The organism is Streptomyces sp. GESEQ-4, assembly GCF_017948455.1.
In the GTDB taxonomy this organism is placed as follows: domain Bacteria; phylum Actinomycetota; class Actinomycetes; order Streptomycetales; family Streptomycetaceae; genus Streptomyces.
Genome location: NZ_JAFFSU010000018.1, coordinates 113,283 through 159,911 on the forward strand (window position 1 = coordinate 113,283; position 46,629 = coordinate 159,911).

General features: G+C 69.9%; 45 protein-coding genes. 30 read left to right on the forward strand and 15 right to left on the reverse strand.

Annotation, left to right across the window (positions count from 1 at the left end; all coding sequences use genetic code 11):
- Positions 1-29: 29 nt before the first annotated feature.
- The 5 genes from KCH48_RS29720 to KCH48_RS29740 all read left to right on the forward strand — a co-directional run bounded on the left by KCH48_RS29720 (position 30) and on the right by KCH48_RS29740 (position 2,693).
- Positions 30-740: a hypothetical protein gene (locus tag KCH48_RS29720; RefSeq protein WP_210578034.1), complete on the forward strand. Its 711-nt coding sequence runs from the start codon at positions 30-32 to the stop codon at positions 738-740.
- A 79-nt stretch (positions 741-819) separates the two neighbouring features.
- Positions 820-999, forward strand: coding sequence for a hypothetical protein (locus KCH48_RS29725; RefSeq protein WP_210577984.1), 180 nt, complete (start codon positions 820-822; stop codon positions 997-999).
- 137 nt (positions 1,000-1,136) lie between these two features.
- Positions 1,137-1,589 (forward strand): BlaI/MecI/CopY family transcriptional regulator, encoded by a 453-nt coding sequence (locus tag KCH48_RS29730; protein WP_282615199.1) that lies wholly within the window; start codon positions 1,137-1,139, stop codon positions 1,587-1,589.
- A gap of 9 nt (positions 1,590-1,598) precedes the next feature.
- A complete protein-coding gene (locus tag KCH48_RS29735; RefSeq protein ID WP_210577986.1) occupies positions 1,599-2,132 on the forward strand; it encodes an amino-acid N-acetyltransferase in 534 nt (177 codons plus the stop codon).
- Between the two features lie 225 nt (positions 2,133-2,357).
- Positions 2,358-2,693 (forward strand): Lsr2 family protein, encoded by a 336-nt coding sequence (locus KCH48_RS29740; RefSeq protein WP_210577987.1) that lies wholly within the window; start codon positions 2,358-2,360, stop codon positions 2,691-2,693.
- Positions 2,694-2,714: 21 nt separating this feature from the next.
- Here KCH48_RS29740 and KCH48_RS29745 read toward each other — a convergent pair whose 3' ends face one another.
- Entirely contained in the window at positions 2,715-3,359 is a 645-nt protein-coding gene (locus KCH48_RS29745) for an SCO3374 family protein (RefSeq protein WP_210577988.1), read from the reverse strand.
- Positions 3,360-3,791: 432 nt separating this feature from the next.
- Between KCH48_RS29745 and KCH48_RS29750 the strand changes: the two genes are divergently transcribed.
- Entirely contained in the window at positions 3,792-6,317 is a 2,526-nt protein-coding gene (locus KCH48_RS29750; protein ID WP_210577989.1) for an ATP-dependent Clp protease ATP-binding subunit, read from the forward strand.
- Between the two features lie 85 nt (positions 6,318-6,402).
- Here the strand turns inward: KCH48_RS29750 and KCH48_RS29755 are convergent, their stop codons facing one another.
- The 3 genes from KCH48_RS29755 to KCH48_RS29765 form a co-directional block, all read right to left on the reverse strand.
- A complete protein-coding gene (locus KCH48_RS29755; protein WP_210577990.1) occupies positions 6,403-9,615 on the reverse strand; it encodes a serine protease in 3,213 nt (1,070 codons plus the stop codon).
- A complete protein-coding gene (locus KCH48_RS29760; RefSeq protein ID WP_246886074.1) occupies positions 9,612-10,046 on the reverse strand; it encodes a trypco2 family protein in 435 nt (144 codons plus the stop codon). Before KCH48_RS29760 ends, KCH48_RS29755 begins: the two co-directional genes overlap by 4 nt.
- A gap of 157 nt (positions 10,047-10,203) precedes the next feature.
- Positions 10,204-10,833 carry an HAD family acid phosphatase gene (locus KCH48_RS29765; protein WP_210577991.1) on the reverse strand — a complete coding sequence of 210 codons (630 nt, stop codon included), beginning with the start codon at positions 10,831-10,833 and terminating at the stop codon, positions 10,204-10,206.
- Positions 10,834-11,267: 434 nt separating this feature from the next.
- Here KCH48_RS29765 and KCH48_RS29770 point away from each other — a divergent pair, with 434 nt between their 5' ends.
- The gene (locus tag KCH48_RS29770; RefSeq protein WP_210577992.1) at positions 11,268-11,855 is read left to right on the forward strand and encodes a M23 family metallopeptidase; all 588 of its coding nucleotides are present in this window, start codon (positions 11,268-11,270) and stop codon (positions 11,853-11,855) included.
- On the opposite strand, the gene KCH48_RS29775 is transcribed toward KCH48_RS29770, so the two are convergent.
- On the reverse strand, positions 11,852-12,448 hold the full coding sequence (locus KCH48_RS29775) for a TetR/AcrR family transcriptional regulator (RefSeq protein ID WP_210577993.1): 597 nt from the start codon (positions 12,446-12,448) through the stop codon (positions 11,852-11,854). The two genes, KCH48_RS29770 and KCH48_RS29775, sit on opposite strands and share 4 nt — an antisense overlap.
- A 121-nt stretch (positions 12,449-12,569) precedes the next feature.
- On the opposite strand from KCH48_RS29775, the gene KCH48_RS29780 reads away from it, so the two are divergent.
- The 3 genes from KCH48_RS29780 (at position 12,570) to KCH48_RS29790 (ending at position 15,170) form a co-directional block, all read left to right on the forward strand.
- Positions 12,570-14,159, forward strand: a complete 1,590-nt coding sequence (locus tag KCH48_RS29780; protein ID WP_210577994.1) for an MDR family MFS transporter — start codon at positions 12,570-12,572, stop codon at positions 14,157-14,159.
- 75 nt (positions 14,160-14,234) lie between these two features.
- The gene (locus tag KCH48_RS29785) at positions 14,235-14,666 is read left to right on the forward strand and encodes a helix-turn-helix transcriptional regulator (protein WP_246886075.1); all 432 of its coding nucleotides are present in this window, start codon (positions 14,235-14,237) and stop codon (positions 14,664-14,666) included.
- Between the two features lie 57 nt (positions 14,667-14,723).
- On the forward strand, positions 14,724-15,170 hold the full coding sequence (locus tag KCH48_RS29790) for a VOC family protein (RefSeq protein ID WP_210577995.1): 447 nt from the start codon (positions 14,724-14,726) through the stop codon (positions 15,168-15,170).
- Positions 15,171-15,179: 9 nt separating this feature from the next.
- Here KCH48_RS29790 and cseC read toward each other — a convergent pair whose 3' ends face one another.
- The 5 genes from cseC to KCH48_RS29815 all read right to left on the reverse strand — a co-directional run bounded on the left by cseC (position 15,180) and on the right by KCH48_RS29815 (position 19,766).
- Positions 15,180-16,523 carry a two-component system sensor histidine kinase CseC gene (cseC, locus tag KCH48_RS29795; protein ID WP_210577996.1) on the reverse strand — a complete coding sequence of 448 codons (1,344 nt, stop codon included), beginning with the start codon at positions 16,521-16,523 and terminating at the stop codon, positions 15,180-15,182.
- Positions 16,524-16,531: 8 nt separating this feature from the next.
- Positions 16,532-17,236, reverse strand: a complete 705-nt coding sequence (cseB, locus tag KCH48_RS29800; protein ID WP_210577997.1) for a two-component system response regulator CseB — start codon at positions 17,234-17,236, stop codon at positions 16,532-16,534.
- Positions 17,237-17,366: 130 nt separating this feature from the next.
- On the reverse strand, positions 17,367-18,041 hold the full coding sequence (locus KCH48_RS29805) for a hypothetical protein (RefSeq protein WP_210577998.1): 675 nt from the start codon (positions 18,039-18,041) through the stop codon (positions 17,367-17,369).
- Positions 18,029-18,586, reverse strand: coding sequence for a SigE family RNA polymerase sigma factor (locus KCH48_RS29810; protein ID WP_210577999.1), 558 nt, complete (start codon positions 18,584-18,586; stop codon positions 18,029-18,031). Before KCH48_RS29810 ends, KCH48_RS29805 begins: the two co-directional genes overlap by 13 nt.
- Before the next feature lie 244 nt (positions 18,587-18,830).
- Positions 18,831-19,766, reverse strand: a complete 936-nt coding sequence (locus KCH48_RS29815; protein WP_210578000.1) for an A/G-specific adenine glycosylase — start codon at positions 19,764-19,766, stop codon at positions 18,831-18,833.
- A 203-nt stretch (positions 19,767-19,969) separates the two neighbouring features.
- Between KCH48_RS29815 and KCH48_RS29820 the strand changes: the two genes are divergently transcribed.
- The gene (locus KCH48_RS29820) at positions 19,970-20,812 is read left to right on the forward strand and encodes a hypothetical protein (RefSeq protein WP_210578001.1); all 843 of its coding nucleotides are present in this window, start codon (positions 19,970-19,972) and stop codon (positions 20,810-20,812) included.
- A 112-nt stretch (positions 20,813-20,924) separates the two neighbouring features.
- Here KCH48_RS29820 and disA read toward each other — a convergent pair whose 3' ends face one another.
- Together disA and radA are read right to left on the reverse strand one after the other, a co-directional pair.
- On the reverse strand, positions 20,925-22,049 hold the full coding sequence (gene disA / locus KCH48_RS29825) for a DNA integrity scanning diadenylate cyclase DisA (RefSeq protein WP_210578002.1): 1,125 nt from the start codon (positions 22,047-22,049) through the stop codon (positions 20,925-20,927).
- An 82-nt stretch (positions 22,050-22,131) separates the two neighbouring features.
- Positions 22,132-23,541 (reverse strand): DNA repair protein RadA, encoded by a 1,410-nt coding sequence (radA, locus tag KCH48_RS29830; RefSeq protein WP_210578003.1) that lies wholly within the window; start codon positions 23,539-23,541, stop codon positions 22,132-22,134.
- A 199-nt stretch (positions 23,542-23,740) separates the two neighbouring features.
- On the opposite strand from radA, the gene KCH48_RS29835 reads away from it, so the two are divergent.
- Positions 23,741-25,459, forward strand: coding sequence for a sigma-70 family RNA polymerase sigma factor (locus tag KCH48_RS29835; protein ID WP_210578036.1), 1,719 nt, complete (start codon positions 23,741-23,743; stop codon positions 25,457-25,459).
- 45 nt (positions 25,460-25,504) lie between these two features.
- Here the strand turns inward: KCH48_RS29835 and KCH48_RS29840 are convergent, their stop codons facing one another.
- Positions 25,505-26,371 (reverse strand): hypothetical protein, encoded by an 867-nt coding sequence (locus KCH48_RS29840; RefSeq protein ID WP_210578004.1) that lies wholly within the window; start codon positions 26,369-26,371, stop codon positions 25,505-25,507.
- 83 nt (positions 26,372-26,454) lie between these two features.
- On the opposite strand from KCH48_RS29840, the gene KCH48_RS29845 reads away from it, so the two are divergent.
- The 4 genes from KCH48_RS29845 (at position 26,455) to ilvD (ending at position 30,938) form a co-directional block, all read left to right on the forward strand.
- Positions 26,455-27,387 carry a Ppx/GppA phosphatase family protein gene (locus KCH48_RS29845; protein WP_210578005.1) on the forward strand — a complete coding sequence of 311 codons (933 nt, stop codon included), beginning with the start codon at positions 26,455-26,457 and terminating at the stop codon, positions 27,385-27,387.
- 134 nt (positions 27,388-27,521) lie between these two features.
- Positions 27,522-28,346: a sugar phosphate isomerase/epimerase gene (locus KCH48_RS29850; RefSeq protein WP_210578006.1), complete on the forward strand. Its 825-nt coding sequence runs from the start codon at positions 27,522-27,524 to the stop codon at positions 28,344-28,346.
- Positions 28,343-28,948, forward strand: coding sequence for a TetR/AcrR family transcriptional regulator (locus KCH48_RS29855; RefSeq protein ID WP_210578007.1), 606 nt, complete (start codon positions 28,343-28,345; stop codon positions 28,946-28,948). The genes KCH48_RS29850 and KCH48_RS29855 overlap by 4 nt, the downstream gene beginning before the upstream one ends.
- A gap of 136 nt (positions 28,949-29,084) precedes the next feature.
- On the forward strand, positions 29,085-30,938 hold the full coding sequence (gene ilvD / locus KCH48_RS29860) for a dihydroxy-acid dehydratase (RefSeq protein WP_210578008.1): 1,854 nt from the start codon (positions 29,085-29,087) through the stop codon (positions 30,936-30,938).
- 105 nt (positions 30,939-31,043) lie between these two features.
- Here the strand turns inward: ilvD and KCH48_RS29865 are convergent, their stop codons facing one another.
- A complete protein-coding gene (locus KCH48_RS29865) occupies positions 31,044-33,131 on the reverse strand; it encodes a serine/threonine-protein kinase (RefSeq protein WP_210578009.1) in 2,088 nt (695 codons plus the stop codon).
- Positions 33,132-33,311: 180 nt separating this feature from the next.
- Between KCH48_RS29865 and KCH48_RS29870 the strand changes: the two genes are divergently transcribed.
- The 14 genes from KCH48_RS29870 to KCH48_RS29935 all read left to right on the forward strand — a co-directional run bounded on the left by KCH48_RS29870 (position 33,312) and on the right by KCH48_RS29935 (position 45,140).
- Positions 33,312-33,638, forward strand: coding sequence for an SH3 domain-containing protein (locus KCH48_RS29870; protein ID WP_210578010.1), 327 nt, complete (start codon positions 33,312-33,314; stop codon positions 33,636-33,638).
- Between the two features lie 69 nt (positions 33,639-33,707).
- Complete coding sequence (locus KCH48_RS29875; protein ID WP_210578011.1) at positions 33,708-34,001, forward strand: hypothetical protein; 294 nt, start codon at positions 33,708-33,710, stop codon at positions 33,999-34,001.
- Between the two features lie 43 nt (positions 34,002-34,044).
- A complete protein-coding gene (locus tag KCH48_RS29880; RefSeq protein WP_210578012.1) occupies positions 34,045-34,572 on the forward strand; it encodes an EamA/RhaT family transporter in 528 nt (175 codons plus the stop codon).
- 167 nt (positions 34,573-34,739) lie between these two features.
- Positions 34,740-35,504 (forward strand): class I SAM-dependent methyltransferase, encoded by a 765-nt coding sequence (locus tag KCH48_RS29885; protein WP_210578013.1) that lies wholly within the window; start codon positions 34,740-34,742, stop codon positions 35,502-35,504.
- A 224-nt stretch (positions 35,505-35,728) separates the two neighbouring features.
- The gene (locus KCH48_RS29890; protein ID WP_210578014.1) at positions 35,729-36,532 is read left to right on the forward strand and encodes an ABC transporter ATP-binding protein; all 804 of its coding nucleotides are present in this window, start codon (positions 35,729-35,731) and stop codon (positions 36,530-36,532) included.
- A complete protein-coding gene (locus KCH48_RS29895) occupies positions 36,529-37,332 on the forward strand; it encodes an ABC transporter permease (protein WP_210578015.1) in 804 nt (267 codons plus the stop codon). The genes KCH48_RS29890 and KCH48_RS29895 overlap by 4 nt, the downstream gene beginning before the upstream one ends.
- A gap of 184 nt (positions 37,333-37,516) precedes the next feature.
- The gene (proC, locus tag KCH48_RS29900) at positions 37,517-38,329 is read left to right on the forward strand and encodes a pyrroline-5-carboxylate reductase (RefSeq protein WP_210578016.1); all 813 of its coding nucleotides are present in this window, start codon (positions 37,517-37,519) and stop codon (positions 38,327-38,329) included.
- Positions 38,330-38,611: 282 nt separating this feature from the next.
- Positions 38,612-39,706, forward strand: a complete 1,095-nt coding sequence (locus KCH48_RS29905) for a Gfo/Idh/MocA family protein (protein ID WP_210578017.1) — start codon at positions 38,612-38,614, stop codon at positions 39,704-39,706.
- Positions 39,703-40,656, forward strand: a complete 954-nt coding sequence (locus KCH48_RS29910; protein ID WP_307840982.1) for a PmoA family protein — start codon at positions 39,703-39,705, stop codon at positions 40,654-40,656. The genes KCH48_RS29905 and KCH48_RS29910 overlap by 4 nt, the downstream gene beginning before the upstream one ends.
- Positions 40,653-41,384 (forward strand): cupin domain-containing protein, encoded by a 732-nt coding sequence (locus KCH48_RS29915; protein ID WP_374104724.1) that lies wholly within the window; start codon positions 40,653-40,655, stop codon positions 41,382-41,384. Before KCH48_RS29910 ends, KCH48_RS29915 begins: the two co-directional genes overlap by 4 nt.
- 48 nt (positions 41,385-41,432) lie before the next feature.
- Entirely contained in the window at positions 41,433-42,713 is a 1,281-nt protein-coding gene (locus tag KCH48_RS29920; RefSeq protein WP_210578019.1) for an ABC transporter substrate-binding protein, read from the forward strand.
- On the forward strand, positions 42,710-43,660 hold the full coding sequence (locus tag KCH48_RS29925) for a carbohydrate ABC transporter permease (protein WP_210578020.1): 951 nt from the start codon (positions 42,710-42,712) through the stop codon (positions 43,658-43,660). Before KCH48_RS29920 ends, KCH48_RS29925 begins: the two co-directional genes overlap by 4 nt.
- Positions 43,661-43,770: 110 nt before the next feature.
- Complete coding sequence (locus KCH48_RS29930) at positions 43,771-44,547, forward strand: carbohydrate ABC transporter permease (protein ID WP_374104726.1); 777 nt, start codon at positions 43,771-43,773, stop codon at positions 44,545-44,547.
- The gene (locus KCH48_RS29935; protein WP_210578021.1) at positions 44,544-45,140 is read left to right on the forward strand and encodes a hypothetical protein; all 597 of its coding nucleotides are present in this window, start codon (positions 44,544-44,546) and stop codon (positions 45,138-45,140) included. The genes KCH48_RS29930 and KCH48_RS29935 overlap by 4 nt, the downstream gene beginning before the upstream one ends.
- 44 nt (positions 45,141-45,184) lie before the next feature.
- Here the strand turns inward: KCH48_RS29935 and trpS are convergent, their stop codons facing one another.
- Positions 45,185-46,183 (reverse strand): tryptophan--tRNA ligase, encoded by a 999-nt coding sequence (gene trpS / locus KCH48_RS29940; RefSeq protein ID WP_210578022.1) that lies wholly within the window; start codon positions 46,181-46,183, stop codon positions 45,185-45,187.
- Positions 46,184-46,629: the final 446 nt, after the last annotated feature.

Here is a 46,629-nt window from a genome sequence, read left to right on the forward strand (position 1 = left end):
TGCCCACGCCATACGGATACCGCGGCGGCATGGCGTTCGGCGTGGAGGAGCTGCGTGTGCTCCGCCGCGCTCTCGCCCTCGCCCTTCAGCCAAGCCCGGTCTCGGCCGAGGACGTCCAGGACTGCCTCCGCCTTGCCGAGTCCCTCGACGAGGCGATGCGTGAGGGGGCGCGGATGCGGGACTTCCTGGTGGCCGACGTCGCCCGGTACCGCGCCGCCCTGCCCGGCACCGCCGCCGGCTACCTCGCGCTGCTGGGGGAGGCGCTGCACGCGGGGTATCGGCCGGTTCCCGATGACATCACCGCGCTCCAGGCGCTGAGCGGCAACCCTGCCGCGGCCGCCCTCCTCGACCGCTGCCGAAATCTCGCCGGGCGGGAGCAGAGGGAGCAGCGGGATCAGCGTGATCAGCAGGAACGGCGGCATGAGTCGGGTGGGACGGGCGTACGCGGCCATCTCGCGCCCCGTGCGGGGCGATCCGCGACATCGCCCCTCGCACCCGGCGCCCCAGCCCCCTGGACGCGCCTCACAGCCCTTCCCGGCGGTCTCGCCGCGGACGCGGGGGAGGGGCCCGGACGTAAGCCCGACAAGAAGCCCGCCGAGAAACCGGCCCCCAAGCCCGCCCCCGCCCCCGCCGCCCCGAAGCCCGCGCGCCCCATCCCCACCCCGGGCGAGGTCTTCCCGCGCCGCAAACCCGCAGCGCCGCCCGCGAACCCGTCACGCCAGCTCGTCGTCGCAGGTTGAGCGGCACCCTTCGGTACAGGTGGACGAAAACCCTCAACCCGGCACCGTCCGCTCCACGCCCCGTGGCTACCCTGGTCGCATGGACTATGTCTCCGCGCTGCTGCCCCCGGCCGTGATGGCCGTGTTCTTCATCGGTGTGATCCGGGTGATCGTGAGGAGCCAGGGCGGGGCCAACAAGGCCAAGGAGGACGCGGCCGTCGACGCCGCCATCGCGCGCTTGGACGGCGCCCGCCAGACCCCCTCCGGCACCGACGCCTGACGTAGGGCGTACGGCTCCCGTGCCCCTCGGGCACTTTCGAGCCGTACGCCCTTTTCGTTCCCGTTTGCTCTCCATGTGCCCGCCCCGGGCGCCAATACGGAGATCTCCCACTATTGTGTCGAGTTGTGCCTCGCCCATTGGGAGAACTCGAAGACGCGGTCATGACGCGGGTGTGGAAGTGGAACCGCCCGGTGACCGTTCGAGAAGTCCTCGAAGATCTTCAGCAGGAACGGTCCATCGCCTACACCACGGTGATGACCGTTTTGGACAATCTCCATCAGAAGGGCTGGGTGCGCCGCGAGGCGGAAGGCCGGGCCTATCGATATGAGGCGGTCTCCACCCGGGCCGCCTACGCCGCCGCGCTGATGAACGAGGCCTGGTCGCAGAGCGACAACGCGGCCGCCGCTCTCGTCGCCTTCTTCGGGATGATGAGCGACGAACAGCGGCAGGCCCTGCGGGACGCCATCCGCGTCGTCGGAGACCCGGAAGAATCCCCTGAACCCGCCGAAGAGACCGCCGCCACCGATAGCGCCGAACGCGATACGGGCGGGGAGAACCCCGGCTCGGCACCGGAGGCGGGCGGGCGATAGCGTCCGCTCATGTCAGCAGAGCGTCCCGAAGTCACCGCAAAAGCCATCACCGTCCGCCGGGCCCGCACCCGCGATGTACCGGCGGTGCGTCGACTCCTCGACACCTACGTCCGCGACGGGATCCTGCTCGACAAAGCCACGGTGACCCTTTACGAGGACATCCAGGAGTTCTGGGTCGCGGAACGGGACGACAACGCCGACGTGGTGGGCTGCGGCGCCCTGCATGTGATGTGGGAAGACCTCGCCGAAGTGCGCACTCTCGCGGTGAAGCCCGGACTGAAGGGTGCCGGTGTCGGGCATCAGTTGCTGGAGAAGATGCTGCACACCGCGCGCTGGCTCGGCGTTCGCCGCGTATTCTGCCTGACCTTCGAAGTGGACTTCTTCAGCAAGCACGGCTTCGTCGAGATCGGCGAGACACCTGTTGACACCGACGTCTACGCGGAGCTGCTGCGTTCCTATGACGAGGGCGTCGCGGAGTTCCTCGGTCTCGAACGAGTGAAACCGAACACCTTGGGCAACAGCCGGATGCTTCTGCATCTGTGATCGCCGACGAGATTTCAAGCGGACTGCGCTGCCCAGGTTCCCTATGTCCGAAACGCGCATGTTTCCGGACCAAGGATGACCTGTGGGTCTCTCCCAGGGGTTTGTGTTTTTCCAGCAAAAGCGGTTTGCTTTCCGATGTACTGCAGTACTGCATATAACAGGGGACGGCGAAACGGCGGACGCCGGAGACCCCATGCCCTCAAGTTATCGATGAAAGGAAATCCGGTGGCACAGAAGGTTCAGGTCCTTCTTGTCGACGACCTCGACGGCGGCGAGGCGGACGAGACCGTGACGTTCGCGTTGGACGGCAAGACGTACGAGATCGATCTCACGACCGCCAATGCGGACAAGCTGCGCGGCCTTCTCGAGCCTTACGTGAAGGGTGGTCGTCGCACCGGAGGCCGTGCTTCGGGTGGACGCGGAAAGGCGCGTGCCGCTTCGGGTGGCAGCCAGGACACCGCGCAGATCCGCGCCTGGGCGAAGGAGAACGGTTACGAGGTCAACGACCGCGGCCGTGTTCCCGCGACCATTCGCGAGGCATACGAGAAGGCGAACGCCTGATCGCGAGGCCTTTGGCAAGGCCTATGACAAGGCCGACGGCTGAGCGCAAGCGCGCCGCAGCCGCAATCGGTGGCAGTGGGTTGCCACCGTGTGCACAAGTCGCACGAGATCGGGGGCGTCTCCACCGCCCCCCAGAGCCGACAGCGTCGGCAGCGAGGCTTCGACCTCGCATCCCGGCTCGGGGGGTCGCAGCCACACGGCGGCCCCCCGGAGGGCTGCGGTCGCGGTCCACGGCGGCCGGACTCCCGTGATGGAGCACCGTCCCGGAGGCACGGGTGCGTCCATCAGGTCGCCCTCGCCGAGCGCTGTCAGGTCGAGCGCCAGCGTGCCCCACTCCAGCCAGTCCAGCAGCCCGGGCAGCTCTTCCCTGCTGCCCGCGGCCACCAGCAGCCGCATCCGGTCGCCCTGTACGGCCACCGGGGAGCCCGGCGCCAGGTGGCGCAGCGCGGACCGGCCCGCCTCGGCCGGCACGTCCAGGACGTCGAAGCGCAGGCCGAGTGGAAGTCGTACGGGAATCCCGGGCACCGTCGCCCATCCCAGTTCGTTCTCGTACCACCGGCGGACCTGATCGCTCGGATCGAGCGGTCGCCGGGGGAAGGGGACCGCTGTGGAAACGGTGGAGGCGGTGGAGATTGCGGGCGAAGTCGAGCGGCCGGTGGCAACCATGCCAAGCGCAACTGCCGAAGGACCGTGCGAGTTACGCTGGGTGTCCACGTGAGTGCGCAGCGTGCTGGATAAGGGGGCGTGCGGGGGTGTGGGGTCGTGCAAGGTTGTTCGCCCGTAGCGGAGGGAACGGGTGCGCGCGGCATGGACTGTCGGTGCGAGCGGGTAAGACATCCCTAGTGAGAGGGGGCGACACGCAGGACAGGGCGTCTCACGTTCGCCATCGGCGTACTGATGGTGAGGGTAACTGCCTGGCCTGCGGGAACATCGTCTCGCACCATCGGGTTGGAGCAGATGTCGGCGTTAGCGGGGTCAGGAGGCCATCGACGGTGTCGGCAGTTGGAATGAGCGGTCCCCGCTTGCGGGACTAAGCTGCGGAAGGACAGGGAGGGGAAGTTCCCCCCACTGCCTGACCGCTCTGAGGAGCGATTAACGATGTTCGAGAGGTTCACCGACCGCGCGCGGCGGGTTGTCGTCCTGGCTCAGGAAGAAGCCCGGATGCTCAACCACAACTACATCGGCACCGAGCACATCCTCCTGGGCCTGATCCACGAGGGTGAGGGTGTCGCCGCAAAGGCCCTGGAGAGCCTCGGCATTTCGCTTGAGGCGGTCCGTCAGCAGGTGGAGGAGATCATCGGTCAGGGCCAGCAGGCCCCGTCCGGCCACATCCCCTTCACTCCCCGTGCCAAGAAGGTCCTGGAGCTGTCGCTCCGCGAGGCCCTTCAGCTGGGCCACAACTACATCGGCACGGAGCACATCCTGCTCGGCCTGATCCGTGAGGGCGAGGGCGTCGCCGCCCAGGTCCTGGTCAAGCTGGGCGCTGATCTCAACCGTGTGCGGCAGCAGGTGATCCAGCTGCTCTCCGGTTACCAGGGCAAGGAGACCGCCACCGCCGGCGGGCCTGCCGAGGGCACCCCCTCGACGTCCCTGGTGCTCGACCAGTTCGGCCGGAACCTCACCCAGGCCGCTCGTGAGTCCAAGCTCGACCCGGTCATCGGGCGCGAGAAGGAGATCGAGCGGGTCATGCAGGTGCTGTCCCGTCGTACCAAGAACAACCCGGTCCTGATCGGTGAGCCCGGCGTCGGCAAGACCGCCGTCGTCGAGGGCCTCGCCCAGGCCATCGTCAAGGGCGAGGTGCCCGAGACCCTCAAGGACAAGCACCTCTACACCCTGGACCTCGGCGCGCTGGTCGCCGGCTCCCGCTACCGCGGTGACTTCGAGGAGCGCCTGAAGAAGGTCCTCAAGGAGATCCGCACCCGCGGCGACATCATCCTGTTCATCGACGAGCTGCACACGCTGGTCGGTGCGGGTGCCGCCGAGGGCGCCATCGACGCCGCTTCGATCCTGAAGCCGATGCTGGCCCGTGGTGAGCTGCAGACCATCGGCGCGACCACGCTGGACGAGTACCGCAAGCACCTGGAGAAGGACGCCGCGCTCGAGCGCCGCTTCCAGCCCATCCAGGTCGCCGAGCCCTCGCTCCCGCACACGATCGAGATCCTCAAGGGTCTCCGTGACCGGTACGAGGCGCACCACCGCGTCTCCATCACCGACGAGGCGCTGGTGCAGGCCGCCACCCTGGCCGACCGGTACATCTCGGACCGCTTCCTGCCGGACAAGGCGATCGACCTGATCGACGAGGCCGGTTCCCGGATGCGCATCCGCCGGATGACCGCGCCGCCGGACCTGCGTGAGTTCGACGAGAAGATCGCCGGTGTCCGCCGCGACAAGGAGTCCGCGATCGACTCGCAGGACTTCGAGAAGGCCGCCTCCCTCCGCGACAAGGAGAAGCAGCTCCTGGCCGCCAAGGCCAAGCGGGAGAAGGAGTGGAAGGCCGGCGACATGGACGTCGTCGCCGAGGTCGACGGCGAGCTGATCGCCGAGGTCCTCGCGACCGCCACGGGCATCCCGGTCTTCAAGCTGACCGAGGAGGAGTCCAGCCGCCTGCTCCGCATGGAGGAGGAGCTGCACAAGCGGGTCATCGGCCAGACCGACGCCGTCAAGGCGCTGTCGAAGGCGATCCGCCGTACGCGTGCCGGTCTGAAGGACCCGAAGCGTCCCGGTGGTTCGTTCATCTTCGCGGGCCCGTCCGGTGTCGGTAAGACCGAGCTGTCCAAGGCGCTCGCCGAGTTCCTCTTCGGTGACGAGGACGCGCTGATCTCCCTCGACATGTCGGAGTTCAGCGAGAAGCACACGGTGTCGCGTCTCTTCGGCTCGCCCCCCGGATACGTGGGCTACGAAGAGGGCGGCCAGCTGACCGAGAAGGTCCGCCGCAAGCCGTTCTCGGTGGTCCTCTTCGACGAGGTCGAGAAGGCCCACCCGGACATCTTCAACAGCCTGCTGCAGATCCTGGAGGACGGTCGCCTGACCGACTCCCAGGGCCGGGTCGTGGACTTCAAGAACACGGTCATCATCATGACGACCAACCTCGGCACCCGGGACATCTCCAAGGGCTTCAACCTGGGCTTCGCGGCCTCGGGCGACAAGAAGACCAACTACGAGCGCATGAAGAACAAGGTCTCGGACGAGCTCAAGCAGCACTTCCGTCCCGAGTTCCTCAACCGCGTCGACGACGTGGTCGTCTTCCCGCAGCTGACCCAGGACGACATCCTCGCGATCGTCGACCTGATGATCGGCAAGGTCGACGAGCGCCTCAAGGACCGGGACATGGGCATCGAGCTCTCCCAGTCCGCCAAGGAACTGCTCTCGAAGAAGGGTTACGACCCCGTGCTGGGCGCGCGTCCGCTGCGCCGCACCATCCAGCGCGAGATCGAGGACTCCCTCTCCGAGAAGATCCTCTTCGGCGAGCTGCGCCCCGGCCACATCGTGGTCGTGGACACGGAGGGCGAGGGCGAGGCCAAGACCTTCACCTTCCGGGGTGAGGAGAAGTCGGCACTGCCGGACGTTCCGCCGATCGAGCAGGCGGCCGGTGGGCCTGGGCCGAATCTGAGCAAGGAGGCGTAAGCCTCACAGCGGACTCACAGCGGAAAGGGGCCGGTGCCGTAAAGGCACCGGCCCCTTTCCGCTGCGGCGTTCAGGCCGATCGTGTTCAGGCCAGCCCCACCGTCAGGCGCGGCAGGCTGGCCCGGAGCCGGGTCAGTCCCGGATCGTCCGCGTTCAGCCGATGCCCCCGCGCACACACCAGGTTGAGCGTGCCGAGTGAGGGAAACGCCTCCGCCAGTACCTCCACACCCCGAAGCTCCGTCAGCTGCCACAGATGCAGCGACCGTACCCCTGGCATGGCGCCGAACTGCCGGAGCTCGGCGAAGGTCCGGACGGTGGTGTTGACCTCGCGGATCCGCCCGGAATCACGGACGAACTCCCAGAACTCGGCGGGATTCAGCGGCAGGGGCAGCACGACGGAGGTGAGCGCCTCCCACGCATCGAGTCCCCGTGTGTCCACCAGCCGCTGCGCGGTCAGCGCCAGTCGCTCGACCCCCTGGTGCACGGGCAGGGACGTCACCGAGGTGAGGTGGGGAGTCGACAGGGTCAGTGAGGTGAGCGCGGGAATCTCCGCCAGCTTCCCCAGGTCCTCGGGCTGCAGCGGCATGCGCAGGGACAGATCGGTGAGCGCGGGCAGCTCGGCGACGGCCGAGATGTCCGTCAGAGCCGAGGCGTGCTCGGTCGCGGTGAGCTGGTGCAGTTGCCGGCCGTGCGAGCGCAGGAAGTCCAGGTCCTTCAGGGCGGGCAGCCGTTCCAGGCGCAGCTGGCTCAGGGGCGGCAGCCGGGCGTCGGCGAGTTCGCGGGAGGTGAAGGGGCCGCTCAGGGCGAGCCGCCCGGCTGTCGGCAGCTCGTGCACCAGGTCCAGCTGCTCGCGGGTGCTCACCGGCAGTGCGCGGCTCGGCAGTATCCGGCTGAGTACCGAGCGGGCGTACTCGGCGGCAGGGAAGTTGTTCCACGCGTGCATCAGCCGCACCTGCACGGTGCCCGGCAGCCCCGGAGTGCTCACGAGCCGTCGCGCATACGGGATCGCCTCCGCGCCGCCGACTCGGCCGACCAGGTCGGCGACCGCCCGGCTCCGTGCCGGGCCCAGCTCCTCGGGGGTGGGCAGGAACTGAAGGACGTACGGTCCGAGCCGCGCGACCTGTGAGACGTCGTCCGGGGTGAGGGAGCTCATGAGGGCGGCGATCCGTGCGCGCACCCGCTCCTGGAGTCCGGTGTCGAGCCAGGCGGCGTGCTGGGCGCACAGGGCGGTCAGCACGGACAGCTGGGTGCGCAGCGGCTTGGGGACGCCCGGGGCGTCAGCACGGGCGATGAGGCCTGTCAGCAGCTCGCCGATCTCCCGTCGGCAGTGGCCGGCGGCCAGCAGGATGACGTCCTGCCACAGCGTGTCGTCGGCGTTGCGGCAGAGCTCCCGCAACGATTCGCTCTCCACGAGTTCCTTGGCGGCGAGGAAGTCCTGGAAGGTGCGGTGGATGAACTGGTAGGAGTCGTCGCCGCGTTCCTGGAGCAGGCCGGAGCGGTTGAGCAGGTGGGTGAGGACGGCCTCGGGGGTGCCCTGGCCGCGGGCCCGTTCCATGCCGGCCAGCGCCGCCGCCAGCTGTGGTCGGGCCTGGCCGCGGGTGAACTCGGACTGGCCCCCGCGCACCAGCCAGACCGCGATGCGCTGGAGGATCTGGTGGTGCTCCTCGACGGTCAGGCTGATGCCGTCCGGGGCGTCCACCCGGCGCCGCCGGTCGCGGTGGCCGAGGAGCATCTCCAGGGCCGCCTGGTAGAGCCGGAACCGGGTCTCCGGCAGGAAGCCCTGATGCCGGCGGTGCAGCGCGCAGATCACCGCGCACAGCAGCGGCGTGCGGGCCAGGTCGCTGAGCGCGGGGTTGTGCCGGAACTGCTGGGACAGGTCCTGTGCCAGCTCCTCGAGCAGTGCGTGGTCGTCGTCCTCCAGGCGGGCCGCGCGATGCCAGGAGGAGATGAACGTCTGAACGTCCTCGTCCCGCATCGGCAGCAGCCGCAGCTCCTCGAACCGCTCCTCCTCCAGCCAGTCCGGCTCCACCGCCAGGGGGCGTACGGTCGCCACACAGCGGGTGCGCGGGTAGCGCGCGAGCAGCGCGCACAGCCAACGGTGCGCCTCCTCCCGGTCCGCCTGCGGAACCTCGTCGAGGCCGTCCACCAGCAGCAGCGCGCGCCCCGCCTCCAGCACCCGGCCCGCCCAGCCCTCGGGCGGCTCGTCGACCAGCAGCCGGGCGGCGTGCGGCAGCCCGGCGGGCGAGGGGAAGGCGCCGTTGTGGGAGTGCAGGGTGCGCAGCGGGACGACGAACGGGACCAGGCCGTTGAGCCCCGCCAGGGTGGAACCCAGGGTGCCGGCGGCGGTGTGCGCGGCCAGCCACCACACCAGCGTCGTCTTGCCCGCGCCCGCCTCACCGCGCAGCAGCACGCGCGGACGGACCGACAGCAGGGTGTCGATGCGCTGCGGAGTGCGCCCGGTCGTGGAGAAGGGCTGCCGTGTCGTCGTCGTGTCCAGGTTCCGCGCGGCCGCCTCGGAGATCCGGGGGACCGCCTCCAAGTTCAGATAGGCGGTGTTCAGGTCCCATTCCGTCTCGCGGCGCGTGAGATCGTCCAACCCGAAGATCCGCATCCGCCGGAACGCGATCTCGACAGCCCGGGCGTAATCGCGCTCGTACGCGCTGTCCTGAGGATGGTGGCGCGTGATCGGCTCGGTGTCCGGGATGTCGTACGGCAATTCCGTCAGGTTTGCCATCGGGACGCCCTCGGCGCGTAAGTGGCCCCGGCCGCGCGGGATCGAGGTGACGATGCCCAGCAGGACATCGCCCGCGAAGACCGGGGCGCCGGACAGTCCGGCCAGCGGGCTGGGGCCCGGCGCCGGCGGTTCGGTCGCCGGGGCACGGTCGAAGGAGAATGTCAGCACCGAGCGCGGGTGGGCGGCGGCGGGCAGGACGCTACCGGTGAACTGGTCGGTGGCCAGATGCCGCCCGGCGTGCCGCTGGATGTCCGGGTAGCCGATGATCTCGCAGTCCGGCAGCGCCTGTTCGGCGGCGAGGTGGCCGACCCGGACGTGGGTCGAGCAGGGCAGTTCGTCGGCGGTGAGGAGCAGCGCGGCATCCTGCTCGGGGTCGGACCAGACGACCTCGGCGGGCGTACGACCGCTGCGCCGGGGGTGGGCGACCTCCGGCTTCGCCTTCGTGATGTCGCCGAGGACATGGGCGCAGGTCAGCACCAGCCGCCCGTTGAGCGCGACTCCGCTGCCCTGCCGGTCGCCCAGCACCACGACGGCGCGGCTCGCGGGGGAGTCCCCGGGGGTCATCGGGCGGGCGGCGCGGGGAAGGGGACCGGGACGGTGTTCCCGGGGCCCGTGTCACTTCGGCGGTCGTCCTGGCCGGATCCCGCGTCACTTCCCAGGCCTTCGTCGCCGAAGCCCGCCGTACTGCCCCGGTCGTCGTTGCCGACCTGCCAGGGCCCGCTCGTCGTGGAATCGCGCGGGGTGAGGGTGAAGGCGATGCGATGCGTACGGCCCGTGCTGCGGGCGGCGTCGGCGCCCGCCTCCGCGACCCAGGCCCGGACCTTGCCGCCGCCCTTGGTCTCCTTGCGCAGCTCCACGGTGAACTCCATGTCGATGGAGCCCACTTCGAAGGAGACCGGCTGCCCTGTGGCGCGGGTGGCCGCCTCGATGAGCTGGTCGCGGACAGAGGCGATGGCGTCGGCGAGATCGATGCCGTCGACGGCGTGACTGTCCATGTGTCCCCCGTGGAGTGCGCGTCCCTGCACCTGGAAGTCTTTGCAACTACCAAGATTTTACTGTGCTTTGGCGCGTCGCATGAGGCTTCGTCAGCAATTCGGCGAGCTGACGAAGGGGCCGGTGCACACACGGCACCGGCCCCTGAATCCCGCGCTCCTACGACAGCTGACCGTCGTAGTCCGGCAGCTTGTACGTCTTCTCGGCGTGGCCGCCCGAGAGGTCGGTGGCGCTGTTTCCGATGTTGGCGATGATCGTGTAGCCCTTGTTCTCGATGTCGACGCGCTGGGCGGTCTTGTAGTCGGCGACGTTCTTGAAGAGGTCGAGGAAGTTGCGGACGTAGAGACCGGAGACGTCGTAGCCCTGGTGCTCGAGGTTGTACTCGGTGGGCGCGTAGATGATGCCGGGGCGGGCGGTCACGAAGAAGAGGTCGACGCCGTGGGCCTGGGCGTACTCGGCGACCTCCAGGACCGGCTGGTTGGCCGGCTGCGGGTAGCTGAAGCCGAAGTCGGTCTCCAGGGCGGTGTTGTCGATGTCGAGGACGATCGCCTGCTTCTCGCCCGGCTTGGTGGCGGCGATGCGCTGCTTCACGTACGGCATCGCCTGGTCCATCACCGCCTGGCAGTCCCGCTGCCAGGTCGCGTAGTCGACGTCCTCGGCTGCGGCGGCGCTGGCGGACGTGCGCGGGGCCGTCGCGGCCTGGGCGCCGGCGGGGACGGCCATCGCGGTGACGGCGACGGTGGCGACGGCGGTCATGCCGATACGGCGCGTCCAGGTGCCTCTGCTCATGGGGGTGGGGGTCCTCTCACGTCACACGTGCGCTGCCGGTTTGTCGCGTGCATGCTCGTCGGCGAGGGTGGCGCGAGGGGAACGAAGTGGTTACTTGACGGTAACTCCACGCGAGACGCGGGTCACACCGCGGGTGGTCGCCCGGTGACAAGCCGCACAGGCGATTTGCCCGGTACTAGAGGGAATAGTGGAAACCGCCGTTCGGGCAAAAAGGACTATTGGTGCGGGCGAGTGGGGCGGTTCTGCCCTCATGGGTCGATTTGCGCTCGATGGTTGTTCTGTCAATAACCGTGAAGTTTTGCGATGAAGTACTAGGTTCCGTCGTAGATCGGGGGTTTGGGGGTCTCTGGGCGGTGGGGGTACCAAGGGGTGTCCCATCCGGCGGCCGCCTGTGCGCCGGGTGGTTTTCTGTCCCCTTCCCCCGTGAGGTTCCGATGTTCCAGCGCGTCTCCGCTCGCTCTTCCCGTACGTCCCTGCTCCGCACCCGTGGGGCCGTCATGGCTGCCGCCGTCGGTGCCTCGGTCGTGCTGGGGGCCGGAGTCGCGACCGCCGCGCAGGGCACGGTCGCCAAGGCCGCGCCCACCGCCGCCGCGAAGAAGGCCACGTCCTGGGTCAAGCCGGTCGCGAAGTACACCAAGTCCGCGAGCTTCGCGGCGAACGGCGCCATGTGGCAGTCCACCCACAGCGGTCAGGACTTCGCCGTGCCCAGCGGCACCGTCGTCAAGGCCGCGCACGGCGGCACGGTCGTCAAGGCCGGCGGCAACGGCGCCGGTGACGGCCCCGCCTACGGCAACGCCGTCGTCATCAAGCACGGCAACGGGACGTACTCCCAGTACGCCCACCTGTCGAAGATCAACGTCAAGTCCGGCCAGATCGTGAAGACCGGCCAGCGGATAGCCCTGTCCGGCAACACCGGCAACTCCAGCGGCCCTCACCTGCACTTCGAGGTCCGTACGACCGCGAACTACGGCTCCGCCATCGACCCGGTCGCCTTCCTGCGCGGCAAGGGCCTGGCGCTCTAGGCGTTCCGGCTTCCGGTGTGCGCCTGTGTCACCAGATCGATCGCGACCTCGAGGACGGCCTTGCGCTTGTCCTCGGGGTCGCCTTCGACGTCCCGCAGGACGAACATCCCGGCGTGCATCGTGAACAGGGCGCTGATGCAGCGGACCTGGTCGACCAGGTCGGCATCGGGGTCGATGATGATGTCGCGCATGCCCATCATGCGGTTCTTGAACATCTCGCCGATGCTCAGTTCCCGTACGGTCGCCTGGTTCTCCTGCATGAACTGGAACAGCGGCGCCGCCTCGGACAGGATCCGGCCGTAGCGCCGTACGATCTCCTGCTTCGTCTCCAGGGTGTGCGGCTGCCGCTTGCCCCACTCGGTCAGGTCCTCGATCGGCTTCGTCAGGTCCTCGAAGAGGCTGACGAGGATCTCTTCCTTGGTCTTGAAGTGGTAGTAGAGCGCCGCCTTCGTGACATCGAGGCGCTCGGCGATCTCCCGCAGGGAGGTCTTCTCGTAGCCCTGCTCGGCGAAGAGTTCGAGGGCGATGTCCTGGATGCGCTGGCGGGTGTCCCCGCGGCGCCGGTGCTTGGTGCCGTCCATGGTGCCGCCCATCCTCGTACTCCTCGGCTTTCCAGAAAACTTACTTGACGCCCGGCTAGTTACGCCTCTACCTTCCGAGTGTAGACAACTAGCCGGGCGGCAAGTAAGTAGCGGTGCCGGGGGAGTGGGAACGATGGTGGCGACAGAGACAGTCACAGACGAGGCGGGCGGTCGGCCCAGGAGCGTGCGGGTCGTGCTCTTCGCGCTCATGATCGCGATGATGCTCGCGATGCTCGACAACATGATCATCGGCACCGCGATGCCGACGATCGTCGGTGAGCTGGGCGGCCTTGAGCATCTGTCGTGGGTGGTGACGGCGTACACCTTGGCGACCGCGGCCTCCACCCCGCTGTGGGGCAAGCTCGGCGACATGTACGGCCGCAAGGGCATCTTCATGAGCTCGATCGTGCTCTTCCTGATCGGCTCCGCGCTCAGCGGCATGGCTCAGGACATGGGGCAGCTGATCGGCTTCCGCGCCGTGCAGGGCCTCGGTGCCGGTGGGCTCATGGTCGGCGTCATGGCGATCATCGGCGACCTCATACCGCCGCGCGAGCGAGGCAAGTACCAGGGCATGATGGCCGGCGTCATGGCGCTCGCGATGATCGGCGGTCCGCTGGTCGGCGGCACCATCACCGACCACTGGGGCTGGCGCTGGGCCTTCTACATCAACCTGCCGCTGGGCATCGTCGCGCTCCTCGCCATCAGCGCCGTACTGCACCTGCCGAAGAAGCGGGCACAGACGCAGATCGACTACCTGGGCGCGGGCCTGCTGACGGTCGGCATCACCGCGATCGTGCTGGTCACCACCTGGGGCGGTACGGAGTACGCCTGGACGTCCGCGCGGATCATGGAGCTGATCGGCATCGGGGTCGCCGCGCTCGTCGGGTTCGTGTTCTGGCAGACCAAGGCCGCCGAACCGGTGCTGCCGCTGCACATCTTCCGCAGCCGGAACTTCACGCTCATGTCGATCATCGGCTTCATCGTCGGGTTCGTGATGTTCGGCGCCACGCTGTTCCTGCCGCTCTACCAGCAGTCCGTGCAGGGCGCGTCCGCGACCAACTCCGGGCTGCTGCTCCTGCCGATGCTCGGCGCGATGCTGGTGACGTCGATGGTCGCGGGGCGGGTGACCACCAACACCGGTCGGTACTACGTCTTCCCGGTCGTCGGCAGTGCGCTGATGGCCGTCGGGCTGTATCTGCTGTCGACGATGGACACCGGAACCTCGCGGCTCACGTCCGGCGTGTTCATGGCCGTCGTCGGACTCGGCATGGGCTGCCTGATGCAGATCACCATGCTGGTCGCGCAGAACAGCGTGGAGATGAAGGACATGGGCGTCGCGTCCTCGTCCACCACCCTCTTCCGCACCCTCGGCTCCTCCTTCGGCGTCGCGATCATGGGTGCGCTGTTCAACCACCGGGTCCAGGACGTCATGGCCGACCGGGCCGGTGCGCTGGGCTCCAAGGTGACCGAGCAGTCCGCCCAGCTGGACGCGGCGAGCCTGGCGAAGCTGCCGGAGGCGGCGCGTGAGGCGTACCAGCACGCGGTGTCGGCGGGCACCCACTCGGCGTTCCTGCTGGGAGCCGTGGTGGCCGTGATCGCGCTGGTCGCGGCGGTCTTCGTGAAGGAGGTGCCGCTGAAGGGAGCGGGGCCGAAGGAGGACTCCCCGAGCGAGGACTCCCCGGGCGGTACGGCGGTGCGGGCGCCGGCGACCGAGACGGTCTGAACGGGCGGTGAGCCAACGGCCCCCGGGGTGTGCACCCCGGGGGCCGTTGTCAGTGCCGCGTGCCACCATCGGGCCATGGACACGATGCGGCCGCTGCGCCTGGCCAAGGACGCCATGGACCGCGACTGGGCCGAGCCGTCCCTCGATCTGGACGCGGTGGCGGCGCATGCCGGGTACTCGCGCTATCACTTCATACGGGCTTTCAAGGCGGCGTACGGCGAGACGCCCGGCCAGTATCTGACGCACCGCCGGATCGAGCGGGCCGAGGATCTGCTGCGTACCGCGGATCTGACGGTCACGGAGATCTGCCACCTGGTCGGCTTCAGCAGCCTGGGCACGTTCTCGAGCCGGTTCAAGGCACTGACCGGACTGACGCCCACCGCGTACCGGACCAAACACCTGGGCCGCGGTACCGCCCTCATACCGGGCTGCTACGTCATGCACTGGGCCGGAGGCTTCCGGACCGTCGCCCCCGGATCACAGCGCAATTCTGAAGAAGCGGGCTGACGGCCCCGCCTCCTACGGTGACAGGGCAAGCACGACAGCGGCCGACAGGAGCGCGCCATGATCAAGGGTCTCAAGATCGCGACCGTCTGGGTCCTCGACCAGGACCGGGCCAAGGAGTTCTACACCGAGAAGCTGGGCCTCGAGGTCCGCAGGGACATGACCATGGGCGAGGGCGGCATGCGCTGGCTCACCGTCGGCTCCCCGGAGCAGCCCGATGTCGAGCTCACACTGATGGTGCCGGACGGGCCCGGCATGGACCCCGAGTCCGCCGAGATGATCAGGAAGCTGGTGGCCAAGGGGGCGCTCGGAGCGGGCGTGCTGACCACCGACGACATCCACGGCGACGTCAAGAAGTTCAAGGACCGGGGTGTGGAGTTCCTCCAGGAGCCGCAGGAGCGCCCCTACGGCACGGAGGCGCTGTTCCGCGACGACTCCGGGAACTGGTTCTCCTTCACCCAGCCGCGCGAAGGAGGCCTCGACCTGGGCAAGGACTGGTCCTGCTGAGGCGGAGCCCTACGGCAACATCTGATAGCTGCCCGTGCTCGTCGGCGCATGCTCCGGCAGCCACAGCACGGCCACCGCGCCCTCGGCCGGTACGTGCTCCGGCGCGCCCGCCGGGCGGATGTTGCGGAAGGTCAGCCGGGCGCCCAGGACGCGGGCCTGGCCGGCGGCGATGGTCAGGCCGAGGCCGTGGCCGTGGCCGGAGCGGTCGCTGCGGCCGGTACGGAAGCGGCTCGGCCCCTCGGCGAGGAGCTCCTCGGGGAAGCCGGGACCGTGGTCGCGGACCCGGATGACCCGGCCCTCGACGGTGACCTCGATGGGCGGCTTGCCGTGCCGGGCGGCGTTGGCGAGCAGGTTGAACAGCACGCGCTCCAGGCGCCGCGGGTCGGTGGTGACCTCCGACTCATGGACCACGCGCACCTCGATGGCCGGGTCCTTCGCCGCCACCCGCCGGCTGACGAACTCGCCCAGCATGATGTCCTGCAGCTCGGCCCGCTCCGAGGCACCGTCGAGGCGTGCCACCTCCAGGACGTCCTCCACCAGCGTGCGCATGGCCTTCGCCCGGTCCAGGACCAGCTCGGTCGGCCGGCCCGGCGGCAGCAGCTCGGCCGCGGTCAGCAGCCCGGTCACCGGCGTGCGCAGCTCGTGTGCGATATCGGCGGTGACCCGGCGCTCGGCCTCCAGCCGCAGCTGCAAGGCGTCCGTCATGGCGTCCACCGCGCTGGCCAGGTCGTCGGTCTCGTCCCGTACGACACCGCCGATCGCGTCCCGCACTCGGACGTCCGTCTCGCCCTTGGCGACCTGGTTCGCCGCGGCCGCCGCCTTGCGCAGCCGGCGCGACAGCTGTCCGCCGATGAGCACACCGAGCGCGCTGCCGCCGAGGACGACGGTGATGGAGCCGATGACGAGGGCCTGGTCGAGGTCGTTGAGGATGTCGGTGCTGCGGTCGGTGAACCCGGTGTGCAGGGACAGCACCCGCCCGTCCGTGACTGGCACGGCGGCCCATATGTCCGGCACGCCGCCCTTGTGGTCGGTCACATAGGTGGCCCGGCGGCCCTGCTCGACCTTCAGCCGCAGCTCGGGCGGCAGGTCAGGATCGTTGATCTCGACGTTCGGGAAGTTCGGCCGTTTGGACAGCTCGTAGTTGCGCTGGGCGATCTGGATCCGCTCGTCGGCCAGCTCCCGTGCGTTGTCCAGCATCGAGACCCGGGCCGCGTTGTGCACGACCAGGCTCAGCGCGATCGCCACCAGCGCACCGACGAACGCGATCGCCGCGCTCAGCTTCCACCGCACGCCCGTACGGATGCCCGTGCGGGCCCATCGCGCCGGGAGCAGGCGCCCCAAGATCCCCCGCATACCCCTGCTCAGGCCTTCAACTTGTAGCCGAAGCCGCGAACCGTCTCGATACGGTCCTGGCCGATCTTCGTACGCAGCCGCTGCACATGGACGTCCACCACGCGCGTGTCACCGCCCCAGCCGTAGTCCCACACACGCTCCAGGAGCTTGTCCCGCGACAGGACCGTGCCCGGCGCCGACGAGAACTCCAGGAGCAGCCGCATCTCCGTGGGCGTCAGCGCCACCGGCTGCCCGCCCTTGCGCACCTCCATGCCCTCGGTGTCGATCTCCAGCTCACCGAAGGTCAGCACGCCGCCGGCCGACAGGGATTCGGGCTCCTCCGGCTGCCCGGCGCCGCCCGCGTGCCCGAAGCGGCGCAGCACCGCCCGGATCCGCGCGACCAGCACGGCACCGTCGAACGGCTTGGTCACATAGTCGTCCGCGCCGGCTTCCAGACCCAGCACGACGTCGATGGAGTCCGCCCGCGCGGACAGCATGATCACCGGCACCGTCGACTCGTCCCGGATGCGGCGGCACAGGCTGACGCCGTCCAGGCCCGGGACCATCACGTCGAGCAGGGCGATGTCGGGGCGGTTCGCCCGGAACGCCTCCAGGCCGGCCAGCCCGTCGGGCATCGCGGTGACCGCGAAGCCGTCCCGCTCCAGGGCGAGCTGAGTGGCCTCACGGATGACGTCGTCGTCCTCGACGAACAAGACGTGGGTCTGGTCTGCCATCCCGGTGCTCTCTGTCCTCGTATGGGTCTCGTGGTGCGTTCACTGTGCTGGTGCGTTCACTGTGCTGACGTAGGAATCGGGCGAGCGGTTCACTGAGGGATCGTCCCGGCCCGCCCGATCGGTTCACGCCTCAGCTGGTCTCCGGTGCCTGGGTCGGATCCCCGCCGACGCCGCTGCTGTAGTCGTTGCGTGTGCGGTCCTCCTCGGCGAAGTGGCCCGACGCCAGCCAGCGGTACGTGATCACATACTGGGCGGACGGACTCGACACCGGGTCGCCCTTCTCGTACACCTGCTTGGTCACCACCAGGTCGCCGCGGTCTATCTCGGCATAGACCGGCGGTTCCTCGGCCCTGAACACATTCTCGTACCGCCCGTCTTCCTCGCGATACACATACGAGCCGACTCCTACAGCGTCTTCGCAGGTCAGTACATTGACGACGACGTCGTGCGAGGCTCCTCCGGTCAGATCGCCGTACGACACGTCGACCGGGTACTCGTCGCCGATACAGGGCTTCAGCTCGCGTTTGACCCCGGCCGACACGGTCGGGTCGTCCTGTACCAGCTTGACGGCGCCCAGACTGTCCGGGGTCGGAGAGGCCGAGGCGGGAGGTGACACGCTCGCGCCCGCCGCCTCGGCGTATGCGGGGCCCTCGTCACGGGCGCCGGTGCCGCCGGTGCCGCAGGCGGACATGAAAAGGGCGAGGGCGGCGAGCACGGCCACCGCCGTGAACGCCGCCTGCAAGGTGCCCCGACCCGCGGGGGCCCGTTGGCCCGCTTCGGGATCCGGGTCGGTCAAGCCGCGCACCGCTCCTGCTCCTCACGCTCCAGCGCGCGTGCGTCCAGATCGCGGCGCTCCAGCTCCTCGCGGAGCCGGGCGAGCGCCCGGTGCAGCGTGCTCTTGACCGTTCCGGCCGACATGCCGAGGGCGGCGGCCGTCTCCTCCGTGGACATCTGCTCCCAGTGTCGCAGCACCACGACACTGCGCTGCTTGGGAGCCAGCACCTTCATGATGTCCATCAGCAGGGCACGGTCGGCGTGCTGCTCGGTGGCGTCGTCGACGCAGGCGTCCGGGAGCTGCTCGGTCGGCACCTCCTCCAGCTTGCGCGCCCGCCACCACTCGGTCCGCGTGTTGATCATCACGCGGCGCAGATAGGCGTCCGCCAGCCGCTTGTCGGCTATGCCCTCCCAGCGGCCGTACGTCCGTACCAGCGCGGTCTGGAGCAGGTCCTGCGCGTCGACAGGGTCCGGGACCAGGCGGCGGGCACTGCGCAGCAGCGCGTCCTGCCGGGTACGGACGTACTCCTCGAACTCGAGCACCTCGCCCACTGCGCCCACCTCGCGCTGCTCCATGATCGACCGCCTCCATCCCCGTGCTTCTGTAGCTGTGCCACCCCGTCGGGCACAGAAATGAAGCTACGGAGGCGTTGTCACGGCGCTGTGCGAAGCAGCCTGCGGCTAGCGCTCGGCTGTCCGTCGGTTGTGTAACAGAGGTAGGACGGACATAAACGTGCAGGTGAGATGGGTTGGGTATGGGGTGATTTGGGGGTGGGCGGGGCTGAGGTTTCCCTGTGGTGCGTTGTGACTCGGCTGTACGTCAGCTCAGCGGCAGCCGGTACAGACCGCCCGCCAGCGGCTCCACCAACCCGTCCGCGACGAGGCCGTCTAGGGCACGGGCGCGCTGCACCGGCTCGTGCCACACCCGGTCGAGGACGGACTGCGGGACCGGCGCGTGGGCGTCGCGCAGCACGGCGAGGAGCTTGCCGCGTACCTGGCGGTCGGTTCCCGCGTACGTCTGCCCGCGGCGCGGCGGCCCTTCGTGCTCGGGCTTGCCCGCGAGCTGCCAGGCGCACTGGGCGGCGATGGGGCAGCGGTGGCAGGTCTCGTTCTTCGCGGTGCACACCAGCGCGCCGAGTTCCATCGATGCGGCGGCCCAGCGGGCGGCGGTCCGCTCGTCCTCGGGCAGCAGCGCGCGGGCGAGCTTGCGCTCGGCGGCTGTCGTGGCGTTCGGCGGGTACTGGACGCCGGTGACCGCGCGGGCGAAGACCCGGCGGACATTGGTGTCGAGCACGGCATGCCGCTGGCCGTACGCGAAGGAGGCGACCGCGGCGGCCGTGTACTCCCCGATGCCGGGCAGCGCCAGCAACTGGGCGTGATCCGTCGGTACGTCACCGCCGTGCCGTTCCGTTATGGCGACGGCGGCGCCGTGCAGCCGCAGCGCGCGGCGCGGGTAGCCGAGCCGGCCCCAGGCGCGGACGGCCTCGCCGGGAGCCTCCTTCGCCAGGTCGGCGGGGCGGGGCCAGCGGGCCAGCCACTGCTCGTAGACGGGCCGGACGCGGCCCACCGGGGTCTGCTGGAGCATGAACTCGCTGACCATCACCCCCCATGGCCCGGCTTCGGGCCGCCGCCACGGCAGATCGCGGGCGTGCTCGTCGAACCAGGCGATGACGGGGGAGTGCAGGGGCTCGCCGAGAAGACGGTCGGCGGCGGTGTCGGCGCGGTGCGGGGGCTGGGGCATCGTGGGCGCAGTCATGGCCTTCCGATCCTGCCACGGCCCGTGCCGCTTGGGCTGCTTTGGCCACGGCCGGTCGGTGGGTCGCCGGTGTGAGGCGGTCGTGAGTGTGCGCCGCATCCCCTGCTGTCCGGTGGCGTCGGGCGGAATGATGATCTGGAAAAGTTTCCGCAGGGCGGCGGGTGAGGGCAGCGGCGGCGCCGATCTCTCGTACAGTTTGCGCCGTGGGATCTCTGCGCAATCCGGTCGGGCCGCTTCCCTCCTCCATCTACTGGCGTCGGAGGGCCGTACTGCTGTCTGTGATCGCCCTGTTGGCCTTGCTGATCACCTGGATCGTCACCATGGGCGGAGGCGGCGGCAAGAACGGCGCCGACGGGGGCAACGGCGACTCGAGTCCCACACCGTCCACCATCACGCCCGGACCGTCCGGCTCCGGACCCGCGATCAGCCAGGCGCCGGGCGGGCGCGACGAGACGGGGGACGGGGACTCCAACGGGTCCTCCTCCGGAGCGGGTTCGGGCGGCGGGGACACGGGCGGAACCTCCGACGGAGCCAACGGTGACGGTGGGGGCGACGACGGGTCCGCGGGTGGCGGGTCCGAGGGCGGTGCCGGTAGCGGTGGTGGTGTCGGTACGGGGGACACGCTTCCGGCAGGGTCCACGCTGCCCAACTGCACCACCGGAGCGGTCAAGTTGAGCCTGCGCAGTGTGCACAACGCGTACGGGCCGGGGCAGACGCCGACCCTCGTACTGACCGCGACGAACTCCTCCGCGGCCGACTGCAAGGTCGATCTCGGGCCGAAGAGCACGGTGTTGACGATCACTCAGGCGGGCGAGGACGACGACTTCTGGTCGTCCGAGGACTGCGTGAGGTCCTCCGGGAGCCTGTTGTACCGGGTGCCGGCCGGTAGCAGCATCACGTACACGGTGGAGTGGGACCGGAAGGGGAGTGCTCCGCAGTGCGCGACGCCTTCGGTGGGGGCGGCTGGGGCGGGGACGTACTTGGTGGAGGCTGCGGCGCCGGGGTTTGCGAAGGCGCAGACGTCGTTCGTGCTGGAGAAGGACTAAGCGTTGCGCTTCGCGTGGGGGCGCGATTGGTTTCGTTTGGCGGCTGCGGGTTCGTTGTGGCTGGTCGCGCAGTTCCCCGCGCCCCTAAAGGGGCGCTGCAGCGACTGCGTGATTAGACGTACCGCTCCAGGATCGAGCTCTCCGCCAGCCTCGACAGGCCCTCCCGTACGCTTCGTGCCCTTGCCTCGCCCACTCCGTCCACCGTCTGCAGGTCGTCCACGCTCGCGGCGAGGAGTTTCTGCAGGCCGCCGAAGTGGTCCACGAGGCGGTCGATGATGGCGCCCGGGAGGCGGGGGACCTTTGCCAGGAGGCGGAAGCCGCGTGGTGATACCGCGGTGTCGAGGGCTTCGGGGGAGCCGGTGTAGCCCAATGCCCGTGCCACCGTGGGGAGTTCGAGGAGTTCGGCGTGGTGGAGGGCGTCCAGTTCGGAGAGGGCTTCCTCGACTGTGCGGGAGCGTTTCGCGGTGGGCTCGGGGACGTAGTCCCGGACGACCAGCTCGCGCTCGGGCTCCACGCCGGCGATCAGCTCGTCGAGCTGGAGGGCCAGGAGCCGTCCGTCGGTGCCCAGTTCGACTACGTACTCGGCGATTTCGGTGGCGATGCGGCGCACCATCTCCAGGCGCTGGGCGACGGCGGAGACGTCCCGGACCGTCACCAGGTCCTCGATCTCCAGCGCTGACAACGTTCCCGCGACCTCGTCCAGGCGGAGCTTGTACCGCTCCAGGGTCGCCAGCGCCTGGTTCGCGCGGGACAGGATCGCCGCCGAGTCCTCCAGGACGCGGCGCTGGCCGTCGACGTACAGCGCGATCAGCCGCATGGACTGGGAGACGGATACGACGGGGAAGCCGACCTGCTTGGAGACCCGGTCCGCCGTGCGGTGCCGGGTGCCCGTCTCCTCGGTCGGGATCCTCGCGTCGGGGACGAACTGCACGCCCGCCCGCAGGATCTTCGACAGGTCGGAGTTGAGCACGATGCCGCCGTCGAGCTTGCACAGCTCGCGCAGCCGCGTGGCCGTGAACTCGACGTCCAGCACGAATCCGCCCGTGCACATCGCCTCGACGGTCTTGTCGAAGCCGAGCACGATGAGACCGCCGGTGTTGCCGCGGAGCACCCGCTCAAGGCCGTCGCGCATGGCCGTGCCGGGTGCCACGGCGCTCAGTGAGGCGCGCATCAGGCCATCGGCACCGGAACTCCCACCGGACTTTCCGGGAGCTGCCGCCCGGTCGTTGGCTGCCACTGCACTCCTCCGGTCGCAGGTACTTCTGGTACTCCCGTTTCGCACACTCGGTTCGTACGCACGGGCGAGACCAGGGCAAAGTCTACCGGCGCTCCTCCTCGTCCCGTGGGGCGTCTCGGCGACGCGAGCGCGGAAGGACTCTCAGGGCTTCCCCTATGTCGGCCACTTCCAGGACCTTCATACCGGCAGGGATCTTGCCGGGATCGCCCGGCACGAGCGCGTGCGTGAAGCCCAGACGGTGTGCTTCGGAGAGTCTGCGCTGCACGCCAGTGACCCGTCTGACCTCGCCCGCGAGCCCCACTTCGCCGATCGCGACGAGGTTCTTCGGCAGGGGGGTGTCGCTCGCGGCCGACGCCAGGGCGAGGGCGATGGCCAGATCCGCGGCGGGCTCGGAGAGCTTCACTCCGCCGACCGTCGCGGAGTAAATGTCCCGTTTGCCCAACGCGCTGATTCTGCCCCGCTGCTCCAGGACGGCCAGCATCATCGAGACACGGGAGGTCTCCAGGCCGGATGTGGTGCGGCGGGGCGAGGGGATCTGGGAGTCGACGGTCAGCGCCTGGACTTCGGCGACCAGGGGGCGGCGGCCCTCCAGCGTGACGGTCAGGCAGGTGCCGGGCACCGGCTCGGCCCGCCTGGTCAGGAACAGGCCGCTCGGGTCGGTGAGGCCGGTGATGCCCTCGTCGTGCAGCTCGAAGCAGCCGACCTCGTCCGTGGCGCCGTACCGGTTCTTGACGCCTCGTACGAGCCTGAGGCGCGCGTGCCGGTCGCCCTCGAAGCTCAGGACGACATCCACAAGGTGCTCGAGGAGCCGGGGTCCCGCGATGGCGCCGTCCTTGGTGACATGGCCCACAAGGAGCGTGGACATGCCGCGCTCCTTGGAGGCCCGGATCAGCGCCCCGGCCACCTCGCGCACCTGCGCCATGCCGCCGGGTGCGCCGTCGATCTCCGGGGAGGCCACCGTCTGCACGGAGTCGAGGATCAGCAGGGACGGCTTCACCGCGTCCAAGTGGCCGAGCACGGCGGCCAGATCGGTCTCGGCGGCCAGATAGAGGTGGTCGTCGAGGGCCTTGATGCGGTCGGCGCGCAGCCGGACCTGGCTCGCCGACTCCTCGCCCGTGACGTAGAGCGTGCGGTGCTCGTCGCTCGCTGCCTTGGCCGCCACGTCGAGCAGGAGCGTCGACTTGCCGACGCCGGGCTCTCCCGCGAGGAGGACCACGGCGCCGGGGACCAGGCCGCCGCCGAGCACCCGGTCCAGCTCGGGCACTCCGGTGGAGCGGGCGGTGGCCTGACGGCCGTCGACCTGGCCGATGGGGAGCGCGGAGGTGGTGACGCGCCCCGGTGTCGTCGTGCGGACCGCGGGTGCGCCGTACTCCTCGATCGTCCCCCAGGCCTGGCACTCGGGGCACCGACCGAGCCACTTCGCCGTCTGCCAGCCGCACTCCGTGCAGCGGTAGGACGGGCGGTCCTTGGTGGATTTCGTACGGGCAGCCATGCGGAGAACCGTAGCCGGGAGCACTGACAACGCTGCCGCCGGACGTGTGCTCACTCGGTTCCGTCGGCGCCGTGATGGGCGCCCGAACCATGGAATCCAGCGTTCCTGTCCCCTTATGAGGGATCGTTTCACCCGTATGGATTAAAAGTGCTCAAGGGGCGAGAAGCCGCCCACCCCCGCCGCCTACGGTCCACGGGTGATGAGCAGCAGTTCGCAGACCACGACCCGCACCACCGGCGCACACAAGGCGCACCGGGAGGCGCGTGACCGTGCTGCCGCGCGCACGCTGGCGCAGCGGCCCTCCGCGCGCTACGAGCCCTACCTGGACGGCCTGTTCACCTACTGCCTGTCCGTGCTGTGCGACCACGACGCGGCGACCGCCGCCCTCGGAGACGTCCTCGTACTGGCCGAACGGCGTGGCCGGCACGGCCCGGACGCGGCGGGCGACCGCAGGGCCTGGCTGTACGCGCTGGCCCGCTGGGCGTGCCTGCGCAAGCTGGCCGAGGCCAAGCAGAAACGTCAGGCCACCCACGCCGCGGGACGACATACCGGCGGCCGGCGGCGCACCGAGGAGTCCCCCGCGCCGCCTGTCTCCCCAGAGGTCCAGGAGCAGCGCCGGTGCGAACTCGCCCTGCTCGCCTGGCCGGAGGCCGCCGGCACCACCCCGGAGCAGCGCGAGGCGCTCGAACTCGCCGTGCGCCACCACCTCGCCGCGCACGAGGTCGCCGCCGTCCTCGGCCTGGACCTGGCCGCCGCCCGCGAACTGCTCGCCTCCGCGGCCTGCGAGGTGGAGCGCACGCGTGCCGCCCTCGCCGTCGTGGAGACCGGCGGCTGCCCGGGCGTCGCCCGCCTCACCGGCGACAACCAGCTGGTGCTCAGCGCCGCCGTCCGCCGTGAGCTGGTGCGGCACGTCGACGACTGTCCGCGCTGCCGCCGTACCGCCGAGCGCGCGATCCCCGGCCGCTGGCCCGGCGCGAACGCCACCACCGCCGAGCTGCCCGTCCTGGAAGCGCCCCGCGCGGAGCTGCACATCGCCCTGGCGCACGGCCCGCGCGCGCGGATCGCCGCTCCCCGCTTCGACCGGCGCGGCTTCCCGATGGACCCCAAGGACCGCGCGGCCCGCAGAGACCGGCTACGCGCGCGTGCCCTGACGACCACCGTGGTCGCCACCGTCGTGGCCGCACCCGTGCTCGCCCTGTGGGCGGCCTACCGCGGCACACCGGCCGCCGAGGGCCAGGAGGGCGGCTCGGCCACCGCGAGCGAGGCGTACGGTCCCGGCGGCCTGGACGGCGAGACGCCGGACGGCGGCTACGAGCACGCCGGCAACGCCGACACCAGGCCCGGCACGCGCTTCGCGACGGGCGGCAGGCCGGACGTCTCGGTGGAGGTCATCAGCGTCACCGGCGCCGCCAAGAAGGCCCACCTCGAGGTGACGGCCGGCCACAGCGGCGACACCACGTTCCTCACCCTCACCGCGACCGGCTCCGCGCCCGTCCGCTGGTCCGCGACCACCGCCGCCCCCTGGCTCTATCTGAGCCAGTCCGCGGGAACCCTCGCCCCCGGCGACTCGTTGACGATCAAGGTGTACGTCGACCAGCTGCGCGAGCCGTCCGGGCCCTGGAGCGCGCGCGTGGCGATCTCACCGGCCGGCGCCGTCGTCTCCATCGAGGGCTACGGCACCGCGCCCACCCCGCCCCACCCGGGCACCCCCGGCCACCCGCCCCCGTCGACCTCCGACCCCACCCCGACCCCGCCCGACCCGACCCCCACCGAGCCCACACCGAGCGACCCGCCCCCGACCTCGACAGACCCGAGCCCGACCCCCACCGAGCCGTCGCCGACCGACCCGGGGGACCCGTCACGCCCGCCGCCCCCGCCGCCGAGCGCCACCGGCGCCCCGAGCCCGCCCCCGTCGTAGGGGCTCGATCAACGAGCCGCCCGACCCACCGCGATCCGCAGCGGCTCACTTCACGGGATCCACCGGATCCGCCGGATGCGGCGCCAGCAACGGCAGCTGCGATGCCAGCCGCTCCTCGCACAGCTCGGCCAGCCGGTCGTAGCCCGCCTTGCCCATCAGCTCGGTCAGCTCCGCCCGGTACGACACATAGACCGGATCGCCGGCACCGTGCGCCGAGGTCGCCGAGGTGCACCACCAGTGCAGGTCGTGGCCGCCCGGACCCCAGCCCCGGCGGTCGTACTCACCGATGGACACCTGGAGCACGCGCGTGTCGTCGGGCCGGTCGATCCACTCGTACGTCCGCCGGACCGGCAGCTGCCAGCACACGTCGGGCTTGGTCTCCAGCGGCTCGCGGCCCTCCTTCAGGGCGAGGATGTGCAGCGAGCAGCCCGCGCCGCCGGCGAAACCGGGCCGGTTCTGGAAGATGCACGAGCCCTGATACGGGCGGGTCTGCCGGTCGCCGTCCTCGTCGACCGAGACCCAGCCGGTCTGGGTCCCCACGTCATGGTGCTGCCAGATGTCCGGCGTGAGCCTCGCCACATGCCCGGCGACCCGCTTCTCGTCGTCCTCGTCGGAGAAGTGCGCGCCCAGCGTGCAGCAGCCGTCGTCCGCGCGGCCCGCCTGGATGCCCTGGCAGCCGCTGCCGAAGATGCAGTTCCACCGAGAGGTCAGCCAGGTCAGATCGCACCGGAAGACCTGCTCGTCGTCCCCCGGATCAGGAAATTCCACCCACGCGCGCGCGAAGTCGAGGCCCTTCTCGTCGCTCACCTGCAGGACCTTCGGCTGCTCGGCCGCCTTCGCCTGCGAAGAACCCTTGCCGGATTTGACCTTCTTGGCCGACTTTTCGTCCTTCGCCTTTTTCGTCTTTGGCACGTGACCAGGGTAAGTCGCCCGGAACCCGTTCCGGGACCGCCGGGGTGGCGGTCCCGGTCTTCGCTGGCAGTAGCGTTCTGTCCATGAGACTCGGTGTCCTCGACGTGGGATCGAACACGGTGCACCTCCTGGTGGTGGACGCGCACCCCGGCGCGCGCCCCCTGCCCGCCCACTCGCACAAGGCGGAACTGCGCCTTGCCCAACTTCTCGACGACGACGGAGCGATCGGCCCCGACGGCGTCGACCGGCTGATAGGCGTCGTCCGCGAGGCGCTCCAGGCCGCCGAGGACAAGGGCGTCGAGGACCTGCTGCCCTTCGCCACCTCCGCAGTGCGCGAGGCCACCAACGCCGACGACGTCCTCGCGCGCGTGCAGGCCGACACCGGCGTCGAGCTCCAGGTCCTCACCGGCGCAGAAGAGGCCCGCCTCACCTTCCTCGCCGCCCGCCGCTGGTTCGGCTGGTCCGCGGGAAAGCTGCTGGTCCTGGACATCGGCGGCGGCTCCCTGGAGATCGCGTACGGCATCGACGAGGAGCCCGACGCCGCCGTCTCCCTCCCCCTCGGCGCCGGCCGCCTCACCGCCGCCTGGCTCCCCGCCGATCCGCCGGACCCGGAGGCGATCCGCACCCTGCGCCGCCATGTCCGCGCCCAGATCGCCCGCAGCGTCGGCGAGTTCACCCGCTTCGGCCCGCCGGACCACGTCGTCGGCACCTCGAAGACCTTCAAGCAACTGGCCCGCATAGCCGGCGCCGCCCGCTCCACCGAGGGCCTCTACGTCCAGCGCGACCTCAAGCGCGAGTCCCTGGAGGCCTGGGTCCCGCAGCTGGCGGGGATGACCGCGGCTCAGCGCGCGGAACTCCCGGGCGTCTCGGAGGGACGCGCGGGCCAGCTCCTCGCGGGCGCACTGGTGGCGGAGGGCGCGATGGACCTGTTCGGCGTGGAGACGCTGGAGATCTGCCCATGGGCGCTGCGGGAGGGCGTGATCCTACGTCGACTTGATCACATGGGCTCCGCATAAGCGCCCCGACAGGGGCGCGGGGAACTGCGCGAGCAACCCCCGCGACCGCGCACACGCCTATGGCGAAAAGCACAACGGCGAATAGGCGAACACCAATCCCGGCCCACCCCCCAGAGACACGTACCCTTTCCCTCGTGGCAAACCCAGCCGTACGGATCCCGGACGCGAAGGTCGCCCTCTCGACCGCCTCCGTCTACCCGGAGTCGACTGCGACGGCCTTCGAGATCGCCGCGCGCCTCGGGTACGACGGGGTCGAGGTCATGGTGTGGACCGACCCGGTCAGCCAGGACATCGAGGCCCTGCGCCGCCTCTCGGACTACCACCGCATCCCGATCCTGGCCGTGCACGCCCCCTGCCTGCTCATCACGCAGCGCGTCTGGTCCACCGACCCCTGGGTCAAGCTCCAGCGCGCCCGGGCGGCGGCCGAGAAGCTGGGCGCGAGCACGGTCGTCGTACACCCCCCGTTCCGCTGGCAGCGCCAGTACGCCCGTGACTTCGTCACCGGGATCTGGCGTATGGCCGGCGAAACGGATGTGCGGTTCGCGGTGGAGAACATGTACCCCTGGCGCTACCGCGACCGCGAGATGCTCGCGTACGCCCCCGACTGGGACGTCACCAAGGACGACTACCGCCACTTCACGATCGATCTCAGCCATACGGCGACGGCGCGCTCGGACGCGATCCAGATGATCGACCGCATGGGGGACCGTCTCGGCCATGTCCACCTCGCGGACGGCAGGGGCTCGGCGAAGGACGAGCACCTCGTGCCGGGCCGCGGCACCCAGCCCTGCGCCGAGCTGCTGGAACGGCTCGCCCTGACCGGTTTCGACGGCCACGTCGTCATCGAGGTCAACACCCGGCGCGCGATGTCCAGCGCCGAACGCGAGGCCGACCTCGCGGAGGCGCTCGCCTTCACCCGCCTCCATCTGGCGTCAGCCATGCAGGTGCCCCGGCGATGACCGACGCGACCGCCCGGAGGCGCGGCAGACCCCGTCGTACGGAATCCGCCGACACCCGCGACCGCATCCTGAACGCGGCCCGCGAGGAGTTCTCCGAGCGGGGCTACGAGAAGACGTCCGTGCGCGCCATCGCCAAGGCGGCCGGGGTCGACTCGGCGCTGGTCCACCACTACTACGGCACCAAGGAGCAGGTCTTCGAGGCGGCCGTCGAGGTCGCCTTCGCGCCGGCCCTGAAGGTGCGTGACGTGGTCGTAGAAGGCCCGCTCGACGACGTCGGGGAGCGCATGACCCGCGTGATCTTCGGGCTCTGGGAGAACCCGGTCACCCGCGCACCGTTGCTCGCGATCGTGCGGTCCGCGGTGAACACCGAGGCCGCGGCGGCCGTCTTCCGCCGACTCGTCTCCGCGCAGCTGATGCGGCGCATCGCCGGTCGGCTCGACGCCCCGGACGCGGAGCTGCGCGCCGAACTGGCGGCGGCGCAACTCGTCGGTGTGGCGATGATGCGGTACGTGATCAAGATGGAGCCGGTGGCGTCGGTGGACGTGGAGCAGATCATCAGGCGGGTGGCGCCGGTGGTGCAGGGGCACCTGACGAATCCCTGAAGCCAGGCGCCTGGCCCATCCGAATCCGTGAGACTCGCATCCCGCATTCCGGACGTGGTGTCCGGCTGTCAGTGCCCCGGCGTACGCTCGAACCAGTCAATATTCTCGGCAGAATTCTCCGAAGGAGCGAGCGACGATGCCCGAGCTGAGGTCCCGCACAGTCACCCACGGCCGCAATATGGCGGGCGCCCGCGCCCTTATGCGCGCCTCCGGTGTACCCGGTGCGGACATCGGCCGAAAGCCGATCATCGCGGTCGCCAACAGCTTCACGGAGTTCGTGCCGGGCCACACCCACCTCCAGCCGGTGGGCCGGATCGTCAGCCAGGCGATCGTCGAGGCCGGCGGCATCCCGCGCGAGTTCAACACCATCGCGGTGGACGACGGCATCGCGATGGGCCACGGCGGCATGCTGTACTCCCTGCCCTCCCGCGACCTGATCGCGGACTCGGTCGAGTACATGGTCGAGGCCCACTGCGCCGACGCCCTGATCTGCATCTCCAACTGCGACAAGATCACCCCGGGCATGCTGAACGCGGCCCTGCGGCTGAACATCCCCACGGTCTTCGTCTCCGGCGGCCCGATGGAGTCCGGCCGCGCCACGCTGGTCGACGGCACGGTCCGTACGCTCGACCTGGTCGACGCGATCTCCGACGCCGTGAACGACAAGATCTCGGACGAGGACATCCTCCGTATCGAGGAGAACGCCTGTCCGACCTGCGGCTCCTGCTCCGGCATGTTCACCGCCAACTCCATGAACTGCCTGACCGAGGCCATCGGCCTCTCGCTGCCGGGCAACGGCTCGGTGCTCGCGACCCACACGGCCCGCAAGGGGCTGTACGAGGCGGCGGCCCGCACGGTCATGGACATCACCCGGCGCTACTACGAGCAGGACGACGAGACGGTCCTCCCGCGCAACGTCGCCACCTTCGCCGCCTTCCAGAACGCGATGGCGCTGGACATCGCGATGGGCGGCTCCACCAACACGATCCTGCACCTGCTGGCGGCGGCCCAGGAAGCGGGCGTCCCGTTCGGCCTGGAGGAGATCAACGAGGTCTCGCGCCGCGTGCCCTGCCTGGCGAAGGTCGCTCCGAACGTCGCCAAGGACCGCACGTACTACATGGAGGACGTGCACCGCGCCGGCGGCATCCCCGCCCTCCTCGGCGAACTGCACCGCGCGGGCCTGCTGAACGAGGACGTGCACGCCGTGCACAGCCCGTCGCTCGCGGACTGGCTCAAGACGTGGGACGTGCGCGGCGGCTCCCCGTCGGCGGAGGCTCTCGAACTGTGGCACGCGGCCCCGGGCTGCGTCCGCTCCGCCGAGGCCTTCTCCCAGTCCGAGCGCTGGGAAGCCCTGGACGAGGACGCCGAGGGCGGCTGCATCCGCTCCGCCGAGCACGCGTACTCGAAGGACGGCGGCCTGGCGGTCCTCAAGGGCAACCTGGCGGTCGACGGCTGCGTGGTGAAGACGGCCGGCGTCGACGAGTCGATCTGGACCTTCGAGGGCCCGGCGGTCGTCTGCGAGTCGCAGGAAGAAGCCGTAGAGAAGATCCTCAACAAGCAGATCACCCACGGCGACGTCGTCGTCATCCGCTACGAGGGCCCCAAGGGCGGCCCCGGCATGCAGGAAATGCTCTACCCCACCTCCTTCCTCAAGGGCCGCGGCCTCGGCAAGACCTGCGCCCTGATCACCGACGGCCGCTTCTCCGGCGGCACCTCCGGCCTCTCCATCGGCCACGCCTCCCCGGAGGCCGCGTCCGGCGGCACGATCGCGCTGGTCGAGGACGGCGACCGCATCCGCATCGACATCCCCAACCGGACCATCGAACTGCTCGTGGACGACACCGAGTTGGCCCGCCGCGAGCAGGCGCTGAACGGGGTGTACGCGCCGAAGAACCGGGACCGCAAGGTGTCGGCGGCGCTGCGGGCGTACGCGGCGATGGCGACCAGCGCGGACAAGGGCGCTGTGCGGGATGTGTCGATGCTGGGCTGAGGAGTTGGGGTTTTGAGGGCCTGAGGGCTCCGAGCCTGAGGGCCGCCTCCGCCGGGGGGCGGCCCTTTCGTGTGCGACCTGGGCTGGCTGCCTGTGCGACCTGTGCTACCAGGTGGACGGATCGCGTGCGTCGAGGGCGAAGACGGTGCCGTCGGGGGCGGCGGCGTAGATGTGACCGCCCGCGATCACGGGCTCGGGCAGCGCGGCCATGACCTGGTCGGAGTTGGCGCCGAGCCGCGCGGCCGTCTGGCCGAGAAGCCTTCCTTCACGGGCGTCGACGGCGAGAAGTCGCCCGTCAGGGGCGGTGACGTACACATGCCGGCCGTCGGTGACCGGCGCGGACGCTCGACTCACGGATGTCTCCAGGCTCCACCGCTGCTTCCGCGCTTCGATGTCGACGGCGACAAGCGATCCGCCGGAACCCATGAGATAGACGAGGTTCCCGCGCACGGTCCCATGAGCCTGTTCCAGCGGAACGGGCAGTGCCACGCGTCGTACAGCTCCGCTGTCCGGGGTGTAGCGGACCACGGCCTTCGCATCCCCGTAGACCGCGTCGGCGCCGACGAAGAAGACGGACCCCTGCGCGGTGCCGAGGGGCTCCAGTGTTCCCTTCAGCTGTGCGTCCCACCGCACGTCGCCGGTCTCCGGATCCACTGCCGTGACCCGTGTTTTCGCCCCGTCGTCGGACGTGCTCATGGCGTACGCCAGCGGATCACCGGCGAACGAGGCGAAGTACGGCGCCCGGTGGCCGGGTATCCGCAGACTCCATTTCGTATCGCCCGAGGAACTGTCGACGCCTGTGACCGTCCCGTCGGCGCTCGTGAGCAGGAGTGCGTCTCCCGCGGTCGCCTGGCCGCTGTACGCGGGCACGCTCTGCTGCCAACGCGCCTTTCCCGAGGCAGGATCGAGCCCTTCCAGCCGGCGCCCCTCATCCAGTGGAGGCTGCACCAGGCCCCCCGAGATCATGGGCGGTCTGCCCCCGAGCACCCTGGCGTCGGCATGCCGCCACACCACGTGGCCGTCGGACGGATCGAGGGCGAAGACCGTCCCGGGCTGCGAACAGAGCAACTTCCCTGCCCCATAGGAACAGTGGGGCGCGCTCTCGCCGGAACCCGGCGTGGCCTCCCACGCCGTGAATCCGGCCGAGCTGGTCTTCGGTGCGGCGCTGGGTGTGCCGCTCGCGCCGTCGAACAGCGGGACCGAGGCCAGCGCGCCGATCAGAGCGAGGCCGGCCGCCCCCGCTCCGAGGGCCGCCCGCTTGCCGAACCGTCTCTTCGGTGGTCGCTCCGGCTCCTCGGTACGAGGTTCCGGCCTCGGCGCATCGGCCGTCCGCTGTGCCGGGATGAACGCCTGGGTGTCGTACGAGGCCGCCACCGACCGGAGTTCCCGCATCAGCTCGTCGGGCGTGGGCCGGTCCTCGGGTTCCTTGGCGAGGCAACGCAGCACCAGCGGCGCCAGATCCTCCGGTACGGAGGTCAGGTCCGGCTCGTCATGCACCACCTGATAGGCGACGACGTACGGGCTGTCGGAGTCGAACGGCCCTCGCCCCGTCGCCGCGTGCACCATCACCGAACCGAGCGCGAAGATGTCGGCGGCGGGCCCGACCTCCCGTGGCCGACGGAACTGTTCGGGGGCCATGAACGGCGGCGTGCCGATCAACTTGCCCGTCTCGGTGCGCAGTTCGCTGTCCTTCGGCCGAGAAATACCGAAGTCGATGACCTTCGGACCGTCCTCGGCGAGCAGCACATTGCTCGGCTTGAGATCGCGGTGCACCACACCGACTCGGTGTATGTCGCGCAGCGCCTCGGCAAGTCCGGCCATCAGACGGCGCAACTGGGCACTGGGCAGAGGGCCGTTCCGCTTCACATGGTCGGACAGCGTCGGTCCCGGTATGAACAGCGTGGCCATCCAGGGCCGTTCGGCCTCCGGGTCGGCGTCGACGACGGACGCGGTGAAGGCACCGCTCACCCTGCGCGCCGCGGCCACCTCCTGGCGGAACCGCCCCCTGAACTCGGGGTCCCGGGCGAACTCGGCATGTACGACCTTCACCGCGAGCTTCATCCCCGAGGTGCTCCGGGCCAGATGTACAACTCCCATGCCGCCGGAACCCAGACAGGACTCCAGACGGTAGTGGCCGGCGTATTCGGGAAGTTCCGCTTCCGCGCCCGCTCCGGCGTTCCGCTGTGGCGCCATGGGACCACCCCCGTGCTCTTCGTCGGCGCGCGCGACGCACGGAGCCTAGTCGATGACTCGTACGAGACAGAGGCGACTTGCTAGCCTCCCTGTGCGAATTGCGTCCATGTGTTTCATGGTGTGTTTTAGGGGAATCAACGGGACCCCATGGCAGTCATGGGGTCAACGGGGGAGGTTTTCATGTCTGTTGAGCGTGTCGATGAGCTTGAGGGCGACGAGAGACAGGCCGTCACGACAGCGGCGGCCACGACCGAGGCTCTTCGCTACTACGCGGTCGCACCGGGCGTCCGTCTCAACGTCCGCAGGGGCCCCGGCACCAACTACGCCGTCATCCGCATCCTGCCCGAGGGTGCCAGGGTCCCGATCTTCTGCCAGACGCCGGGTACGACGGTGACGGGTCCGTACGGCACGACGAACATCTGGGACAACATCGACGACGGCGAATTCGTATCGGACAGCTATGTGAACACCGGCAGCGACGGCTACATCCGTCCGCGCTGCTCCTGATCCGACGACCATCGCCCAGCACCATGACATCCCGAAGACGTCTGTCGATCCTGCTCGCAGCCGCCGCCGGTGCCTTTCTCATGGTGCTGGGCGTGTCGCCCACCGCACGGCGGCCACCCGGTCGCCCCGGTCGCCCCGGACGTCCGCCTGAACTTCCGTTGTGGCCCCCGCACCAGCTACACCATCGTCCGGGTCCTGCCGGAGGGCGCCGGGATCCCGATCTTCTGCCAGATGCCTGGTACGACGGTGACGGGTCCGTACGGCACGTCGAACATCTGGGACAACATCGCCAACGGCGAGTTCGTGGCGGACGCCTACGTGAACACCGGCAGCGACGGCCACATCGCTTCCCGCTGCGGCTGAACCCGCCAGGAGCCCGCGGCCACCCCGGCGCCATAATCAACCCGTGAGCGACGATTCCGGCACCCCGGCCACCCCCGCGGGCTCCAACGGCACCCCCGACACCCCGGCGCCCCGCCCCGAGCCCATCCGCTTCTTCGGCACGACCTGGGTGAACCACGACAAGGGCTACACAACCCGCCGCATCGCAGCCGCCGCAGGCTCCCTCGCGACCACGGTGGCCGCCTGCCTCGTCCTCCGCTTCGCCTACGAGGGCCTCCAGATCGCCGACACCGGCAGCTTCGTCAACCTCCTGGTCGTCGCCATGTTCGCCGTCTGCACCGCACTCGCCTTCCGGCACACCTGGGACGCCTTCGGCAACCGCCCCGACCCCGACCGCCAGTCCTCCCTCCGCGGCCTCCTGGCCATCGGCTTCGTCGGCTCCCTCCTCGCCTACTTCATCCGCTCCCTCGTCGAGGCCCCCGGCGAGAGACTCCACCGCAGGGAGTACGCAGCGGCCCGCGAGCGCCACGAGAAGCGGACGACACGACGCTCGGGCAACCCGTCGAAGAAGAAGCGACGGGGGAAGGGCTAGGACCGGGCTTGGCTGAGGGCCGTCTGAGGGCGGTTGCGGCGGCGCACTGGCCGCGGGGTTGAGCGCGCCCCACACCCCTTTTACCTCTCAACCCTCCTACCTCTCAACCCTCCTACCTCTCACCGGAATCTCACCGCTACCGCCCCACCCCCGTCCACCATGTCCCTATGACGGCCTCCTCCCATCTCACCCGAGCCCTCTCCTTCAACGCAGCCGCAGCCCAGTACGCCGCCAACCGCCCCTCCTACCCGCCCGCCCTCTTCGACGCGATCGAGGATCTCGCCGGCCGCCCGCTCACCGGCGCCCGCGTCGCAGACATCGGCGCCGGCACCGGCATAGCGACCGCCCTCCTGCACGCCCGCGGCGCGGACGTGATCGGCGTCGAACCGGGCGACGGCATGGCGGCCCAGTTCCACCGCACCAACCCCGGAATCCCCCTCGTCCGAGGCACCGGCAACGCCCTCCCCCTGGCCACCGCCTCCGTCGACTTCCTCACCTACGCGCAGGCTTGGCACTGGACCGACCCGGACCACTCGGTCCCGGAGGCGCTCCGCGTCCTGCGCCCCGGCGGCGCACTCGCCCTGTGGTGGAACACGTACGCCTTGGACGTCCCCTGGATCGCCGCCCAGACGCGCCGCATCGGAGACGCCTTCGGCACCGACCCGGTCATCGATACGAACGGCGCCAGCAGCCGCGCCGCCGACCCCTCCGGCCGCCTCGACTTCACCCGCCGCCTGGTCCGCTGGAGCCGCCGCATCACCATCGACACCCACCTGGCCAACATCGGCAGCCACTCGATCTTCCTGGTCCAGAGCGACGAAACCCGCACCGCCTTCCTGGCCGAGGAGAAGCAGCACCTCCTGACCCTCTTCCCCCACGGAACCGTCGAGGAGACCTACGACGTGGACCTCCTCGTCGCCACGCCCTCCTGACCCCGCACAACCGTCCCCGTCCCGCCCACGTATGACGGCAGCGCAACGAGGATCCCGCGGGGGAGCCAGAACAAGCCAGCCGCATGCGCTCCCGCGCTCACCCCACGCCCGCAACCACCTCGCCGTGGCCGCACCCCGACACGCACCCCCACCCCTCAACAACGCACCCGCACCCCCTAACCCCCACCTTGACGCCCACCCCCCACCGGAGCATTATTCACCACATGATGAATTACACGTCAGACCCACCCGCCCCAACCCCAAACTCGCCCACAATCCAAGCCGCCGACCTCACCGTCGTCCGAGGCCCCCGAAGGGTCCTGCGCAGCCTCGACTTCACGGTCCCCCCAGGCCAGATCACCGGCCTCCTCGGCCCCTCCGGATGCGGCAAGTCGACGCTCATGCGGGCGATCGTCGGCACCCAGGCCAAGGTCACGGGCACCCTGGAAATCCTGGGCCGCCCGGCCGGACACCCCAGCCTCCGCACCCGCATCGGCTACGTCACCCAGGCCCCGTCGGTCTACGACGACCTCACCGTCCGCCAGAACCTGGCCTACTTCGCGGCGATCCTGAACCCGGGCCGCGCAGCCGCAGAACACCGGCACGAGGACGTCACCCGAGTCATCTCCGACGTCGACCTGACCAGCCACGCCGACGCCCTGGCAGGCAACCTCTCCGGCGGCCAGCGCAGCCGTGTCTCCCTGGCCGTAGCCCTCCTCGGCACTCCGGAACTCCTGGTCCTGGACGAACCGACAGTCGGCCTGGACCCGGTGCTCCGCCGAGACCTCTGGAACCTCTTCCACGACATCGCGGCCACACGCGGCGCCACCCTCCTCATCTCCTCCCACGTCATGGACGAGGCCGAGCGCTGCCACCGCCTGCTGCTCATGCGCGAGGGCGAGATCCTCGCCGACGACACCCCCGACGCCCTCCGCACCCGTACCGGATCCGAGACAGTGGAAGCGGCCTTCCTGCACCTGGTGGACGAGGCAGTCGCGGCCGCCCGCACGAAGGAGACGACGCGATGAGTACGACCACGAGGCGTACGACCACGACGCCTACGACGATGAGGCCCGCCCCCACCAGTGCCCTGAACGTCTCCCGCACCACCGCCACCGCGGCGCGAGTCCTCAGCCAGCTCCGCCACGACCCGCGCACGATCGCGCTGATGATCCTGGTCCCGTGCGTGATGCTGTTCCTGCTGCGCTACGTCTTCGATGGCAGCGCGCGCACCTTCGACAGCATCGGCGCGTCGCTCCTGGGGATCTTCCCCCTCATCACGATGTTCCTGGTCACGTCGATCGCCACGCTCCGCGAACGCACGTCGGGCACACTGGAACGCCTCCTCGCCATGCCCCTGGGCAAAGGCGACCTGATCGCGGGCTACGCCCTGGCCTTCGGCACGCTGGCGATCATCCAGTCGGCGCTGGCGACGGGGCTGGCGGTCTGGTTCCTGGGCCTGGACGTCACCGGCTCCCCGTGGCTCCTCCTCCTGGTGGCCCTCCTCGACGCCCTCCTGGGCACAGCCCTCGGCCTCTTCGTCTCGGCCTTCGCGGCATCCGAGTTCCAGGCGGTCCAGTTCATGCCGGCGGTGATCTTCCCCCAGCTCCTCCTCTGCGGCCTCTTCACCCCCCGCGACAACATGCACCCCGCCCTCGAGGCCATCTCCAACGTCCTCCCCATGTCCTACGCCGTCGACGGCATGAACGAAGTCCTCAAACACACCGACATGACAGCCAACTTCATCCGAGACATCCTCATCGTCGCCGGCTGCGCCCTCCTGGTCCTCACCCTCGGCGCAGCAACCCTCCGCCGCCGAACAACCTGACACCCCCGCCCCACACCACCCTCCACAGACCAACCCACCCCAATCCCGGCCCGCCCAACCCAACCCGCCCGCTCAACCAGCCCCCCCGCCCCCCCAACATCCCGCCCACCGGACACCCACCCCCGCCCCTCACCCCAAATGCGAGGATGACCCCGGACGACAACCCCCGGAGGGCACCCCAGCCATGACCCAGAAAGTCGCAGTCCTCGGCACCGGCAAAATCGGCGAAGCCCTGCTCAGCGGAATGATCCGAGCCGGCTGGACCCCGGCCGACCTCCTCGTCACCGCCCGCCGCCCGGAACGAGCCGAAGAACTCCGTACCCGCTACGGCGTCACCCCGGTCACCAACCCGGAAGCCGCCAAGACCGCCGACACCCTCATCCTCACGGTCAAACCGCAGGACATGGGCACCCTCCTCGACGAACTCGCCCCCCACGTCCCCACCGACCGCCTGGTCATCAGCGGAGCCGCCGGCATCCCCACCTCTCACTTCGAGGCCCGCCTCGCCACCGGCACCCCGGTCGTCCGCGTCATGACGAACACCCCGGCCCTGGTCGACGAGGCCATGTCGGTCATCTCCGCCGGCACGCACGCCAGCGAAGCCGACCTCGCCCACGCCGAGGAGATCTTCGGCGCCGTCGGCAAGACCCTCCGCGTCCCGGAGTCCCAGCAGGACGCCTGCACGGCCCTCTCGGGCTCGGGACCGGCGTACTTCTTCTACCTCGTCGAAGCGATGACGGACGCCGGCATCCTCCTCGGCCTGCCCCGCGACAAGGCCCACGACCTGATCGTCCAGTCCGCGATCGGCGCCGCGACGATGCTCCGCGACAGCGGCGAACACCCCGTCAAGCTCCGCGAGAACGTCACCTCACCGGCCGGCACCACGATCAACGCCATCCGCGAACTCGAGAACCACGGCGTACGAGCCGCCCTCATCGCCGCCCTCGAAGCCGCCCGCGACCGCAGCCGCGAACTGGCCTCCGGCAACAACGCCTGAGCCGACGGCCTCCGGCACCAACGGTTCAGCCGAGCCCCCCCCCGGCACCAGCGGCTTAGCCAAGCCACCCCGGCACCAGCGGCTCAGCCGAGCCACCCCCGGCACTCCGTCGCCTCACCAGCTTCCAGCATGCGGAAATCCCCACGCGGAAATCCCTTCCCCGTGTTGGAAGTTGTTGATCACTGATCGCGACGCGCGTCTTGTCCCACCCTCGGGTGCGTGCATAACGTCGGACGAAGCAGCGGAAAGCGCTTTCCCTCCGGCCTTCCTGAGGTGCCCTCTATGCCATCCAGCTCCACCTCCCCCCTCCGGGCAGCAGTCGTCGGCACCGGCGCCATCGTCACCGGCAGCCACCTCCCCGCCCTCCGCGCCCACGCCGACCGCATCGAACTCGTGGCCGCAGTCGACGTAGACGCCACCCGCCTCACGGAATTCCAGAAACTGGCCGGTGAGCGGGTCAACGGCTACCACGACCTGCCCACGATGCTGGACACCGAGCACCCCGACCTCGTCCTCATTGGCACCCCACCCACCCTCCACCAGCAGCAGACCCTCGCCGCCCTGATGTCCGGCGCCTGGGCCCTGTGCGAGAAACCGCTCACCCTCTCCCTCGCCGAGTACGACGAGCTCGCCGCCGCCGAGGAAGCCACCGGCGCCTACGCCTCCGTCGTCTTCCAGCACCGCTACGGCTCCGGCGCCGTCCACGCCCGCGACCTCATCCAGAACGGCACCCTCGGCACCCCGCGCGTAGCCCACTGCCAGACCACCTGGCACCGCGACGCCGCCTACTACGCCGTACCGTGGCGCGGCCGCTGGGCCTCCGAGGGCGGCGGCCCCACCATGGGCCACGGCATCCACCAGTACGACCTCCTCCTGCACCTCCTCGGCGACTGGACCGAGATCCGCGCGATGGCCGCCCGTCTCGTCCACGCCACCGAGAGCGAGGACGTCTCCACCGCCCTCGTCCGGTTCGCGAACGGCGCCCTCGCCACCGTCGTCAACAGCGTCCTGTCACCCGACGAGGTCAGCCGCATCCGCATCGACTGCGACCGCGCCACCGTCGAACTCACCCACCTCTACGGCCACTCCAACACCGACTGGACCTACACCCCCTCTCCCGGCACCACTCCCATTCCACCACCCACCACTGACATTCCCAGCTCCCACATGGCCCAGCTCGGCGCCCTCCTCGACGCCCACGACCAGGGCGTACGCCCCCCAGGCAGCGGCCCCGAAGCCCGCCGCACCCTCGAATTCGCCGCCGCCCTCTACAAGTCGGCCTTCACCGGCGAGACCGTCCGGGCCGGCGAGATCGCGCCCGGCGACCCGTTCTACTCCGCGATGCACGGCAACCACCCGGAATGGAGCCCCAAGTGACCGCCCCCCACACCGCCGAGCCGCAGATCCAGGTGACCCACGTCCACGGCGAACGCATCACGGTCGCATCCGGCGATGTCCGGTTGATGGAGTACGTCTACAAGCCCGACCCCGATCCGTACGAGTCCCGCAAGCCGTACATCCACCCCCTGCGCACCCTCGGCGGCCACCCCGTCTCCGGCTACCGCCCCAACGACCACCGCTGGCACAAGGGCGTACAGATGACCGCCAGCCACCTCTCCGGCCAGAACTTCTGGGGCGGCCACTCCTACATCCACGGCGAGGGCTATCTCCCCCTCCGCGACCGCATCGGCTCCATGCGCCACGACGGCTTCGACACCCTCGACGTCTCCGCCGACCGCCTCGCCTTCACCGAGCGCCTCACCTGGATCGAGAACCAGGGCGCCGAATGGGCCCGTGAAAGGCGCACGGTCACCCTCCACGACGTAGACCGGGACTCCGGATCCTGGGCCCTCGACTGGTCCATCCACCTGACCAACATCCGCGCGGACGGCGAGCCCCTCACCTTCGGCTCCCCGACCACCGCCGGCCGCGAGCACGCCGGCTACACCGGTCTCCACTGGCGCGGCCCCCGCGACTTCACCGGCGGCCGCGCCTTCGGCCCCGACGGCCCGGACGACCGCGACGCCTCCGACGACCTCATGGGCACCCACACCCCCTGGCTCGCCTTCACCGCCGAACACGACGACATCGACGGCCACTCCACCCTGGTCTTCGCCCACGCCCCCGAGAACGACAGCTCCATCCACCCCTCCCACTGGTTCGTCCGCTCCGAACCCATCCCCACCGTCGCCTTCTCCTGGGCGTTCCACGAGGAGTTCGCGCTCCCGCCGGGGGAGTCCTTCTCGTACCGCTACCGGATCCTCGTCGCCGACGGCGCCTGGGACACCGCGCGCGTGGCGGCCCGACTGAAGGAGCTGAACTGGTGACACTCCCCAACACACCCCCACTCCCCGGCGGCATCGCCCTCTCCCATCTCTCTCCGTACGACTGGCAGGCCGCCGACGGCGTCTGCGGCGGCAGCCCCCACCTCCACCTGGTCTGCACCGAGGCCTACGTCGTCACCGGCGGCACCGGCAGCGTGCAGACCCTCAGCCCCGACGGCTACCGCGAACTCCCGCTCCAGGCAGGCACAGTCGCCTGGTTCACCCCCGGCACCGTCCACCGCATGGTCCAGGGCGAGGACCTCCGCATCACCGTCCTGATGCAGAACAGCGGCCTGCCCGAAGCCGGCGACGCCGTCTTCACCTTCCCTTCCGACTACCTGGACGACCCCGACCGCTACGCCGCCGCGGCCACCCTCCCGCCCCTCGACAGCCCCGACATCGAGGCCGCCGCCCGCAAACGCCGCGACCTCGCCGTCGAGGGCTACCTCACCCTGCGCGAGTCCCTACGCGCCGGCGACCCCGCCCCGTACCGCGCCTTCCAGGAAGCCGCAGCCCGCCTGGTCGCCCCCAAAGCCGCCGCCTGGCGCGGGATCTGGGAACGCGGCGCCCTCGCCGCCGCCCAGCAAACCGGCACCCAACTCGACGCCCTGGCCACCGGCACCGCGGGCGACTACCTCGCCACCGCCACCGCCCTGAGCACCGACCCCCTCCGCCTCGGCGGCTACGGCATGTGCGGCCGCCGCGACGAATACCAACTCCCCAGCGGCTGACAGTCCGCGCGCCTCGTCCCCCACCTCCGAGAGGAGACGCGACACCCCATGCCCGGCAATAGGACAACGATGTCCTGGGCTCTGGCCCTCACGCTCGCACTCAGTGCCCTCGGCACCGGCTGCAGCGGAGGATCGGACCAGGCAACCGGCGACAAGACCGTGCTGCGCTACACCTGGTGGGGCAACCCCGACCGGGCCGAACGCACCGAGAAGGCCATCTCCCTCTTCGAAAAGCAACACCCCCGCATCGACATCCAGACCTCCTTCGCGGGCTACGAGGCCTACAAACAGAAACTCGCCACCCAGGCCGCCGGCGGCGACGCCCCCGACGTCATGCAGCTCGACTACCGCCAGATCGACCAGTACGCCCAGGGCGGCATCCTCCTCGACCTCGGCACCCAGTCCAGCGTCCTGGACACCAGCGACATCGACCCCGGCCTCCTCGCTACCGGCAAGGTCGACGACACCCAGTACGCCATCCCACAGGGCCGCGGCACCGAGACCTTCGCCTACGACGCCCAGCAGTGGAAGAAGGCCGGCGTCGACCTCCCGGCCAACGGCTGGACCTGGGACGACTGGGCCGACGCCGTACGCACCGTCTCCGAACGCACCGGCAAGCCCGGCTCCGTCGACCCCGGCCAGAGCGAGGACGTCTTCGAGGTGTGGCTGCGCGGCCAGGGCAAGTCCCTCTACACCAAGGACGGCGACCCCGGCTTCACCGCCGACGACCTCACCCGTTTCTGGACCTTCACCGACGGACTGCGCCGCGAGGGAGCCGTCTCCTCGGCGGAGGACACCACCCAGGTCGACGGCACCGTCGAGAACACCCCACTCGGCCGCGGCACCGCCTCCGGCGACTTCAACTGGGACGCCCCCACCGCCGGCTTGGTCCCGATCGTCGGTGACAACCTCGTCCTCGGCCCCCTTCCCGCCGGCCCCGCCGGCGTCGGTCAGTACTTCAAGCCCTCCATGTTCATGGCCGTGGCCGACTCCACCGGCCACCCCAAGGAAGCCGCCGAGTTCATCGACTTCATGGTCAACAACGTCGACGCGGCCCGCATCCTCGGCGCCACCCGCAGCATCCCGGTCAACGACACCGCCCGTGAGACCGTCGTCCCCGACCTCACCGGCATCGACAAGCAGATCGCCGACTACCAGCAGTCCGTCGAAGGCGAACTCAAACCGCCACCCCAGGCACCACCCTCAGGCGACAGCGGCCTGCAGACCACCTTCATGCGCGACTACGACCAGGTGTCCTTCGGCAAACTGTCGCCCCGCGAGGCGGCCGAGAACTACCTCACCGAGGCGAAGGCGGAGCTGAGGCAATGACCACCACCGAAACCCCTGTCGCCCGCACCGCCCAGACCGACAAGGCCCCCGCCCCGCGCCGCTCCCGACGCCGCCGCGAAGGAGCCGCCTGGGTCTTCCTCTCCCCATGGGTGCTCGGCGCGAGCGTGCTCACCCTGCTCCCGATGGCCGTGTCGCTGTACCTGTCGTTCACCGACTACGACATGTTCACCGCCCCCCGCTGGATCGGCCTGCGCAACTACACCCAGATGTTCACCGAGGACCCCCGCTACTGGCGCTCCGTCCTCGCCACCCTCACCTACGTCGTCATAGCCGTCCCCCTCCAGCTCGCGCTCGCCCTGGCAGTGGCCCTGGCCCTGAAATCGATGCGCCGCGGCAAGGCCTTCTACCGCTCCGCCTTCTACGCGCCCTCCCTCCTCGGCGCCTCCATGTCCATCGCCCTCGTGTGGCGGGCCCTGTTCAACGACGGCGGCACCGTCGACCGACTCCTCGGCACCGGCGGCTGGGTCAACCGCCCCGACTGGGCCCTCCTGGCCGTCGCCCTCCTCACCATCTGGCAGTTCGGCGCCCCCATGGTCATCTTCCTGGCCGGGCTCCAGCAGATCCCCGCCGAGCTGTACGAGGCAGCCGCCGTCGACGGCGCCGGCACCTGGCGCCGCTTCACCTCGATCACCATCCCCATGCTGTCCCCGGTGCTCTTCTTCAACCTGGTGCTCCAGACCATCCAGGCGTTCCAGGTCTTCACCCCCGCCTTCGCCATCAGCGCAGGCAAGGGCGGCCCCGCCGACTCGACGCTCTTCTACACGCTCTACCTCTACGACCGCGGCTTCGTCGCCTCCCACATGGGCTACGCCTCCGCCATGGCCTGGGTCCTGCTCGCCGCCATCGGCCTGGTCACCGCCGTCCTCTTCAAGACCTCACGCAGCTGGGTCTTCTACGCCAACGAGACCGAGGGAGGGGCCCGATGACCCTCGCCACCGACGCCCCCCGCACGACCGATCCCCGCCCGGACTCACGGCGACGCCTGCCGCTGAACCGCATCGCCCTGCACATCGGCTGCCTCGCCGCCCTGCTGGTGATGCTCTATCCGCTGGTCTGGCTGCTCGCGACCTCGCTCAAGCCCGCCGACGAGGTGATCACCAGCCTCAAGCTGCTGCCGTCCCACCTGGAGTGGTCCAACTACAGCACCGCGCTGGACGGCGTGAACGACGTCTCCATCAGCCGTCTGCTGTTCAACTCCCTGCTCGTCGCAGGCGGCGCGGTCCTCGGCAACGTCATCAGCTGCTCGCTCGCCGCATACGCCTTCGCCCGGCTGAAGTTCCGTATGCGAGGGCCCCTGTTCGCCTTCATGATCGCCACGATCATGCTGCCGCACCACGCCGTACTGATCCCGCAGTACATCGTCTTCAACCAACTCGGCATGGTGAACACATACTGGCCGCTGATCCTGCCGAAGTTCCTGGCCACAGAGGCCTTCTTCGTCTTCCTCATCGTCCAGTTCATGCGCGGTCTGCCACGAGAACTCGAGGAAGCGGCGACGATCGACGGCTGCGGCCCCTTCCGCACCTTCTTCTCGGTCATCCTCCCGCTGACCCGCCCCGCCCTGATCACCACCGCCATCTTCACCTTCATCTGGACCTGGAACGACTTCTTCACCCAGCTCATCTACCTCTTCACCCCCGAGAAGTTCACGCTCACCCTCGCCCTCCGCCAGTTCGTCGACGCCTCCAGCCAGTCCTCCTTCGGCCCCATGTTCGCGATGTCGGTGATCGCCCTCCTCCCGATCGTCCTGTTCTTCCTCGCCTTCCAACGCTTCCTCGTCGAAGGCATGGCCTCCTCGGGGGTCAAGGGATGAGCACGACACCCCACCGCGAGCCCGGCGAACTCTTCGGCCCGCGCGCCACCCTCTTCGCCGACGTCCTCAGCATCGGCCTGGCCACCACCCTCACCTGCCTCCCTCTGATCACCGCACCGGCCGCCCTCTCCACGGCCTGCGCGGTACTCAGAGGCGCGGCCAACGACGAACCCTCCACCGCCGGCCGCTACTTCGCCCTGCTCCGCCAACGCCTGCGCCCCGGCGACCTGGCCGCGGGCGCACTCGCCCTGGCCGCCACCCTGCTGGTGATTGCGGACCTGGCCCTCGCCGGCGCGGGCCTGCCAGGAGCACGACTGTTCGCCACAGCGGCCACAGCACTCACAGCAGTGGCCCTCACCGTCGCCCTACGGGCCTGCGCCCGCCCCGAGTCCCTCACCGACTGGCGAGCGGCACTCCGCGCAGCCGCCACCGACACAGCACGTGACCCCGCGGGCAGCGCCCTGGTCCTGCTCGCGGTGGCCACGGCTGCACTCTGCGCCTGGATGATGCTGCCGCTCGCCCTCCTGACCCCGGGCCCCCTCGCACTAGCCCTGGCCGGAGTGGCAAGGCGAAGGGAGACAGCCGGGACGTAAAAGGACTAAGAGACGGGACCTAGGACGACAGCCGCCTGGCTATCTCAGGCAGGCGGCAACAGCCCGATAGCGAGATAGGCGGTATCCACAGTCGGCCGCGCCATCGCCCGTGCCTTCTCAGCCCCATCCCGCAACACCCCCTCCACATGACCAGGATCCGCGCACAACTCCTTGTGCCTCTCCTGTACGGGCCTGAGGAACTCCACCACGGCGTCAGCGGTGTCCTTCTTCAACGCGCCATACGACTCATATACACCGCTCAAGCCCTCCGGGTTCCCACCCGTACAGGCCGCAAGGATCTCCAGCAGATTCGCGACCCCGGGCCGCCCCTCCCGGTCGTACACGACCTCCTGCCCGCTGTCGGTCACGGCCCGCATGACCTTCTTCCGCACCACCTCGGGCTCATCCAGCAGATAGACGATCCCCGGCCCGACGTCCTCGCTCTTCCCCATCTTCGACGTCGGGTCCTGCAGGTTCATCACCCGCGCCCCCACCTTCGGATGCGTCGCCCGCGGCACCACGAACGTATGCCCGTACCGCTGGTTGAACCGCACGGCCAGATCCCGCGCCAGCTCCACATGCTGAACCTGGTCATCCCCCACCGGCACCTCGTCGGTCCCATACGCCAGGATGTCCGCCGCCATCAGCACGGGATACGTCAGCAACGACAGCCGCACACTCCCGCCCCGCTCGCGCTCACGCGCCGCCTTCTCCTTGTACTGGATCATCCGCCGCATCTCACCGTCGGTGGCCACGCACTCCAGCACATACGACAACCGCGCATGCTCATCCACATGGCTCTGCACGAACACGGTGCACAGCGCCGGATCCAGCCCCGCAGCGAGCAACAGCGTCGCCGCCTGCCGACTGAGCCGCCGCACCCGCGCCGGATCGTGATCCACGGTCAGCGCATGCAGGTCCACGATGCAGAACAGCGCATCCGCCTGATGCTGATCCACCGCGGCCCACTGCCGCATGGCTCCCAGATAGTTCCCCAGCGTCAGATGCCCGGTCGGCTTGACCCCACTGAAGACCCGCGTCATCTCTCCACCTCCTGGTCGAGACCGCCGCACCCGGCCGGCCGACCCTCCCGGAGGGAGATACGAGAACGGCCGCCGAAGCGGCGGCCGTTGGTTGCATACGTGAGTACGGCCGCCGTCAGGCGGCCCACCACAGCTGGGTACACGTACGCGTCGTCACGCAGGCCAGGCTACGCCTCGACAGCCCGCCGCGGACCCAAGTTGACACGCCCAGACCCGGTACGTACTGTTCTCCGAGTTGTCCGACGTGAGCGCCGACTCCGGTCGGTCCCCGGACAGCCAATCCGTAAGTACCAACCACTACTCGACGAGCAGTGATCATTCTGCCGTCGCGTCATTGGTATGTGTATTTACGGAATGAGGAATCCGCGTTCGAGAGACCGCAGCCCCCGATTAGCTCGGGAGCCAGGAATCCGCTAAAGTCTCACTCGTCGGAACGGCTCAACGGC

Coding starts and splice junctions, on each gene's coding strand:
- KCH48_RS29760 (WP_246886074.1), bottom strand. CDS start 10,046: ATGGACAGTCACGCCGTCGACGGCATCGATCTCGCCGACGCCATCGCC.
- KCH48_RS29815 (WP_210578000.1), bottom strand. CDS start 19,766: ATGACTGCGCCCACGATGCCCCAGCCCCCGCACCGCGCCGACACCGCC.
- KCH48_RS29835 (WP_210578036.1), top strand. CDS start 23,741: ATGAGCAGCAGTTCGCAGACCACGACCCGCACCACCGGCGCACACAAG.
- trpS (WP_210578022.1), bottom strand. CDS start 46,183: ATGACGCGGGTCTTCAGTGGGGTCAAGCCGACCGGGCATCTGACGCTG.
- KCH48_RS29770 (WP_210577992.1), top strand. CDS start 11,268: ATGTTCCAGCGCGTCTCCGCTCGCTCTTCCCGTACGTCCCTGCTCCGC.
- cseC (WP_210577996.1), bottom strand. CDS start 16,523: ATGCGGGGGATCTTGGGGCGCCTGCTCCCGGCGCGATGGGCCCGCACG.
- KCH48_RS29895 (WP_210578015.1), top strand. CDS start 36,529: ATGAGTACGACCACGAGGCGTACGACCACGACGCCTACGACGATGAGG.
- KCH48_RS29930 (WP_374104726.1), top strand. CDS start 43,771: ATGCTCTATCCGCTGGTCTGGCTGCTCGCGACCTCGCTCAAGCCCGCC.
- radA (WP_210578003.1), bottom strand. CDS start 23,541: ATGGCTGCCCGTACGAAATCCACCAAGGACCGCCCGTCCTACCGCTGC.
- KCH48_RS29785 (WP_246886075.1), top strand. CDS start 14,235: ATGGACACGATGCGGCCGCTGCGCCTGGCCAAGGACGCCATGGACCGC.
- KCH48_RS29735 (WP_210577986.1), top strand. CDS start 1,599: ATGTCAGCAGAGCGTCCCGAAGTCACCGCAAAAGCCATCACCGTCCGC.
- KCH48_RS29755 (WP_210577990.1), bottom strand. CDS start 9,615: ATGACCCCCGGGGACTCCCCCGCGAGCCGCGCCGTCGTGGTGCTGGGC.
- KCH48_RS29885 (WP_210578013.1), top strand. CDS start 34,740: ATGACGGCCTCCTCCCATCTCACCCGAGCCCTCTCCTTCAACGCAGCC.
- KCH48_RS29765 (WP_210577991.1), bottom strand. CDS start 10,833: ATGAGCAGAGGCACCTGGACGCGCCGTATCGGCATGACCGCCGTCGCC.
- KCH48_RS29780 (WP_210577994.1), top strand. CDS start 12,570: ATGGTGGCGACAGAGACAGTCACAGACGAGGCGGGCGGTCGGCCCAGG.
- KCH48_RS29720 (WP_210578034.1), top strand. CDS start 30: ATGGCGTTCGGCGTGGAGGAGCTGCGTGTGCTCCGCCGCGCTCTCGCC.
- KCH48_RS29750 (WP_210577989.1), top strand. CDS start 3,792: ATGTTCGAGAGGTTCACCGACCGCGCGCGGCGGGTTGTCGTCCTGGCT.
- KCH48_RS29935 (WP_210578021.1), top strand. CDS start 44,544: ATGAGCACGACACCCCACCGCGAGCCCGGCGAACTCTTCGGCCCGCGC.
- KCH48_RS29865 (WP_210578009.1), bottom strand. CDS start 33,131: ATGGCGCCACAGCGGAACGCCGGAGCGGGCGCGGAAGCGGAACTTCCC.
- KCH48_RS29725 (WP_210577984.1), top strand. CDS start 820: ATGGACTATGTCTCCGCGCTGCTGCCCCCGGCCGTGATGGCCGTGTTC.
- proC (WP_210578016.1), top strand. CDS start 37,517: ATGACCCAGAAAGTCGCAGTCCTCGGCACCGGCAAAATCGGCGAAGCC.
- KCH48_RS29920 (WP_210578019.1), top strand. CDS start 41,433: ATGCCCGGCAATAGGACAACGATGTCCTGGGCTCTGGCCCTCACGCTC.
- KCH48_RS29890 (WP_210578014.1), top strand. CDS start 35,729: ATGATGAATTACACGTCAGACCCACCCGCCCCAACCCCAAACTCGCCC.
- cseB (WP_210577997.1), bottom strand. CDS start 17,236: ATGGCAGACCAGACCCACGTCTTGTTCGTCGAGGACGACGACGTCATC.
- KCH48_RS29855 (WP_210578007.1), top strand. CDS start 28,343: ATGACCGACGCGACCGCCCGGAGGCGCGGCAGACCCCGTCGTACGGAA.
- KCH48_RS29810 (WP_210577999.1), bottom strand. CDS start 18,586: ATGGAGCAGCGCGAGGTGGGCGCAGTGGGCGAGGTGCTCGAGTTCGAG.
- KCH48_RS29845 (WP_210578005.1), top strand. CDS start 26,455: ATGAGACTCGGTGTCCTCGACGTGGGATCGAACACGGTGCACCTCCTG.
- KCH48_RS29905 (WP_210578017.1), top strand. CDS start 38,612: ATGCCATCCAGCTCCACCTCCCCCCTCCGGGCAGCAGTCGTCGGCACC.
- KCH48_RS29925 (WP_210578020.1), top strand. CDS start 42,710: ATGACCACCACCGAAACCCCTGTCGCCCGCACCGCCCAGACCGACAAG.
- ilvD (WP_210578008.1), top strand. CDS start 29,085: ATGCCCGAGCTGAGGTCCCGCACAGTCACCCACGGCCGCAATATGGCG.
- KCH48_RS29775 (WP_210577993.1), bottom strand. CDS start 12,448: ATGGGCGGCACCATGGACGGCACCAAGCACCGGCGCCGCGGGGACACC.
- KCH48_RS29870 (WP_210578010.1), top strand. CDS start 33,312: ATGTCTGTTGAGCGTGTCGATGAGCTTGAGGGCGACGAGAGACAGGCC.
- KCH48_RS29790 (WP_210577995.1), top strand. CDS start 14,724: ATGATCAAGGGTCTCAAGATCGCGACCGTCTGGGTCCTCGACCAGGAC.
- KCH48_RS29745 (WP_210577988.1), bottom strand. CDS start 3,359: ATGGTTGCCACCGGCCGCTCGACTTCGCCCGCAATCTCCACCGCCTCC.